Here is a 56,284-nt window from a genome sequence, read left to right as displayed (position 1 = left end):
AGGTCGGTGGATGGCGTCCAGCTCCAGTTGCCGTCGCCGTCCACCACGGCGTCACCGATTTTGTCGGTGCCGTTGTAAATCGTCACCGTATCGCCCGGATTACCGGTACCGCTCAGCGTCGGCGTGGTATCACGGGTGGTTTCCCCCGGGTTCAGCGACGTGGGTGCTGAGCCATCCGGGTTTACGGTGATGGCTGGCGTGTCCGGTGTAGCCGGTGCGACGGTATCAATCACCAGCTCGAACGGATCCGAAATCGAGGTATTCCCGGCGGCATCTGTGGCATGGATCGTCAGCGAATGCGGGCCGTCGGTGAGCGGCGTGGTAGGGGTAAAGCTCCAGCCGCCGCTGCCGTCGAGCGTTGCGGTACCGAGCAGCGTGGTGCCGTCATACACGGTGATGACCGTGCCATCCGGGGCGCTCCCCTGAAGTAACGGCTGGGTGTCATCCGTGGTATCGCCGCTGCTGAGCGGGCCTTTAACGTCTCCGGCGTCGTCGGTGACGGTTGCCAGCGTCGCGACCGGCGGTGGGGTGGTATCAACGGTAAAGGTAAATCCACCGGATACCGGGCTGGTGTTACCGGCGACGTCGGTGGCGATCGCGGTCAGGGTATGCGTGCCGTCGCCAACCGGCGTGGTGGGCGTAAAGGTCCACGCGCCGCTGCTACCGACCACCGCGGTGCCAATATCGACGCCATCCAGACGGATGGTGATCGTTGAGCCGGGTTCACCGGTACCGTTGAGCGTCGGCGTTGCGTCATTGGTGGTGTCGTTGGCACCCACCGGGCCGGTGCCTCCAGGGACATTATCGACAAGCTGGGTGATGGCGGGCGCATCAGGCGCCGTTCCGTCAATAGTAATGGTCCAGGCGTTTGAAACGTTACCGTTGCTTGATGTCGCCGTCAGTACATGGGCACCTTCGGCCAGCGGGGTGGATGGCGTAAAGGTCCACTGGCCAGATGATGGAACAACGACCGTGCCGAGGACGTCGCCGCCGCTATGGATGGTGATGGTCGAGCCTGGCTCCGCCGTGCCGTTCAAGGTAGGGGTGCGGTCATTGGTGATCCCATTCTGGCTGATGGGGCCTGTGACGCCGGGTTGATCATCCACCACAGAGAGGATATCGGGTGTTGTGTCCGGTGCGGTGAGGGACGCCGCCGGACTCTGGTTGCCCGCCGCGTCAGTGGCTACCACCGAAAGCTGCTCGCCGTTTGTTTGTGCAGGCGAAAGGGTCGCAACAAAGTTACCGTTGCCGTCAGTGGTGGCGCGGCCAATCACGTCGCCGTTGCTGTTGGTGATGACGATTTTGCTGCCTGGCTCGGCGGTGCCGGTAACCTGGGTTCCCACCGGGTTAATGGCAATAACGGGCAGCGCCGGTGGCGTGGTATCGACGGTAAAGTTTACTGGCTGCGATTCTGCGCTCTGGTTGCCCGCCGCATCGGTTTGTTTAATGGTGATCGAGTGCGGGCCTTCCGCGAGTGGGTTGTCTGGCCTGAGACTCCAGGTGCCGTTTGGCAGCACGGTGGTTTGCCCAATCAGCACACCATTGTCATAGACCTGGATTGTGCCGCCAGGCTCTCCCCGTCCCGCCAGCAGTGGTTCAGAGGAGTCGGTGAACTGGCCTGCGGTAATTGCGCCTTTAATGGCCCCGGTCTCATCGCTCAGTACAATCGCCGTGGGCGTTGCCGGAGGGGTGAGATCCACGGTGAGGGTGAATACCGGAGAGGCGGGTCCGGTGTTGCCAGCGGCATCGGTTGCCCGAACGGTGAACTGGTGGGTGCTTTCACCCAGATTGACCGATGGCGTGAAGGTCCACGTGCCGTTGCTGCCGGTGACCGCCGTGCCAATAGCGACAGAGCCGTCATAGATGGTTACGGTGGAGCCTGGTTCGGCGGTGCCCGAGAGTTGAGGACGCGGATCGTTAGTGCTGCCTCCGCTGCTTACCGTTCCTTTGCCGGGATCAATATCGTCCGTTGCGCTGCTAATGGTGGGCGCGCCGGGCGCAACCGTATCGACAACAAAACTGACGGCAGCGGATGCCGGGCTGGTATTGCCTGCCGCATCGGTCGCGGTTGTGGTAATGGTGTGGCTGCCGTTGGCGAGATCGGTGGTGGGGGTAAAGCTCCAGCTACCTTTAGCATCCACCGTGGTGGTGCCAATCTGCTTGCCGTTATCGTAGAGAGTGATGGTGCTGCCTGGCTCGCCGATACCGCTGAAGGTCGGGCGGGCATCATCGGTGCGCTGGCCGTTTTCCAGCGGTCCCGCTTTGTCGCCGGCATCGTCATTTACCAGCAGGATGTCCGGGGCATCCGGCGCGGTGGTGTCCGGGGCGGTTATGGTCGTGCCCGGGCTGGTATTCCCGGAGGAATCCGTCGCGGTGGCGGTAATTTGTTCGCCGTTAGTCAGCGGCGTCCCCAGGTCGATGGTGAATTTACCGTCGCTGCCGGTTTTACCGGTGCCGATGACGTTGCCGTCGGCGTCTTTCAGCGTGATGGTACTGCCCGGTTCGGCGGTACCGGAGACGGTTTTACCATCCGGCGAGAACTGCAGGCCGGACGGCGCATTCGGCGGAGTGGTATCCGGATCGGAAGGGTTTGTCGGCGTGCCGGGGTTGCTGCCGTTGTCATCATCGTCATCCCCACCGCCGCCACCGCCGGTGCTTGCCGCCGCCGCGATGCCACCCGCAGCGACAATGCCACCCAGTACCCAGGGCCAGATGGCCGCGCCGCCTGCATCACTTCCGGATGCGGCAAGCAGGACGTCAGTGGAGGCAATAGATTCATAGGTGGCCGCCCCGGCGGGGTCCTGAATCCACCACAGCGCCCCCTCACTGTCCTGCAGTACCAGCTGGCTCGCCCCTTGCGCATCGGTGACGAAGAAATTTTTAACGGTAATCACCTCGCCGGAGTGTAGCGTGATCACCAGATCGTTACCGTTGCGGGCGAAGTCAGCGACATTGGCTCGCTCTACCTTAAGCTCAACGATAGAGGAATGGCTCAGCGTAACCTGAGTGCCTTCCGTGGTGGTTTCCACACCCGTAAGTTTCGATATAACAGAGATTTGGCTCATTTAGTGAGTACTCCAGCAGAGTTATCGTTAACGGCGAGCAAGATGAGCCATCTCTGTTAAGGGTAAAGCGCGCCCCCGGCGGAGTAACTGTTATTTAAAACAGCGCTCACCGTATTTATTTTCAGCGCGAACGATGCCCGCCAGAATGCAGAGTGGCAACATCAGAGCGAATCTATTTATTTGAGAAAAACTATCAACAATGTGATTTTGTCTTTTATATAACCTTGTATTTAATAGAGGAATTAATCCGGGACGGTATGAAAATGATATAGTCAGAAAAGTCTGGATATGCAAATTAAGCTTTAGTAAACATGGCGCAAGGATGTGAAGAGGGCATTGCTTTATAGATTTTGTTTATAATTTAAAATTTGTAAACCATTGATTGTGTGCGATTAGTTCATTTTTGATGAGTCGGTTTTTTATGCGTTTTCGCCGCGGGAAAATAATTGGTAGGTGATAACTTTAATCGTATTCTGGCATTGATTGTTTATGGTTGCTTAATTGCGGTTTAAGATAGGGTAATGTTTTTGATGTAAGATATATTATATTTATTCGCATTTTAAAAATATTCTTTTACAGGGTTAAATTTTCTGCTAGCAGGCGATATTTAATAGAATAGTGAAGGGTAAAATACGCCTGACTTTATTTGAAGCAATAAAAAAGGCCGCGCAGGCGGCCTTTTTATCTGTGTGACGGTTACTCAGTGACTTTCTTTTCCAGCTCGCTGGCACCTTCTTTGGTTTTGTTCCAGCCTTTCTCAGCACCCTCTTTGGTGGCGTCCCAACCCTTCTCGGTGCCTTCTTTGGTTTTGTGCCAGACTTTCTGTGAGTCTTCGCTGACCTTGCTGCCAAAGCTTTCGCTTTTACCTTCTGCAGCATGTTTCTGTTTCAGCTTCAGCTCTTCACCTTTGTTCTGCTCTTCGTGCAGTTTTTGCTTCGCTTCGTTGGCGTTAGCGTTCGCCGCGGCGACGGTATCATCAGTTGCATGTGTGGTTGCAGCAAATACTGGAGAAGCCAGCAGAATGGCAGACAATGCGATAATTGTTTTTTTCATAATATCCTCATTTACGTTATCGGTTATGAGCGTGATTCAGCATGTCACAGACAAAGCGAAGCGGCTTTAGGAAAAAACTGTAAAAGGGTGGAGGCCATGACGGCGCTATTTCATGCGAAAGGCTAACCGAACGTGAGATATCCAATCTCAGCCAGTGCTGCCAGCGTCAGTAGAATAAAAAAAACTATGGTGAAGGGTCTGTACATCGCTCTCTCCTTGTTTGCGCAAATATCATCCGTGTTTTCCTGGTATGCTCCCGCCCGATGTTATTAGGGGCGACGTTATTATCTACAGGGCAGCGAAAATAATCATGGATGCCGCTCACAAGTTGTGAGACGGCATTTTATTAGTCACCGTGATTAAATATTTTCCAGGTCGATACCGCGCGTGTTGGGACCAAAAATACCAATGGTGAGCATAACAATCAGCATACTGATCACAATAAAGGCAATTACCGCCGTTGAGCCGCTATATTGCAGTATCAGACCGATAATTATACTGCTGAAGACGGTGGATAAACGGCTAAAGGAGTAACAAAAGCCGACCGCTCGCGCCCGGATACGGGTGGGGAAAATCTCTGACTGATAGGAGTGGTAGCTGTAAGTCAGCCAGGCATTGGACCAGGTAATAAAAAAGCCGCAGGCAATGAGCAGCAGTGGGTTGCTCTGAAACGCAAACAGCGAACCAAAGATGACCGTGGTCAGACAGGACAACACGATTTGCCATTTATTTTCCATTCGATCGGCATAGCGGCTGCAGATAAGCGCGCCGAGAGGATAGGCCAGCGTGATGAAAAAGGCGTATAACAAACTGTGCGTGACGGATGTCCCGCTGCCGGACAGCAGGGCGGGCAGCCAGTTTCCGAAGCCAAAAAAGCCAATCGCCTGAAAGATATTCATCACCACCAGCATCGCAACCCGACCACGGTAGCGCGGAGACCAGATATCTTTAAACCTGCCCTTGAGTGAACCCTGTTCGTTGTGCTGCCCGGCGCGGAGAGGGAAATCCGCCTGTTCGCCGCTGCCGCAGCGCTTCTCCATCTCCTGCATGACGGTTCTCACCTCGAGAAAGCGCTTTTGCTGCAGCAGCCAGCGCGGAGATTCCGGCAGCCCCTTGCGTACCAGCCAGATAATGATGGACGCCAGCGCGCCAGCGATCACCACGAACCGCCATCCGCTCAGGCCAAACCACATCTGCGGCACCAGCCACCATGACATCAGCGCGACGGCAGGAACCGAGAGAAACTGAATGAAAAAGGCGAAAGCAAAGGCGCGGGTGCGAAGGTGAGCAGGTACCCACTCTGTCAGATAGGTATCAATGGTGACCAGTTCAACGCCGAGGCCGATGCCTACCATAAAACGAAAAAAGATCACCCATTCTGCCTGATGCTGAAACGCCATGACGAGGGAGAACAGCCCGTACCAGAGCAGGGCATACATAAAGGTCGCGCGTCGGCCAATGCGATCAGCATAGGGGCTGAGCAGGCTGGCACCGATAAAAAGCCCCAGAAAGGTTGCGGACGCAAACGCGGCCTGGTCGGCCATACCGAACACGCCCTGCTGGCCGGTGTGGAAGATGCCATCAGCAATGAGACCGGCGCTGATGTAGCCTGTCTGAAACAGATCATAAAGCTCAAAAAAACCGCCAAGGGACAGCAAGGCGATGAATCGCCAAAGTCCGGCGGAAGCCGGTAAGGCATCGATCCTTGCCGCAAGATCGTCCTCGCGGATGGGGTTTTGTGCCCCCCACTGTGTTCCTGAAACTATGCATTCACTCACGGTTAACCCTCTCGTAACATTCACCCTGAGTCGTTATGCTAGAGGGAAATCAGCGGATTTAAATTTTTAATTCGTATTCAGAAGCAATAAATAAAGCATAAAAAACCAGATATTTTTCTTTTAGTGCGTGGATATTCACCCTCTGAGTTAACCCATTTTTTGAAGAAAATATATTCTTGTTACGCGGTGAAAAATAGCCACACGGCGCTGCGGAGTTATTATCGAGCCGGGGCAGAACGACAATGCTGGAAAATTTTCACTTGACGATAGCAAGGACTTTTGCCACTAATTATCGGGTGATGTTTGCTGACCTGGTGCAGATTGTAGAATGGAAAAAATCGAGAATTTAATTCCGATGGTGGTTTTCGCGCGTGTCGTCGAAACCCTGAGCTTCACCGAGGCCGCACTCTCTTTGGGAATGTCGAAGTCATCAGTTAGCCGGGATATTTCAACGCTGGAAAAACGTATTGGTGCAATGCTGCTTAAGCGCACCACCCGGAAAATAGAGATTACGGAGCTGGGGCTGAGCTACTATCAGCACTGCTTCAAAATATTGAATGAACTGCGCGCCGCAGAACGCTTTATACGGGATTATTATGAGGAACCAGCGGGGACAATAAAAATACTTGCCCCGGTGACGTTCGGAAAAGAGTATGTTGTGCCAGCATTAAATGCGTACTTAGAACGAAATATTATGGCCAACGCCGATCTCGATTTATCGGATAAAGCGGTGGATATCAAAGAGAGCCAGTACGATCTCTCGATCATTGTGGCGCAGGATACGCCAACCCATGAGCACACCAAATTTTTATGCTCCATCCAGTGGGGGCTTTATGCCACCCCTGACTGTATCGCCCGGATGCGTCCTGTCCTGACGCCGGGCGATCTCCCGGCCCACAACTACATTCTGTTTCGCGGTGTGGCGCGTACGGTTTCGCTGCCGTTCAGAAAAGAGAAACAGAAGGTCAATATCGACGTTCATAGCCGCTTCAGAAGCAACAACAGCGTGGCGCTGATCAGCATGGCGCTTTCCGGCCTCGGCATTGCTTACTTGCCCAATTACATTGCGCGAGAAAGTCTCGCCACCGGGAAACTGGTCCGGCTTTTACCCGGCTGGCAGATGGATGAATATAAAGTGTGGCTACTGTCCAAAAATAAAAACACGATGACCTCAGGCATTAAACGCTTTAGCGACGAACTTCAGCAGCTGATCGCCGGGGCCGAGGTCAAAGCAGGCTACTGATATCCAGCTCGCCATGACGCAGGATCGAGACTTTGTCATCCAGCAAAGAGATATGCGTGGTGGCGGTACGGCTGGGGTTTTTGCAGTTGGACGGGACAACCAGATCGACACAGTCTCCCATGTCTTCCCGGGCGAGCGTAAAACTGACAAGATCGCCCTCATCCTGCGGATACCCTGCCGGGATCACCACCAGCGGCCTGCCTAAGCGGCTGATGATGGTTCGCATCTGACTGTTTTTCACGCAGACGACCGGGAGTATATCGCCTGCGCCGGGAAGAAAATCGGCGCGCTGTTTCTTTCGCAGGCTGATTTTAAGGGTGCCGGGCCAGCAGGCCCGGCTGAGCATTTCAATTTTGCTTCTTTGCCACGGGCTGACATCCACCCATTCCCATATGTCCGCCAGTTCGCAGAAGCAAAACGTCATCTCTCTGGTACAGGGCGATCTTTTTAACAGCGTCAGTTTTTCCACGGCATCCGGGCTGTAAGGATCGGCTGCCAGGGCAAAGTGGGTATCGGTAGGGATCAGGATGATCCCGCTATTACGCAATACGGTAATGGCCTTGTCTATAAATGACATGATTATCGATATCCCTGTGACGCGGTTAAACCCAAAAATTAATAGTAATCGCCGTGGCGATAGTCCCAGGTATTAAACTGGGCGGACATGAAATTAATAATTTTATTCACGTCGAGACCTTTGCGAATTAATACCGGGCAAGGGGTCACTTTTCTGGCACTACCCTGTTCAGGGACCAGTTTCCCTTCGCTGTCCACCATGGACACCATCACGCCTTGTTCATAGCGACTCTCCTGGGTTTCATCAGGCTGAATAGACTTAACGTACTCGTTGGCACAAATAATTAAGTCTGCACGCGATTCGATGCGTTCCCCAATGAATTCCACCATGCCGCGGTTGCCTTTTCCTGACGGATTCGCCGAGCTGGCAAAAGAGAATTTCTGATGATTTTCCCACAGCTCTTTAGCAATCATTTCGCCGGGTTTGCCAAATTTAATCACGAAGCAGCTGGTTTTTCTGCCGTCCATCATCAGCTCTTTGAGGCCGTTATCGGGTAATCTGGCGATGGCATCTTCTCGCCACGGTAAAATACAGCCCAGTAATACGTCTGCATCCCAGTGGGCCTGATAAAATGCCTCGATTTCCGGGTTCATCTCCGCCAGCGATTTCAGCTGTTCCATACTGCCGCACAATACCACGCCGGGTTTATTACGGTTTCGCTGTTTGGCTTCGAATTTTCTCTCCAGCCCCTCTTTATCTGAGGTCATAATGATATAACCCACTTTCGTAGGGCAAACAATCATTCCGCCTTCAGCCGATAATACGTTAATCGCTTCCGGCTGAACCTGACCATTCCACGCGACTTTCTTATTCATCATTCAATTCTCCCTGCACCGCACTGGTGTCATAAATTTAGGGAAAGGATGTCGTGTAATAAGAGGCTTCGCAATCAGCAGAGAAATTTTCACCGCATTGTTTCAGTGTTGGAACAATATCGCGTTATTCCTGGGCAATATGCCGGGTTGGTTAATTCTGTTACCGGTTTTGCTTTCAATCGGTTACCAATAGAACAACCCACCGGTAAATACCGATTTTTAAACAGAGGTTAACGCTATGAAAGTATCTATTGCAGGTTTAAGTGACTACGCTTTTCTCTCCAAAGCGAACGAATATCATAATTTTGGGGGGAATGGCGATAATGTCTCGCCCGCCTTGTCCTGGGAAAATGTCCCGCAGGGAACCAAAAGTTTTGCCGTAACCGCGTACGATCCTGATGCGCCAACGGGCAGCGGTTTCTGGCACTGGGTGGCGTATAACATTCCTGCCAGCCTGACCGGGCTTGCGGCAGACGCGGGAAACCCGGCGAACACACCCGACATCAAACACGCTAGCTCCGATTTTGGCGCGCCTGGCTACGGCGGTTGCTGCCCGCCAGAGGGGGATATTCCGCACCGCTATATCTTCACCCTGCACGCCCTGAGCTGCGATGACCTGGGCGTAACGCCGGATCTGCCAAACGCGGTGATACGTTTCCTCATCAACATGCATACCCTTGAGAAAGCCAGCGTCGTCACGCTGTATAAGCGTTAATGAGGCGTGTGTGATTAACCGAATCAGAGCGGTTTTCGCCCGGTATAGCCTGCTCAAATGGGGCGTGGCGGGTGGCGTGCTGGTGGCCATTGTTCTGCTGTTTTTTGCGGGAATGGGGGTCTCCAGCAAGGAGGCCTTTATCAATGGCCGAATATCCACGGTGCTCTCCCCGCTGCCGGGACAGCTGGTGCTGGCGAAGAACATCGCGCCGGGACAGGCGGTCCGGGCCCGGCAATCGCTGGGAAATGTGGTCACCACGCAGGCGAACGACCAGATCCCCGGCCTGGTGGCCCAGCGCAGCGCGCTGGAGATCCAGCTTGCTGAACTCGACAAGCAAATTTCGGGGATCGATCAACGACTGCAGGTTTATCAGCAGCAGCGGCAGCAGTACCTCGCCGAGAGCAGGATGCAGCAGCAGTTAGGTGAGAAACAATCGGCTGCCACGTTTGTACAACTGAAGGAGGAGCTGAGCGCAATTACGGCGCAAACTGCCTTCTCCCGACAGCAGCTTCAGCGCTATGAAAATCTCTACCAGCAGCGTTTCATCAGCCGCATGGAGTATGAAGAGCGTAAGAACAACACGCGGGTGTTGCAGGCCAGCCAGGAGGCGAAAGCAGCCGAGCTGCGTCAGCGTTTACTGGACGTGAATGCCGCTAAATCCGGCCTTCAGCTGACAGGGCCAAGAACGCTGGATGCGCCACAGCAGAATCAGCGCGATATGTCGCTCACAATCGAGAATATGCAGCAGGAGAAGCTACAGCTGATTGCTCGCAAGCAGGCGACGACGCAAAGCATTCAGGAAGTCGCTGCGCTCCTTCACTCCCGTCAGCAGGCGGCGCTCAACAGCAGCACGGACGGCGTGATCTGGGACGTGACGGAGGAGAGTGGTGCGAGCGTTCAGAACGGCACCCCGATTGTGCGCATTCTGGATTGCCGCACTCGCTGGGTTGAGGCGTTTTTTGATGAGGCTGACGCCGGCAGTCTGCGCCCGGGGATGGCGGTAACGGTGCGTCTGACCACCGCATCCGCCACGCGCTGGAAAGGAACGATAAGAACCCTCCGCGCAGGGAGTGGACGCGTGGCGGTAGGGGAGAGGGACGTACAGCCCCCGCCTGAAATCGCGCGCCGGCAGTTGCCCGTAAAAGTGTTGACTGCACATATCGATATCGACTGGAAAGACGTGCCGGATCCCGCCAGTTTCTGTCTCGCGGGCCGTAGCGTAACCGTCAACATTTAAACAGGAAAAGAGATGCAGCATATACACAATACGGTCGCCGCCCTGAAGCGCGGCGAGGTGGTTCTGGTCCCCACGGACACGAATTACGCCCTGGCGGCAGACCCGTGGAATATTGACGCCTGCCAGAAAATTTACGATCTCAAAAAACGCGAACGACAGAAACCGCTGACGCTTTTCGTCGCGGAACCGGCGCAGGCATGGGATTACATCGCCGTCGATAAGGTCCAGCACCGCGCTGCGCTCGACAAACTGATTGGTGCCATGCCCGGCGCGCTGAATGTGGTGGTTCCGGCATCGGACAATGTGCCGCAGAACCCCTATCTGAAGCCGGACTCCATCTCTCTGGTGTGCAATCATCAGAGCGTGTTGCGAGAGGTGATTGCGCTGTTTGGCCGCCCGCTGGGAATGAGTTCTGCCAATCTTTCCGGCGTGGAGTCTGACTGCCTGATCGACATTGATGCCGCCCGCCAGACGTTTGGCGACCGTGTGGGCTATATTCTGCCCGCAGTCCAGCGTCCGGTGACAACGGTCTCCAGCACCATCGTCTCGTTACTGGAGAAGGAGATTAAAATCCTTCGTGCGGGAGATATGGATATTATGGCGATGCTGGCGTCATGACGACGCGCCGGTTACATCCCGGGTCTGGCAACCATGGCCTGTTCCTGGCCTACCGTATTATTTCCCGTTGCTATTTCCATCTTCCCGTCTTGTTGCTCCATTTCTGGACAATAGACATGGGGATGTACCGGATTATTTTCCTGCTGGCGCTGTATGGATTGACCAGCACCTTCAGCAGCGGCATACCCGGCTGGCTGCTGCGCTTTTTGTCACCCAGACAGACGGTGATTGCAGGCGAACTGATGAAGGCGCTGGGAATGGCGCTGATGCTCTGGAGCACCCGGCAAAGTGAGGTCAGCCTCCCTCTGCTGGTGGTGTCGCAGCTGCTTGGCGGCGCGGGATTTACCATTGCGCTGACCACGGATGCGGCCCTGCTGCGCCAGCTCACCGCAGGCGATCAGCACCGGTTTATGCAGATCCAGACCACGTCGCAAAGCGGGATGTTTATTGCCACCCTGATCGCCGGATCGCTGGGGAGTATTCTGTTTGACTACAACCCCCAGTGGCCGTTTATCGCCGCCATTGTGGTGAGCGTTATCTCCTCCGGATGCGTGGCGTTGATTCGCGTGCAGGAGGCAGAGCCCGAACCTGCCCGGCCTGTTGAGCGGGTCTCTTTTTCGCCCAGAGGGGACCAGCTCTTCTGGATGCTGTTCTATTCCATTTCACGCGCTTTTACGCTGGCGCCGTTCATCGGTTTTATCCCGTTCTACTTTATTATGGTGAATGTCGACCCGCTGCTTTTCGGTGCCGTGCTGAGCTGCTTTACGCTCTCGTCCTGGGGAGCGATCAAAATAGCCGGGCCGTTTATCGCACGGTTTGGGGTAACGGCGTTACTGGCGACGACAAGCCTTTTTATGACGGCGGCGCTGGGGCTTTTTGCCAGCAATGAATGGCTTGCAGCGAGAGGCATGGACTATTTTGTCTCCGGGCTGCTGGCGCTGGTGCTGCTGGGGTTTGGCTCCGGGACGATCCGGCCCGTCACGCTTGCTAACCTCGATCTCTCTGCCAATACCCCGGATGAACGTATGCGCGTGTTCGGGCGCATGGAGCGTGATTTCGGGCTGGCCAATGCTTTTTTACTGGCCGTTGGGGCGTGGCTGCTGGTGAGCCGGGACTTTTCCACGCTGATGCTGATCTTCTGCCTGATCTATATTCTGGTGGTATGCATATCTGCACTGCTTTACTTAAAGAATTTGCGCAGCGGGGAGCACAGTTCCACCTGAGGAACAATTCATACGCAAAATGAAACTAATCTGACGAATAACGGATTCCCGTTGAAAGCCCCTCCTCTGTACGGTGTAATTTCCCCATCAGATAAAGAGGAGAGAAAAATGAATATTCACGAAACTGATGATTATGCGTCGGTAAATATAAAGCCGGGGATGACGTTAACCGAAAAAATAATCGCCAGAGCCAGCAAGAGATCGCATGTTTCACCGGGGGAAGTGCTTTTCGTGAATGTTGATGTATTAATGTCCCACGATCCCTGCACGCCTGGCGTCGCCAGCGTATTTAAAAAAGAATTTGGTGAAGAGGCAAAAGTCTGGAACCCGGATCGCTTTATTATGATCCCTGACCACTTTGTTTATTCCGCCGACCCGCAGGCGAATCAAAATATTCGGGTAATGCGGGAATTCGCAAAAGCGCAAAATATTACCCATTTTTATGATGTGGGCACCCCGGACTATAAAGGCGTGTGTCATATTGGCCTGGCGGAAGGGGGACACACCCGGCCGGGAGAGGTGTTGTTAGGGACCGATTCTCACACTGTGACCGCCGGGGCCTTTGGCACCTTCGCCATTGGCGTGGGGATCACCGACGGGGCGTATGCCCTGGGTACGGGGGAGATCCCGTTGATGGTTCCCGCCACCATAAAAGTGAATTACTACGGTAAAAAAGCGAAAAGCGTTCAGGCGAAAGATTTAATTCTGGTGTTAATGAAAGAGCTGGGTGTGGAAGGGGCGACCTATAATGCCATTGAATTTACCGGCAACGTCATCGATGAATTATCGGTCGAAGAGCGAATGACGATGTGCAATATGGTTGTGGAGTGCGGGGCTAAAAACGGCATTATGGTGCCAAACCAGGCCACGCTGGATTACCTGGCGACCAGAACCACCGTCCCGTATTCCGTGGTGACGCCTGATGAAAATGCGCATTACGTCCGCACGATTGATATTGACGTCTCAGCATTAACCAGCGTGATTGCGCGGCCACACTCCCCGGATAATGTGGTGGCAGTGGCACAGCTGGAAAATATTGCCATTTCGCAAGCCTATATTGGCTCCTGCACGGGCGGTAAAACGGATGATTTTATCGCTGCTGCGGAAATACTGTGGCAGCGCAAGGTGGCCATCCCAACCTACGCCGTTCCCGCGACCAAAGAGGTTTTTCATAATCTGATCACCACCCAGGTGAAGGGCCGATCCGTGTATGAAATCCTGACCCGGGCTGGCGTTAAATTATCTTCTGAACCCGGCTGCGCGGCTTGCTGTGGCGGGCCAGCGGACACCTTTGGGAGAGTCAGGGATCCGATAAGCGTGATCTCCACCACCAACCGTAATTTTGTGGGGCGGATGGGAAATAAAGGCGCGATGATTTATCTGGCCTCACCTTATGCAGTGGCTGCTGCGGCAGTGACCGGTTTTATTACTAATCCAGAACGGTACTTAACTAATGACTATTAATAACGTAATGCGCGGTACAGTTTATGTGTTAGGCGACAATATCGATACCGACCAGATATTAACGGCTGAATATTTGAAAATTAACCCGGCGTCTGCCGAGGGGCGTGAAGAGCTGGCAACGCTCGCCATGTGCGGACTGCCGGAAGGGGCGCTGCCGTTTATCAATCCGCAGACGCAGCGAGCAGGGTATGACTTTATTGTGGCCGGGAAAAATTTCGGCTGTGGCTCATCGCGCGAGCATGCGGTGGTGGCTCTGGGGGCATCCGGCGTGAAGGCCGTCGTCGCCCAGTCGTTCGCCCGCATATTTTTCCGCAACTGTGTATCCACGGGGCAAATCATGCCCGTCACGCTGAATGAAGGCTGTGATATCCGTGCACTGAAAACGGGGGATACCATTGAAATCGATTTAGACGCTCATCAGATTGGTACTGCTGATGGGACTCTGAAAACCGCTCCGGTAGGGGAACTTGCGAACATTGTCGCCGCCGGTGGCTTGTTCGCTTACGCAAGGCAAACAGGAAAGATTTAATCCAATACAACCATAAGACTCAAAACAAGACGCCTTACTTTCTCAGGGTGCAGCGTCTGTTTTGAGCGTACATAAGGCAATCAAACTATGATCACCCAGCTAGAGTTTAACGATCTTCAAAAAGATGAGCTATCAAAACTTATCAGCCGTGTCACCATCAGCCCGTATACAGACTACAAACTCTTCAAGCAGTCCATCACCGAACTCATTGAAAATGGTCTGGTGCCCACTTTTTTTGTTCAGGCCTGCGAGCGCGTCAGGCAAGAGCGCAAGGATCAAGGCATTAACGCGCATTTATTAAAAAACGTACCACTCGACACCATCATTCCAGAATTTGATCAGTCCAATCCCGTTAACGATAAGTACGCCAAAAAGCTCACCTTTGTAGGAGAGGCGCTGCTGGAGCTGTTCGCTCAGCTCACCGACTCCCCGTTACTGGCCTACCGTACGCGCAACAACGGTGATTTTTTCCATGATGTTTATGCCGACAAAAAATACAGCAACACTCAAACGCAAAAAACGGACGGCGAACTTTATTACCACAACGATCGCACCGCTCACCCGGTACGCGCTGATTTTCTCAGCTTATTAGGCATGCGTTGCAGCGAAGAAAACCTGATTTTTACCGGCTACCTGGACGGTAAAGCGATTCTGGATAATTTAAAGGCTGAATCCCAGGAGTGGTTACGAAAGCCACTTTTTATTACCCCTTTTGATGAATACTCTCGCGACTCGAACGCCAGCCAGATTGATTCTGAACTGCATCCGATCCTGGAGAATATTCATACTTTCCGTTACTACGACACACGCACAACGTATTCTCCGGATGCGCCAGCAGAGGCGATCAAAGCATTAATTGACCTTAAGGTGGCCATCACCAAAGCGGCAAAAGGCCGCGTTGCTATTAACAAAGGCGACCTGTTCTCCTTCGCCAATCAGGACTCTTTACACAACCGGGAAATCATCCAGGTGAGAGATCCATACTCAGCGGAAAAACGCTGGCTGCTGAAAACCTACAGCTTCCGTAATCCCGAGGTGATGAATATGTATCACAACTACTTCGATGCCGATCTGCCGGGGTTTGTGGTCGCCGAGTAAGAGTGACCTTGCTGGTATAAAAAAGCCCGCATACCTGAGGTGTGCGGGTTTTTTGTTTGTGCGAGAAGACCTGTGCTAGTAACGTTCTTTGGTCATCATCTCGCTTTATAACTTATGACAAGCCGTTATCAAGCTCAGCGGATAGCCTGTTAAGTTCCTTGCTGATGTGTTTGCGCCGTTGTTTTAACAGTACCCGGGCCGGAATGATGCGTTCGATAATTGTCGGCTTTCTGTTCAAATACGCTGTCACAAGCCGTTTGATGTCTTCTTCTGACCAACCGTCCATCACCGGCGTTGGGTTGTAAAGCAGGTTAGCCTGTAGAGCAGGGGCGACTTCCTCATCCACAATTCTGAAGATCTCTTCCCGGTTTAATCCGGATTTTTTCAGCACCTCTGCCATCCATTGATAGTCATACTCCTGGAGTTCGCGCCCGGTAAAAAGTTCTGATAAGGCGTGCCAGACGGGGACGCGGGCGATCAGCTGGGTTTCAGTCAAATGCATTTTAATTTCTCCCTTGCGGTGAAACATACACGGTTCCGAACAGGAGGTCTGTTCCAATCGACGCAAGAATTCCGCCCACTAATGCCGCAACACCAATACAAACGGGTGCAGTTGCTGCGCACACACCCGTGGCTACCACTGCTTGCACAAACTCAGCAGACATTTTCAGAATATCGCGCAAATACTGCTGTCTGACACGCGAGTCCTGTATACAATGTGCTGCAAAATTTGACGCCTTTCCTTGCAGCGAAGCAAGAGCAGTAGAAAAGGCTCTCTGATCATTCTGCATTGCTCCAGCAACGGCGGGGTATGTGAATCCTATTCAGCACCTCATCATGACGAACAACGCGGTAGAGATAATATCTCTGGCTAATTTTCTCCTTATATAAACACTATACAATTTTTTGAATGCAACATTCATTAGTCATCCCTGTAATTACAGAAATGTTTTTATGCTTTTTATATTGAACGCATGAAAATAGTTTTAATGTAACGCCTCATCGTATTTGATGACAGGGCCGACATAGGCTATTAAAGGTGAAAAAATTAGCCCATAAACTTTATAAAATGGGAAAACCTATAATACCGATGAACAAGAGTTTGCTCGCCAGGCAGAAAGGAGAGTTAATCTTCGTTGCGTAAAAATTTCACCGCCTTCCATGAAACAGACAGCGGGGCCATTCCCAGTATAAAAAGAGATAAAACGATAATTGTTGCGAAATAAACCCAACCATTATCATAATCATTAGTGATAGTGGCATAGGTAGCAAAAAACAGTAAACCAATGACAATGATCCAGGACGTGTAGAAGCGTCGTTTTAGCTCAACTAAAAGTGAATGCAGAGTCCGATCTTTACGTTTCGGATCTTCAAGTACGGCACGCAAAGCTGTAATGTTTTTATCAGTAAACCCGTATGAACGAAGTTTCGCTTCCTGTTGCGCATCTATCACCCATCACTCCTGAACGTTGAATGCTCCTGCTTAAATTATATAAAACAATAACAGTTATGGCTGAGCAAAAACAGATTCAACACTCGCTGAAGTGATGAATCACGATATCGTGCCTGCAGACAGACAAAGCTCACTGCGTGCCCGGCAGTCAGAACATAACTATGCCCTTCATATCTAAGAGATTGCTTTATGGCTAAGCGAGTAAACTCCTCAGGGACAAGACTGTTCCTGCAAAAAATATCTGGCCCTTATATAAAGAGCTCGATATTCTGTAATGCTTTGTCTTTTTTGTGAACAGGAAAAAGTATGCTAAGTACATTACCCGATTTACACAGAAGTTTTGCAGAGCAACTCAAGCTTAAAATTCAGGCTGATTCGCGAATTCACTCTCTTCTCGCTGGCGGCTCGCTTATTCATGGCGGGTTCGATATTTACTCCGATCTCGATTTTGTCGTTGTGGTAGACCCTCTCTGCTATGACGAGATCATGGCGCAGCGTATTGAGTTCGCCGGAACACTGGGGCATCTGCTGCATGCCTTCACCGGCGAACATGTCGGAGAGCCTCGTCTGCTTATATGCCTGTATGGTCCTGAACTCCTCCATGTCGATCTGAAATTTGTCACACTGGACATGCTCACTCAACGCGTTGAGGAGCCTGCAGTGTTATTTACCCGCGATCACCTGGCTCTGGAACAACAACTGGCAAAATATAGTGCTCAATGGCCTGACATGACGCCAGAGTGGTTTGAGTCCCGAGCATGGATCTGGCTTCATTATGCGGCGGTGAAACTGGGAAGGGGCGAACTCTTTGAAGCGATTGGCATGCTGTCATTCTTTCGCGAGCAAGTGCTGGGACCTATGCTGTGCCGTCGGGCAAATCTACCGCAACGTGGGGTTCGCCGCATTGAATTCCATGGCCTTGATCCTGATGGCCTGCTTGCATCCACGCTGGCAACGCACGATCGTGACTCCGTCAGCATTGCCATCAGAAAGGCTATTGACGCTTATATCACTCTGCGGGCTGATGCGCTGCCGAAAAATATCGCAGACGATGCGGCACGATGGGCGGTTCTTGCCATGCTGAAAGCCTGAACCCGACCTTGAAAGGTTTCGGTCTGGTTCACCCCGGGTTCAGACGACGTTTGCTAAAAAAATGGTCGTCTGAATTTCGGTTGTGACGTTCTTGCTGACTGCTTAGATTCATTTTCAATCTATCGAGAGGATATGGATATGAACTTTGCAGAACTCCACAACCAGTATGAGCCACTTCTTATCGCTAATGTCTGGGATGCCGCCAGTGCTGTAGCAGCGCAAGAAGCAGGTTATCAGGCATTGGGAACGTCCAGCGCAGCAATCGCGTCCACACTGGGATATGAAGACGGGCAGGGAATGCCATTTGATGCGTTATTTTATATGGTCACCCGTATCCAGGCTGTCAGCAAGCTGCCATTGAGCGTTGACATGGAAGCAGGGTATGGTGATTCAGCCGAAGAGATAACAGCCAATCTCAGGCGCCTTGCTCAGACAGGTGTCGCAGGCGTTAACCTTGAAGACAGCAGAGTCATAAACGGGGTGCGTCAGCTTGACGATGCCCCTGATTTTACCTGTACCCTAAGAACAGTATGCGATGCGCTAAGAAGCGAAAATCATAGCCTGTTTCTGAACATCCGGACTGACACTTACCTGCTCGGGCATGTAGATGCGTTGCAGGAGACGCTATTACGGGGTCAAAGTTATAAAGCTGCAGGTGCTGACGGCCTTTTTGTTCCCTGTCTGACGTCAGAGAAAGACATCAGCCTCATTGCAGAGGCAACGGCTTTGCCTCTTAATGTCATGTGTATGCCCGACCTTCCGTCGTTTGACAGGCTGAAGCTGGCCGGAGTAAGCCGCATTTCCATGGGCAATTTTGTGCATTCAGCCATGCAGTCAACGCTGACTGATGTCATGCATGCGATCCGTTCTCGTCAGACGTTTGAAGGACTTTTTGGTGATGAAAATAACCGATAAGAATTTATGTGATATCTGGTATCAGGCATTACTTGAACGTGCTTCAGAATATACTGGCGTGTTTTTTGTCGGCGTTAAAACCACTGGCGTGTTCTGCATTTCGGTATGTCGGGCGCGAAAGCCCAAACGTGAAAATGTCGAATTTTATAAAGATGCCAAATCTGCCCTTGCAGCCGGCTTTCGGCCCTGTAAGGTCTGCAGACCCGCTGAGAATGCGCACAGCGCGCCATTATTTGTTGAACAGGCGCTTGCGCTTGTCAGGCGCGATATTAAATCCCGTGTTGCAGACGCGGAGCTTCGCCAGCATGGAATCAGTCCGGAGCGGGTAAGGCGCTGGTTTCTGCAACATCACGGCATCACTTTTCAGGCTTTCCAGCGAATGCAGCGGGTGAACGTTGCCATGCAGGAGCTCAAAAGCGGACGAACGGCGATTGACGTTGCGCTGGACAACGGCTATGAATCCCTGAGCGGGTTTGGTTATACCTACAAGCGACTGACTGGTGCAGCACCGACTCAGGCAACTCAGGTGATTGTCATTCACCGTTTTACCACGACGCTTGGGCCGATGTTTGTCTGTGCGACAGAGCGGGGAGTTTGTCTACTGGAGTTTACCGATCGCCGGATGTTAGAAACAGAATTTCGCGATATTCAGCATTTATTTAACGCCAGAATCGTCACCGGAGAAAACAGCCACACCCGGCAGACAGTAAAAGAGGTCAGCGAGTATTTTGCCGGAACGCGCCGACAGTTTGATCTCTCTGTAGATGCCCCGGGGAGTGATTTTCAACAATCCGTCTGGCGCGAGCTGCGGGCAGTTCCCTATGGACAGACCTCACACTATCAGGCCATCTCACTACGGATGAATAAGCCAAATGCTGTGCGCGCTGTCGCTGCTGCTAATGGTGCAAACCGAATTGCGATTGTGATCCCTTGCCACAGGATAATTGGTAAAGATGGAGCAATGACGGGTTATGGAGGGGGAATTTCACGCAAAGAATGGCTCATTGAGCATGAGAGGAATAACAGTTAATGGCGTGATGCTCACTTGTAGCCGGAAAATTTTACGGGCTCTGCGGGATAAATTACAAGCTCAGAAAAGCCTGCAGGGCTTTAAGGACTTCATCAGTCGACTCTGGTGATCGGAAATGGGTTGAAGTCTTTGTAATTGATGGGGGAGATGCTTGATTTTGTTTGAGATTTTTTCTTTTTTTCGAAGGGAAGGGAAGGCGCAAAGAGCGCGGAGATTGTCTGGAGTCACCGATATCCGTCAATGCAAATGAACCAAGGTCAGAACCCGATTTCCCAGAAAAGTATACCAGCCGTTAAAGCGAAACCCCGCCTCATATTCATGATTAAGCGTAAGTGTCAGGCTAAAAGTAAACTGCTGCAAGTGGGGATCAATCTCGCGCAATTCAATACTGTGAAAGTCCAGATGCTGTTGAAGATCACGTGGGAAAGCCTTATAGGCACTCTCTTTAGCAGAAAAAAGCAATGGCAGGACGTGGTCCGAAAGCAAATCGCGGGAGTTGGCCAATGTGTCAATTTCCCTGGCAGAGGCTATGCGCTGGCTTATCGTATCGAGAGCTATTTTCGGTGAGAGCGATTCAATATCTATTCCGACCCGGCCATGGTGCATTTTGATAACGGCGGCAGAAGCAAAATCGCGATCGTGAGAAATTGCCCCACAAAAGGAAGAAGGCCATGAGGGTGCGCGATCATCTGCCATCAGCGGCGCACATAGCGAGGAATCGAAATGTTGTAGTAACTTTTGAGCGCCAATCCGTCCAGCAAGATATTCAGCCCGGCGTTGATCTGATGCGTTCACCAACCGGCGCGGGAGCGGTATATCATAAACTCGGAAAGCATCCTCCAGCACACCATCCAGGGAGAAACGCAATACGGTGAAATGGATGTAATCGGGTAAGACTTTCATTAGTCGTTGTGTTTGATACCAGCAAATTTTCATGGTTATCCTTAGGTTTTCGCATCAAACAGCGACGGAATGGTAAACCATAGAAGCAGCGAAACTCGCCATCGCCAGCGACAGACCGCGATAAAAAAACATTGGCCATAATCGTGATTGCAGCTTGCCTTGCCTGGCTATCCCCTTCCCACAGGCAACCCATATAAAAGAAAGAGGCAATAGCGCGACAAAAACACTCAGCATGGCGGCAGTGAAAGACTGAAGCTCTCTGAAAGCAATTGAAGGAATTATATATGTCGCAAATACGAATGATTTAGGGTTAAACAAAGTGGTAATAAATATGGTTTTCATTCCAATTTTTGTCGGTCGAGACTGTAATGAAAACCCCCAGACTTTAACAGCCAGCCAGGCGACATAGAATGCTGATAATAATTTAATAATACCGAGTAAAAACGTGCCATGTTGAGCTAAGACACTCACAATAACTCCCCAAAAGGTGATTGCACAAAAGTATCCCCCCCATACGGCAATAATCATTTTTATACTTGGCCTGATACCACTGGCGTACCCTGAGAAAAGGAGAAGAGTATTGGTTGGGCCAGGCATTACAAGCAACAACATGCCAGAACCCATAATTTTAATGCAGTCATTCAGTAACATTTCAACCTCTGATACATTAACAAATGAGAAAAATCAGACTGATAGCCCGCGTTTGAATTCATGTGTCACTTTTGAAGATATTTTCTTCCTAAAATGTTAATATGCTACAAATTTTATCCTGACAGTGAAGATTAAAAGATGAGTAATGCACAACAGAGCGATCGCTTAAAAAGAACGTACACCAACATTGGTAATAACGTAAAAAAGTTACGAATAGCTCGAAATCTTTCACTTAATGAACTGGCAAAACTTTCCGGCGTCTCCAAAGCTACGCTGTCCACGCTCGAATCGGGCGGTTCTAATCCTCGCGTTGATACACTGGATTCCATCGCCAGCGCACTAAGACTTACGTTAGGCGATTTGCTCGGTAATAATAATGAACGCTATCCCTATATCGAAAAAAATTCTGACTACAAAGGTGATTATTCCCAGGTAATGAAGTTCCGCATCGGCCAGGGTAATATCACAGAAATATGGCATTTACAAATGAAACCAGGTGTGGTAATAAACAGTCCGGCTCATGTTTCAGGGACGCATGAACATATCATCGTTCACCTTGGCACATTACTTCTGAAAATATCTGACAGTGAAAGTATTATTCTTCAACCTGGAGATTTTTATGCCTTCTCAGGTGATGTTAAACATGCCTATATTTGTGCAGATGATGCGGTAAGTGCGACGGTTATAATGTCTTACAGTACACAAGGTTAATTCAGCAGGTTTGCGGCATTACTGTGTTACCCCTCACCTGCCCGCGCTATTTATATATTAAAGACCTTGTTGTTCCGTATAAAATCCATTGTTAGTTCACTAATCTCACGAGCTTGTGTATCTGAAATAAAATGCCCCCCTGAGATCCCCTCCAGCCTGAATGGCTGGAGGGTACATTCTTGCCATCGTTCCGGGGGAAAAAGAAATAAGGGGTCCTCTTTTCCGTAAAATGCTAATACTGGAATATCGTCAAGCGCAGCGCTATCTTCTTCACTTATAGAATTAGCAACCTGCAAATCAGCAGATAGCACCTGCAAAAATTGCTTCAGCAAAACGGGTTCTTTCTGCAGCCAGTCAGGTAATTGCCTGAAATGATTCGCAAAATTAAGTAATGAATGTTTTGCAATTTCACTGGATTCAGTTAAATCAAAAAACTGACGGCAATGGATTGGTTCATTACCAATCACCACGAGCATACTTTTTTGTCGAGCATCATTGAAACGGTATTTTTTTGCCATTACATATGCGACATAGGCGCCGAGACTATGCCCCATAAAAATTATCGGACAATGGCGTGGCAATTGTGGAAAAAAATCCATAATCACCTTATTGATATCTGTTAGTAACGCTTCCTGACGGCGGCGTCCGCGGCCAGGCATTTCAAACTTACTCACATTGAAGTTTGAAAAGTGCTTTTCCAATACATCAAGAGCGGCAGCGTTCCCTCCGGCATGATGAAACATAGCAATATGTGGCTGCTCATTCATAACGCTTCCCTTCAGCAATACGCCCCAACAGGGCTGCACATATAATGATCCCGCCCCCTATTGCTTGCAGCACACCAAGGGTTTCGCCCATAATGGTGATGGCAAACATAGCTGCAAAGGCCGGTTCGAGAGACAAGATCAACCCGACGCGCGTCGGACTGGTTATTTTAGCGGCATATAATTGCATCAGGAATGCAAATGCCGTTGCCAGCAGACTCAGAAAGAGAATCAAGCCCCATGTCGAAATAGATATTTCAGGTATATATTGCAACGCAGTGGGTTCGGTCAGCACAATAGTAACCAAGCCGAGGGCCGCGACAACCAGTAATTCAATCAATGTGATATTGATTAGCGAGTAATCCTTACCAGCAGTCTGCCGACCAAACATAAATATCTGAAAACCGCGAATCAATGCAGCCGATAAGATAAGAATATCGCCTTGATTGAACTCAATATTTCCATTGGCCGTAAAGCTCAACATGCCGCCACCTGCAAGGGACATAAAACAGGTGAAATAAATGAATTTGCTTTGTTTTCTCTTGCCGATAAAACGTTCAAAAAAGGGAACTAATACCACCGATAATGCAATCAAGAAACCTGCATTTGCAGCTGAGGTGTGTTTAACACCAAACGTTTCGAATGTTAGGATCGCATAAAGAAGCACACCAAATACGATCCCATTAATCACTTCACCACGAGTGAAGCTGTTTAATCTGACACGAGTGCCAACAAACATGAAGGGAACAGCCAGTGCGAATCTCAGCATTAAAAACAGGGGAACAGTGACTCCTGCCTGGATAATAAGCTGCATCAAGGAATAACTTGCCCCCCATGAGAGGGCAACGGTCAATAATCCCAGATCAATTATCCAAAGTCGGCTGCGTGGAGCCAGAATAGAATAATTAGACATGACATTCCTTTAGCGGGACATGCCCGGCATCATAGCTGATCCGTAGAGTGCCCTTTTTAAACTTTATCGCCTTAATGTTAAATGAGCTAATTTTTGCCAAATCATCAGTGTGTGTCCCGGCACAAGGCATAGCCTCTGATTGGTTAATCTGGCATAGCCGGGTGGTGCCCTCGAACCAACTGCGGATTTCCGCTCCCTTCTGCAGACGCTGGCAAATAATTCGTTCAATTTCAGCCGCCTCCAGGCGATCAGCTGGAATAGCTGAAGCATCAATGGCGCTAAATTCCACACGCGACTCACCGGGGAAATGATGCCCCCGGACAGCCATCCACCCGAACTGGCGCATTTCCCAGTTCAGTAAATGCCCGGCAGTATGCAGTGCTGCATGGTAAGCGCGGGCATCTGCTGATACAACTGATGATACTTTTGTTTCAACCGGCGGCGAAAAAGGAGACTGCGGATAAAGAACCACTAATCCTGATTCCTGTTTTTTTACCACCACCGGTATGTCATTTACCCACCCGAGATCTGCAGGTTGCCCGCCTCCCTGCGGATGAAAAATATTATCCTGCAGGGCAATCCATTGCCCTCCTTCATCAGCACCGGTAGCAATGACATCGCTTAATATATTAAAGCGATAAGTATCCTCCAGATAACACTGATTTTGTTGCATAGCGATAATCCTTATTTTATATGGAAAGGGGAGTAAATGGATTTCCGAGCAAATTATGGGTTGCTATACGATTATTAGTATTACGACTTTGGCCAGCAACAATCACGCAGCCAAATTTATCCAATGGGATATTGCCACCATACTCATGCACATGATCGGTATTGGGATAAATATCAACAAAGCTGGGGGCGTAGCGGGTAGCAAAGCCCATGCGATATATCTTATCAGATATATTAGGATAGGAAGCATGCATTAACGTTGACCAAAAGATGACACATTGACCGGCTTTCATCTCCAACGGGACGGCCTGTTTTTCATCCGGATGCCAGTCAGGATCTATTTGCAGGTCGCGGTAATCATATCCAAAGAATCCACGACTCTTACCCTCCTTTTCAATGTTATTAATAATGTCGCTTTGATATTGCATTGATTTATTTTCATCATAATTCATTTTATGATGGGTGCCTGGCATAATTTCCAGACAACCATTCTCAATGGTTGAATCAGTAAAGGCTGTCCAGACCGTTAAAGTCCCTTTTCCAAACTGATCTTCAGTTTCTCCAGGCCAAAGAATTTGCGGTTTTCCACTGGCGTTAGCAAATGTATCAGCCTGATGCCAGTCAGTACCTTCATCACCGGGGTATTTAGGAAAGAACTCCGTACGCCAGCATAAAACATCATCGCCAAGGATATCAGATACCGGTGCCACAATTTTGGGATTAGTGACATGTTGGCTAAGTTTATTGATATCAAGATGGCGATCGTAATTCGATATATTCGTTGCCGCACCGTACGAGTCTGAAGGGTAAGCAGCATTCGAACGATCTGGTAATTGCCGACGAACGGTACTCCAAATTTCCGCCATTTCTTCCGGAGAATAAATGGTAATTGGGCCGATATAACCATTTTTATGGAAGTTGGCAAGTTCTTCTTCAGACAAATGAATATTATTTGACATGGTAATCTCCAGTGAATGATTGGTCTTATTTAATACTGTAAAATGTTTCGCTAAGCGTGCTGTTATATAGACGTTCCATAGATAGCGTTAGATTGAATTCATTTCGTACTCGTTCATTCAGTGCAATGGCAATCATTGAATGCCCACCAATATCAAGGAAGTTATCTTCCGCGCTGACTGATTTTTCTAAAACATCTTGCAGCCAAACTATATACTGTTGTAATGCAAGTACTTTTACCTGTTCTTTATTGACATCATCTAAATCAACTGCGTTCATAATTTACTCCACAGAAAGTTTCAGGTGTTGTTTATCGATTTTTCCATTAATGGTTTTTGGTATAGCATCAAAACCACGATAGCGAATAGGGCGCATATAAAATGGCAATAACTCCTTTGCCAATTTATGTAACTGTTCAATAACATCTGCTTTATTGTCATTTGATGCAAAACAACAAACCAGATGATGACCAAGTGTTTCTGAATGAGACGTTATGACGGAAATGTCGATAATAGATTCAAGCCTTGCAAGCACAGATTCAATCTCGCCAATTTCGATTCGATAACCATTTATTTTTACCTGTTGATCGCAACGCCCCATATAAACCAACTTCCCTGCGGAATTATATTGAACAAGATCTCCTGTGCAATAATACCGCTTGGTAATATTGTTTTTTTCAGCCAAAATAAATTTACCATTGGTCTCATTATTCTGGTTCAGATAACCCGGCGTGACTTGCGAACCACAGAGAAGCAATTCGCCATAGCCTGAACGCAGATCACTTTCATCAAGGGGCCGAATGATGTAATCGAATCCAGGCAATAATTCACCTATTATAGACTCTGTGTGCTCCAGATCATCATTACTGATAATATGCCAACTTGAATGAACAGTCGTTTCGGTAATGCCGTACATATTAACCAGTAAAGGAGACATCAGCCCAAAATGCTGCTGCCATTGTTTGAGCATCTGAAAATTCAGCCTTTCGCCACCAAAAATAATAAACCGTAAAGCCAATGATCCCTTCGGGAATTGACAGAGCCAAGAGGCATTAACGGAAAAAGCACCAGGAGTTTGATTAAGTAAAGTAATTTTTTGATCGTGAACGAGTTGTGCAAGTTTACTAGGGGTTAAACGTGTTTCATTATCTGGAATAACAAGCTTCCCACCATAAGCTAAAACTGACCACATTTCCCATACTGAAAAATCAAAAGCATAGGAATGAAAAAGCACAGTGGAATCATCTTCGTTAAACTTAAACACAGGTTCCGTTGCACGAAAGAGAGCACGCAAATTAGCATGAGTGATCGGAACACCTTTTGGGTTACCTGTCGTGCCCGAAGTATAAATAATATATGCCAATCCTTCCGGAACGGCCATATTCAGTAATGAATCCGCCATAACAGAGACAGACAACATCTGGTATATGCTTTTTGCCTGAAAGCCGGCAAAGTTTGAATGACCGCTCTCATTGATAATCATGCGAGGCTGAGAATCATTCAATATCAGAATATTACGCGCTACTGGCGCATTACGGTCTATTGGTACATAAGCAGCACCAATGAACTGAATCGCCAGAATAGAGGCGATTAACTCAGCACCTGGTGGCAGCTCTATTGCAACCTTGTCACCTGCGTGAACACCTTCATCCTTCAGTGTCTGAATAATCCTGAGCATCCAGTCTCTGAGCTTGCCATAGCTGATCTCATGATCGAGATCTTTAACCGCAACCCTTTGTGGGAATTTCCAGGATACTGCCCAAAAAAGCTCAATCTGAGTTAGCGCATCATGTGCCTGTGAATCAATGGTTCTCATACAATACCCTCCTGTTCGGAATAAAAGTACATTAAGCTAAAGAAGTGAACAAATGTTTTTTTATTGTTAATTTTAATTTTTTAGATAACTCATTGTAAAATATGAATAAATAAATATTAATCCTGTAGCCGTCTCGCGATTATGCAAAGATGGTGTTCGTTTTAATTTCTTGCCTCACGCGATTGAACCATTGTTCGCTCGCTTGTAGGTACCTGCATATGAATCATGGCTAAACAAACGTCATGGCGAGATTAAGGCGGGTGGGTGTACTTTGTTCGAGAGGAAAAGGGCTGGTACTAACGAGCCCAGACATGATCTTAATAGTTGAAGACGGTGTGATTGCTGGATGAATTGGTTGAGTTTGTTGGGAATTTTAATTTTTTAGCGTTCTGGCAACGCGGTGCAAAACAAGATACAGAATGCTCAAGATCCATACAGATATCATGACCATACACGCAACAAAAAAAATCCTGCAACTCGTTAAAGTTGCAGGATTTTTTAAAGTTCATGATACATCATGAATGAATGTTTGGTGGAGCTGGCGGGAGTTGAACCCGCGTCCGAAATTTCTACATCCTCGGTACTACATGCTTAGTTTGTCTTTACATTCGCACGCCAGCTGCGGACAGACACGCCACTAACGAACTAGCCTGATTAGTTTTAACGCTTCAACCCCAGGCAGGGCTTCCACGCGATCTCTTTTGGGTTTGACCTCTCTTTGATCCCCGTCTTAAGAGCGGAAGCTAGGGAGAGAGGGCTCAGAGCAGGTTATTAAGCTGCTAAAGCGTAGTTTTCGTCGTTTGCGACTATTTTTTTGCGGCTTTTAACGAGGCAAACCGCCCCTCGGCATGCACCTTGGGTTTCGCAAATCCCGTCGAATCCAGAATCAGCCCCAATAGTGTTGAACTCAGTATACCAGATTTCACTTCCTGGATACCAGCCCGGAACGCTAACTTATTGAATAGTACAATAAGTGTGCAGAATCAACGTCCTGCGTTTTTCATAATGCGCGCTTTGTCGAGCTGCCATTCGCGCTCTTTCAGGTCAGTACGTTTGTCGTGCTGTTTTTTACCTTTGGCAACGCCAACTTTTACTTTGCACCAGGCGTTTTTCCAGTACAGCGACAGCGCGACCACGGTAAAGCCCTCTCGGTTAATGCGCCCGTAGAGGGATTCCAGTTCACGCTTGTTCAGCAGCAGCTTACGGGTACGCGTTGGGTCACACACGTAGTGCGAAGAGGCGACGGTCAGCGGCGTAAAGTTGGCACCGAACAGGAAGGCTTCGCCATCTTTCAGGATGACGTAGCTATCGCCGATGTTGGCTTTCCCGGCGCGCAGCGATTTTACTTCCCAGCCCTGCAGGGCAAGGCCAGCTTCAAATTCTTCTTCAATGAAATACTCATGGCGAGCACGCTTGTTGAGCGCAATGGTCGCCGAGCCTGGTTTATGTGCTTTTTTCTTCGTCATAAGTGTCGTAAAGCCGTCGGTAATCTGATTTCAAAAAGTCACCTCATTGCGTCCTGTGAGGTCTAACGCGCTATCTTAGCACGAGATGAGGCTTAGCGTTTTTTTAACAGGTGATAAATGTTATTATTTGTCCGTTGTGTGACCATGGGAAATGCTATGCCTCAGATTAGCCGTACTGCGCTTGTACCTTACAGCGCGGAACAAATGTATCAGTTAGTGAACGATGTTCAGTCTTATCCAGAATTTATCCCTGGGTGTACCGGGAGCCGCGTTCTGGAGTCTGGCCCGACGCAGATGACGGCGGCGGTGGATGTCTCCAAAGCGGGGATCAGCAAGACGTTCACCACCCGCAATACGCTGACGAACAATCAGAGTATTTTGATGCATCTGGTGGATGGTCCATTCAAGACCCTGATGGGAGGCTGGAAGTTTACGCCGCTGAGCGCTGATGCCTGCCGCATCGAGTTCCATCTGGACTTTGAGTTTACCAATAAGCTGATTGAGCTGGCGTTTGGCCGCATCTTCAAAGAGCTGGCGTCCAATATGGTTCAGGCGTTCACGACCCGCGCCAAAGAGGTCTACAGTGTCGCATAAGATAGCTGTGGAAGTGGTCTACGCGTTGCCGGAGAAGCAGTATCTGCAGCGCGTGACGCTGGAAGAGGGTGCAACCGTTGAGGCGGCTATCCGAGCTTCTGGCATTCTGGAGCTTCGTCGCGATATCGATCTGGCAAAAAATAAAGTCGGCATTTACAGCCGCCCGGTGAAACTAGGTGATGTGCTGAAAGAGGGCGACCGGGTGGAGATTTATCGCCCGCTGATTGCCGACCCGAAAGAGCTGCGTCGCCAGCGTGCGGAGAAATCTGGTAAGTAGTGCTTTTCTCCCCCAGTGGCGCTGCGCTTACCGGGGCTACGATCCAGTGCGAAATGTCGATACAAAAAAGGTGCTCATTGAGCACCTTTTTGCATTTCTGACGCCGGATTATTTGGTCAGGGCAGGCTTGTTGTCGATGTTGGTCAACACACCAGCGCTGCTGAAGGTCAGCGTCAGGGTCTGCTGGGTCACATCTTCGTGGCCTGGCTGCTGACGGAATACATAGAACCAGGTGTTGGTGCCGAACGGATCGGACATCATCGGGGTTCCCAGTGCATAAGCGACCTGCTGTTGTGTCATCCCTACACGGATTTTAGACACATCGTTAGGGGTAAGGTAGTTCCCCTGGTTGATGTCAGGACGGTAAACCACTTTCTCCAGAGTGGAACAGCCTGCGGTCAACATCAGAAGAACCGCAGCGGCAGCGGTCAGCGTTTTACAGCGCATAGTGATTTGATTCCTTTTCGGGCCCGAGCAGTACGCGGCTCATATGTAATATGCCGATGATAATAGACCTTGCCCCACTTTGAAACCGGTCTGGCGGCGTTTTTGTTGTTCTGTATGACCCTAAGATCCCGAAAAAGTTTATGCCGCCAGCAGTTCTTTCGCATTCGCGAGCGTATTGCGGGTGACTTCGCTGCCTCCCAGCAGACGAGCCAGCTCCTGCAGGCGCGAGCGTTTATCCAGCGGTTTCATGTGCGTTTCGGTCATTTCACCGTCCGTTTCTTTGCTGACGATAAAGTGATGATGACCACAGCCTGCCACCTGCGGCAGGTGGGTGACGCACATTACTTGGGTCGATTCACCGAGCTGGCGCAGCAGTTTACCCACTACCGCCGCCGTCGGGCCGCTGATCCCCACATCCACTTCATCGAAAATCAGGGCCGGGGTTTCCATTTTACGGGCGGTGATAACCTGGATCGCCAGAGCAATACGGGAGAGCTCACCGCCAGATGCCACTTTGGAAATAGGCTGTAACGGCTGGCCTGGGTTGGTGGTGACACGGAATTCGATGCGATCCGCGCCTTCCGCCGTCAGGGAGATCTCTTCGAAGCGGACATCAATCGTGAATATGCCGTGTGGCATCGCCAGCGTATGCATGCTGTCGGTGATGTGCTGGCTGAGTTCCTGAGCATAATGCTGACGAACATCATGCAGCTGTTTCGCCGTGGTCAGCGCCTGCTGATGGTGCTGGTTTACCGCCAGAGTCAGCGTTTCCAGTGAATCAGCCTGATCGTCAAGTTGCTGCTGTTCATCAAGGAGAGACTGATAGAACGCAGGCAACTCTTCCGGCGTGACGTGGTGCTTGCGCGCCAAAGAAATCTGACGGGAAATGCGCTGTTCCAGCTCAAACAGGCGATTGGGATCGAGATCCAGACGTTCACAGTAGTGGCGCAGTTCATCACCGGCTTCAGAGATTTGAATCGCCGCCTCTTCCAGCATATCCAGCACGCCGGACAGTTTGCTGTCCATGCCCGCCAGCTCGGTAACAAGCTGACGCACGTTATACAGCTGGCTTTGCAGATTAACGTCTTCGCCATCTGCCAGTAAGGTGAGGGCGTTCTGGCTGGTAGAGAGCAGATGGCCACTGTTGGCCAGACGCTTGTACTCTTCGTCAATGAGTTCGAACTCACCCGCCTGCGGGTTAAACTCGTTCAGCTCTTTGAGCTGATACTCCAGCAGCTCGGCGCGTGCGGCACGCTCCTGGCTTTGCTGCTGATGCTGAGCCAGCTCGCGGCAGCTCTGGTGCCACTGGCGATAGTGTTCTGCCATCAACTGAGTAAGTGCATACTCACCTGCATAGCCATCGAGTAGCGATTTTTGCTGCTCCGGCTTAACCAGCTGCTGATGCGCGTGCTGACCATGTATCTGAATAAGCAACTGACCCAGCTCGCGAAGTTGAGAAAGCGGTACCGCCGTGCCGTTGATAAAACCACGTGACCGACCGTCGCTGCTGATAACGCGGCGAAGTAAACACTCACGTCCATCTTCAAGCTGGTTTTCTTCGAGCCAGCGCAGGGCTGCAGGGGTGTCTTTCAGGGAAAAGCGAGCACAGAGGTCAGCACGGTTGGCGCCCATGCGCACCATGTCACCCTCAGCACGCCCGCCAAGGCACAAGCCGAGGGCATCAATGGCAATGGATTTACCCGCACCGGTTTCCCCGGTGATCGCCGTCATGCCGCTGTGGAAATCGATCTCAAGCTCACGAACAATGGCAAAGTTGCTGATGGTCAGTTGTGCCAGCATAATTGTTTTCCTGTATGAAAAACCATGACTGTGTTTTCATACAGTATAAACTGGTTTTTTATACAGTAAAGTACTGGATGCAAAATCAGAACAATTTTTTTGACCAGCCAAGCTTCGAGCTTAATGTATTGAAATAGCTGTAATCTTTCGGGTGAATAAGGTTCAGGTGATAATCACATCGCCGAATTAGCACATCTTCACCTTCCTGAATAGGCAGCGCGATCTGGCTGTCGCAGCTGATCTCCAGGTCATTACGGCGGTGCGAGAAACGCAGGCGGATGGTGCTGCTGCCGTTAATCACCAGCGGGCGGGCAGAAAGGGTGTGCGGGAACATCGGCACCAGCGTTATGGCATCCAGCGAAGGCGTCAGGATTGGTCCTCCCGCAGAAAGCGAATAGGCGGTCGAGCCCGTCGGCGTGGAGATAATCAGCCCGTCAGAGCGCTGGGAGAACGCGAAGATTTCATCGATATACACTTCGAACTCAATCATATGCGCCACTTTGCCGGGGTGAAGTACCACCTCGTTAATGGCGGTACTGATGCGTTTCTGGCAGTCCTGCTGACACACCTGCGCTTCCAGTAAAAAACGTTTTTCGCTGATGTAATGTCCTTCCAGCACATCGGCCAGCTGCTGCTGCGCGTTGTCCGGGTCGAGGTCGGTCAGAAAACCGAGATTGCCACGGTTAATGCCGATGACTTTTATGTCGTAGCGCGCCAGCGTGCGAGCCGCGCCGAGCATGTTGCCGTCGCCGCCGACCACCACGGCAAGATCCGCCTGCTGTCCAATCTCTGCCAGCGTGCCGGTTTTGACGCTCTTTAGCTGCAGCTCCTGAGCGATCTGCTGCTCAACCATCACTTCATAGCCTTTGCTACACAGCCAGCGATACAACATTTCATGTGTCGTCAATGCCGTAGGGTGACGCGGGTGCCCGACGATCCCAATACACCTGAAATGATTATTCATTTTCTGGAGGTCCTTGTGCCTGATGAATGATGACAATCTCTCTTGTTCCCTTGAATCCAGGAAACTGATCCCCATAATAAGCGAAGTTAGCGAGATGAATGCAGAAAAACGCGGAGAAATTCATGAGTAGTAAAGAACAGAAAACGCCTGAGGGGCAAGCCCCTGAAGAAATTATCACGGAACAGCACGATGAAGTTGAGGCTGTAGAGCCAGACGCATCTGCTGAGCAGGTGGACCCGCGCGATGAAAAAATTGCGAATCTGGAAGCCCAACTGGTAGAAGCACAGAATCGCGAACGCGACAGTGTTCTGCGCATCAAGGCGGAAATGGAAAACCTGCGTCGTCGTACCGAACAGGACGTTGAAAAGGCGCATAAGTTTGCGCTGGAGAAATTCGTCAACGAACTGCTGCCGGTAATCGACAGCCTCGATCGCGCGCTGGAAGTGGCTGATAAAGCGAATCCGGACAACGCGGCAATGATCGAAGGTATCGAACTGACGCTGAAATCCATGCTGGACGTGGTGCGTAAGTTTGGTGTGGAAGTGATTGCCGATACCGACGTCCCGCTGGATCCTAACGTGCACCAGGCAATTGCGATGGTGGAATCAGAAGACGTTGAAGCCGGTAAAGTGCTGGGCGTGATGCAGAAAGGGTATACCCTAAACGGCCGTACCATCCGTGCTGCGATGGTAACCGTGGCGAAAGCGAAAGCGTAATTTGCCGCCCCGTAGTGCCGGGCGGCGGCTTCGCCTTGCCCGGCCTACAACTTTATTCCGCGATACTTTCGCGCAGTGGTTTAACAGGCAGGACCTTCACCTGCTTAATCATATTGTCCTGCACGTCCAGGATATCAATATCATACTGTTCAATGCGCACCCGCGTGCCCGCCGCCGGGATCTCTTCCAGTGCTTCCAGAATCATCCCATTCATGGTGCGAGCCTCATCTTCCGGCAGATGCCAGTTAAAGGCTTTATTGAGTTCGCGGATGTTCGCGCTGCCGTCAATCAGAACCGAACCGTCGTTTTGCGGCGTGACCTCTTCCGCAAGAGAAGGGGACATGGAGGTGGTAAAATCTCCGACAATCTCTTCCAGAATATCTTCGACCGTCACCAGCCCCTGAATATCGCCATACTCATCGACCACCAGGCCGACTTTCTTCTTGTTACGCTGGAATTTCACCAGCTGCGTGCTGAGCGGCGTTCCTTCCGGCACGTAGTAAATCTCGTCGGCGGCGCGCAGCATCACCTCTTTAGTGAACTCTTTTTTCTCGGTCATCAGGCGATAGGCTTCCCGCACGCGCAGCATACTGATGGCGTCGTCCAGGGAGTCGCGATACAGCACAATGCGTCCGTGCGGGGAGTGGGTCAGCTGGCGGACGATGGCCTTCCAGTCGTCGTTAATATCAATCCCGACGATTTCGTTACGCGGCACCATAATGTCGTTAACGCTGACCTTTTCCAGATCCAGCACCGACAGGAGCATGTCCTGATTGCGGCGTGAAATCTGCGAGCGGGATTCGTTCACGATGGTGCGCAGCTCGTCTTTGCTGAGTGCGCTGCTGATGGCGACGTCGGCTTTGATACCGACCATGCGCATCAGGATACGGGTGACCATATTCAACAGCCAGACCAGCGGCATCATCAGGATTAGCAGCGGTGCCAGCAGGAAGCTGCTCGGGTAAGCCACTTTTTCCGGGTAAAGCGCAGCGATGGTTTTGGGCAGCACTTCCGCAAACACCAGCACCACAAACGTCAGTACGCCGGTAGCAATCGCGACCCCGGCGTTGCCGTACAGGCGCATCCCGACAATGGTGCCCAGCGCAGAGGCGAGGATATTGACGAGGTTGTTACCGATAAGCACCAGGCTTATCAGGCGATCCGGTTTACGGAGCAGCTTTTCAACACGACGTGCGGCACGGTTACCCTGTTTAGCACGATGACGTAACCGGTAGCGGTTTAAGGTCATCATGCCGGTTTCCGAGCCAGAGAAATAGGCGGAGATGACCACCATGACGATCAGCGTAACGATCAGCGTGGTGGTAGAGATGTGTTCCAGGGGGAACTCCTTTGTTACTTAGCCAGCAAATTGCTGTATGAAGCGACTTCCGAAATAGGCAAGGGTGAGAATGCCCGCACCCGCGACATTGAACCAGACCACGCGACGACCGCGCCAGCCCTCATGATAATGGCCCCATAACAGCACAATATAGACAAACCACGCGATGATGGAGAGCACCGCTTTGTCGATATTCTCCACGCTGAACAGGTTTTTCATATAAAACAGGCCAGTGCAGAGCGTTAAGGTCAATAATACTACGCCGACCTGGGTGATGTGGAACATCTTACGCTCAATGACCATCAGCGGCGGCATCTCATGGTTAAACGCCAGCTTTTTGTTTTTCAACTGGTAGTCAATCCAGGCGAGTTGCATGGCATAGAGCGCGGCAATGATCAGCGTTGCGTAAGAGAACAGCGACAGGCCGATGTGCACCAGCATGCCCGGCGTGGCTTCCAGATGCGTAATGAACTCATTGGGCATAAAGGTGGCTAAGGCCAGATTGATCAGCGCGAAGGCATAAACAATGGGCAGCAACAGCCAGCCGCGATTCTTAGAGGCGACAATTGTCATCACCGTACAGATCATCAGGCTAACCAGCGAACCGACGTTCAGCACGCTCAGGTTTTGCACACTGCCGTCACCGGGAATGATGCGCGATTCCAGCGCAAAAGCGTGACTAATCAGTGCGATCACCGCCGACAGAATAGCCATGCGCCGCCAGCCGCTGTTTTTTTGCAGCAGTCCGGGAATGATCAGCGCAAGGCTGACAGAGTAGGCAACAAGGGCGATCAGTGCGAAAACAGGCATATAGGCATCGACAGTTGTCTTAATAAGAAAGAGAAGCAGTATAACGTTACGTGACGCCTGCTCCAACCGTTGCATAACAACAAAGGCGCCTTCATGTTATACTCCGGCAAAATTCTGTGTATGTGTCGCTCTTGGCGGCCCAACGTTTCTACTCAGGCGAGAGACAATGTTTGATAATTTAACCGATCGTTTGTCGCGCACGCTGCGCAACATCAGCGGCCGCGGACGCCTTACCGAAGACAACATCAAGGAAACGCTGCGCGAAGTGCGCATGGCGCTGCTGGAAGCAGACGTCGCGTTGCCGGTTGTTCGTGATTTTATCAACCGCGTTAAAGAGAAGGCGGTTGGTCATGAAGTTAACAAGAGCCTGACGCCGGGTCAGGAGTTCGTCAAAATCGTTCGTAACGAACTGGTTTCGGCGATGGGCGAAGAGAACCAGGTCCTGAACCTGGCGGCTCAGCCTCCGGCCGTCGTGTTGATGGCGGGTCTGCAGGGTGCGGGTAAAACCACCAGCGTCGGTAAGCTGGGTAAATTCCTGCGCGAGAAGCACAAGAAAAAGGTGCTGGTGGTTTCTGCGGACGTTTATCGCCCGGCGGCGATCAAACAGCTGGAGACCCTGGCGCAGCAGGTTGGGGTCGATTTCTTCCCGTCTGACGTGGCCCAGAAGCCAGTCGACATCGTGAACGCGGCGCTGAAAGAGGCGAAGCTGAAATTCTACGACGTGCTGCTGGTGGATACCGCCGGTCGTCTGCACGTTGACGAAGCGATGATGGACGAAATCAAACAGGTGCATGCCTCTATCAACCCGGTAGAGACCCTGTTTGTGGTTGACGCCATGACCGGTCAGGATGCGGCAAACACCGCGAAAGCGTTCAACGAAGCGCTGCCGTTAACCGGCGTGGTGCTGACCAAAGTGGACGGTGACGCCCGCGGCGGTGCGGCGCTTTCTATTCGTCATATCACCGGTAAGCCGATCAAATTCCTCGGTGTGGGCGAAAAAACCGAAGCGCTGGAGCCGTTCCACCCGGACCGTATTGCATCCCGTATCCTCGGCATGGGCGACGTGCTGTCGCTGATTGAAGATATCGAGAGCAAAGTTGACCGTGCGCAGGCCGAGAAGCTGGCCAGCAAGCTGAAAAAAGGCGACGGTTTCGATCTGACCGACTTCCTTGAGCAGCTGCGTCAGATGAAAAACATGGGCGGCATGGCAAGCCTGATGGGCAAACTGCCGGGCATGGGCCAGATCCCAGACAACGTAAAAGCGCAGATGGATGACAAGGTGCTGGTGCGTATGGAGGCGATCATCAACTCAATGACCCTCAAAGAGCGTGCTAACCCGGATATCATCAAAGGTTCCCGTAAGCGCCGTATCGCAGCCGGTTGCGGCATGCAGGTGCAGGACGTTAACCGCCTTCTGAAACAGTTCGACGACATGCAGCGCATGATGAAGAAAATGAAGAAAGGCGGCATGGCGAAAATGATGCGTGGCATGAAAGGCATGATGCCACCCGGTTTTCCTGGGCGATAATCGCTTTTGAGATTGCTTTTTGCCCGAAAATGAGTAAAATTTTCGGGCTTTTAATATGACACCCGGGCTCCGTTCCTCGATGGGGCCCGGTTGTTTTATTCACACAAGAGGATGTTATGGTAACTATTCGTTTAGCACGTCACGGCGCTAAAAAGCGTCCGTTCTACCAGGTTGTTGTGACTGACAGCCGTAATGCACGCAACGGTCGCTTCATCGAGCGCGTTGGTTTCTTCAACCCACTGGCCGCTGGCGCAGAAGAAGAAACTCGTCTGGATCTGGATCGTATCGCTCACTGGGTTGGCCAGGGCGCGACAGTTTCCGATCGCGTTGCTACGCTGATCAAAGCAGCAAACAAAGCAGCTTAATCTGTCACGGTGGTCATGATGAGCAATAAAGCACCTGTTGAACCGATTGTATTGGGCAAAATGGGTTCTTGCTACGGTATCCGTGGTTGGCTCAGAGTGTTTTCCTCCACTGAAGACGCTGATAGCATTTTTAATTACCAGCCCTGGTTTATCCAGAAAGGCGGTAAGTGGGAAGAGGTCGAGCTGGAAAGCTGGCGTCACCACAATCAGGACATCATCATCAAGCTGAAAGGCGTTGACGATCGTGATGCCGCGAATGCACTGACTAATTGTGAAATTGTCGTGGATTCGTCGCAGTTGCCGGAGCTCGAAGAAGGCGATTATTACTGGAAAGACCTTATGGGTTGCCAGGTAGTCACTACTGAAGGCTACAGCCTGGGGAAAGTCATCGACATGATGGAAACCGGGTCCAATGACGTTCTCGTCATTAAGGCAAACCTGAAAGATGCATTTGGCATCAAGGAGCGGTTGGTTCCGTTCCTCGATGGACAGGTTATCAAGAAAGTCGATCTCGCTACTCAAACGATTGAAGTAGATTGGGATCCTGGTTTTTAAATTCTCCGGATAAACGGTAAAAGACGGCGCTATGTGGATTGGCATAATTAGCCTGTTTCCTGAAATGTTCCGCGCGATTACCGATTACGGGGTAACTGGCCGGGCAGTAAAGAATGGCCTGCTGAGCATCCAGAGCTGGAGTCCTCGTGACTTCACGCATGACCGGCACCGTACCGTGGACGATCGTCCTTACGGCGGCGGACCGGGGATGTTAATGATGGTGCAACCCTTACGGGACGCCATTCACACAGCAAAAGCCGCGGCAGGTGAAGGCGCAAAGGTGATTTATCTGTCACCTCAGGGACGCAAGCTTGATCAAGCGGGCGTCAGCGAACTGGCGACGAATCAAAAACTGATTCTGGTCTGTGGTCGCTACGAAGGGATAGATGAGCGCGTAATTCAAACCGAGATTGACGAAGAATGGTCTATCGGCGATTACGTTCTCAGCGGTGGTGAGTTACCCGCAATGACGCTGATTGACTCCGTCGCCCGGTTCATTCCGGGAGTACTGGGCCATGAAGCTTCGGCAACGGAAGATTCCTTTGCCGATGGGTTGCTGGACTGTCCACACTATACCCGTCCTGAAGTGTTAGAAGGGATGGAAGTCCCGGCAGTGTTACTGTCAGGAAACCATGCTGAGATACGTCGCTGGCGTTTGAAGCAGTCGCTGGGCCGAACCTGGCTTAGAAGACCTGAACTTCTGGAAAACCTGGCTCTGACTGAAGAGCAAGCAAAGTTGCTGGCCGAGTTCAAAACTGAACACGCGCAACAGCAGCATGAACATGATGGGAATGCGTAATACGCTCCCGAATATCAGTTTACCCAGGATAAGAGATTAAATTATGAGCAACATTATTAAGCAACTTGAACAAGAGCAGATGAAGCAGGACGTACCTTCCTTCCGTCCAGGTGACACCGTGGAAGTGAAAGTATGGGTTGTTGAAGGTTCCAAAAAACGTCTGCAGGCATTCGAGGGCGTGGTTATCGCTATTCGTAACCGCGGTCTGCACTCTGCATTCACTGTTCGTAAAATTTCCAACGGCGAAGGCGTTGAGCGTGTCTTCCAGACTCACTCTCCGGTAGTTGACAGCATTGCTGTTAAACGTCGTGGTGCTGTACGTAAAGCTAAACTGTACTACCTGCGTGAGCGTACTGGTAAGTCTGCTCGTATTAAAGAGCGTCTGAACTAAGATTCGCTTAAGCGACATCCTGTTAGAAAGGGCTGGCCGAAAGGCTGGCCCTTTTTTTATCCCATCGCATCTCTCGTGTTAACTCTTTCGTCATAAATCATTTACAATGCTGGCCTCTTCCGTGGAGGGTAAGTGATTAACGTACTGCATCAGCATAACTGGAAACGCGCAGCGGCATTGACCGCGCTGTTTGCGATCCTGCTGATCGTGATCGCACCGCTGATCTCCGTCTCGCTGCAAAAAGATCTCATGAGTGCCATGCCGGGGATGCACCATGACATGAGCATGATGTCGATGGATGAGCACCACGGCGATAAGCAGCACAGCATGCCAGTTGACCATGCGGAAGCCTGTGGCTACTGCGTGCTATTAGCCCACGTGCCGGGCATGATACTTGCGCTGATTGTGCTGCTCAGCATCGTGCTGCAAAGGCTGCGTGTCAGGACGCCGCGTCAGGCGGTCAGCCACTGGCACTTTTTCCCCTGGCTTTATCCAGATACCCGCGCGCCGCCGCGGCAGTCTGCTTTTTCCCTTTAAAAAATATCGATAACTTTTTGCCTTAAAAAGGAAAAGTATGACTACCTGCACTCCGCGCGCGGCATGGGGAAACCTGCTGCGTCGACTCCATTTCTATGTCGGGCTGTTTGTCGGCCCGTTTATCTTCTTCGCCGCGCTGACCGGTACGCTGTACGTGGCGACACCGCAGCTGGAAAATATTCTGTACCGGCACGCGCTCCATACGGATTCCGTGGGGGAACTCCAACCGCTGGCGGAACAGATCGCCGTGGCGGAAAAAAACATCGGCACCGATCTGCGTTTACATGCCGTTCGTCCTGGCCTGGCTGCGGGTGAAACCACCCGGGTGATGTTTGCCGACCCGTCGCTTGGCCCATCGGAGACCCGCGCTATTTTTATCGATCCCGTTACTCTTGCGGTGCGTGGCGATATGACCGTGTATGGCACCAGCGGGATTTTACCGCTACGCCAGACTATTGATTATCTGCATACGTCCCTGATGCTGGGTAACGTTGGTCGGCTCTACAGCGAGCTGGCCGCCTCGTGGATGTGGGTCGCCGCGCTGGGCGGGATTGCGCTGTGGTTTTATACCCGGCCAAAACGTCGGCTCAACAATCGTTTTCAGAACCGGCGTCGCCTGCATGTCACGCTGGGCTGGGTGCTGCTGGGGGGAATGTTGCTGTTTTCTGCGACCGGCCTGACGTGGTCCCAATGGGCGGGCGGCAACGTGGATAAACTGCGCGCGCAGATGAACTGGCTCACGCCGCAGGTGAACACCACGCTTTCGGGTGCGCCCGTCACGATGGATGAGCACGCTGAACACCATGGGCATCATGCTGGCATGATGATGCCCGACATGACGATGGATCTGACCCAGTTCGATGGCGTATTGCACGCTGCCCGCCAGGCCGGGATTGATGCGAATAAACTCGAAATCCGCCCGGCGAAAAGCGCTGACCAGGCGTGGACCGTGACGGAAATTGACCGCCGCTGGCCGACCCAGGTGGATGCCGTTGCGGTGGATCCAAATTCTATGCAAATTCTGGACAGAACCCGCTTTGAGGATTTCCCGTTAATGGCAAAGCTGACCCGCTGGGGTGTGGATTTCCATATGGGGATCTTATTCGGGCTGGTTAACCAGTTACTGCTCGTCGCATTTGGCCTGGCGCTGTGTTTGCTGATTGTCTGGGGGTATCGGATGTGGTGGATGCGTCGTCCGGCGCAATCGACGGCGGATCCGCTTCAGACGCTTTGTCAGTGCTGGCTGGCGCTCCCGGGATGGGGAAAAGCCGTCACGGTGGTGGTCAGCGTATTGCTGGGGCTGGCATTGCCGGTGATGGGCGTGAGCCTGGCGCTGTTTATGCTGATTGACTGGCTACGCTGGCGAGCGGCAACTGGCGTGTCGCTCGCACAATCATCCGTTAAATAAGGCTATGGCGTGCTGATGACCACCGCGACCCGACGGTTTTCAGCACGCCCTTGCGCCGTACTGTTGCTGGAAACCGGATATTTTTTACCTAATCCCTGCGTGGTGAGGTTGCTGCGCGGGATATTGGCGCCTTTGGCCCAGACGTCAGCCACTGCATTGGCACGTTTTAACGACAGCGCTTCGTTGTAGCTCTCTTCTCCGTAATTATCGGTGTGGCCATCCATACGCGCGTGTTTCAGGCCGGTAGCCGCCAGGCGAGAGGCCATGGAGCGGATCTGCGCTTCACTTTCCGGGCGCAGTCTGGCGTCATTTTTATCAAACAGGATCGTATCTGACAGGCCCAAAGACCAGTCGCCATTCAGTTCGTTAAAACCGTATGACTTCATCGCCGCAATTTGCTCAGGGGTGAATTTACCTTCAGGCGGTGACTGACAACCCGCCAGTACCATTGAAGCGAGAAATAACGGCGCGAAGTATCGCTTTAACATATCGTATCCTTTCTAAGTTATTGCTTTTGTACGCTGGTTTTTATCCTGGTACATGTTGCGGTCGGCTTGCTCCAGTAATGCTTCCACAGAGGCACTTTCCCACGCCAGAGCAAAGCCAATGCTAAGTGACATCGTTGCTGTCTGCCCGTTATGCAGATCGAACGGGCGCATAAACTGCTGCGACAGCGCAGCACAAATCTGTTGAACCTCTGCGGCAGACTGTACGCCGTACAGCACCATCGCAAACTCGTCACCGCCAAGGCGGTATGACTGATGACGTTTATCGCCAAACTCAACCATCCGGCGCGCGACTTCAATCAGGACGCAATCGCCCGCAGCATGTCCCCAGGTATCGTTAATAAACTTGAAATTATCACCGTCGAGGAAGAGCAGGGCAGTGTTGGTTTTTGCGGAGGCGTCGTGCATTAATGCCGCGATGCTGCTACGAAACGCCGCCCGATTGGCGAGGCCGGTGAGAGGATCGTGCATGGCGGTACGCAGTAGCTGAGCGTTTTTCGCCTGCAGCTTAAGCTGCCACTCTTCCATTTCATCCAGCAGACTGTTGAAATCTTCGCCAAACTGGTGGAATTCTTCGATGCGACCATCCTTCACCCGCCGGGAAAAGTTGCGGTTGGTGCGTACGTCATGCACGACATCGGTGATGTTTTGCAGCGCCGTGACCATGCCATGATGCAGAGATTGTGTAATCGTAAGCGCGACGGCGGTGGCAAAAAGAATACAGCCGGTAAGAACGGCAAACGACAACCAGATGAAATGGCTGATGAGATTATCGCGTGCGGTCAGGCGAATTTCGCCGATCGCATTACCGTTATGCATGATCGGCTGTGCGACCGGGTCGGGGAACAGCCAGCGGCTAACCAATGCACCCAGCGTGTCGTTATTCTCTTCCGGGTTCCAGGACCAGTAAGCAAACCGCTTTTTATGCGCGTTAAGAACCTCAGCCACGGCAAACTGGCCCTGTTTACCCAGGGTGGCGAGCGTTTCGTTAGCCGCCAGCGCATCATTAAAGACCAGTGAGGCTTCAAGGCTGTGGCTCATTGTTGCGCCGGTTAATTCGAGATTTTTTTGGGCGTATTGCTTTAATGTCACCACGGAAGCAAAACAGAGCAGGAGCCAAATTAACGTCATGGTGATGATGACGCTTATCATGCTGATTCGTCTCAACGTGCTTTTAAACGTTGGACGTGGCGTTGAAGTGATTTCTTTATCCATGCTGCTTATTCCGTGCCAGCATTAATACATCCGGATTGACGCGTACGCCACTGCGCGTCAATGCATCCAGATTAACGGAAAATCTGACCTGGTTATGATCGATTATCAGGCAGAATGCACTGCCAATAACACATTCCGGATTCTGCTCTGAGATTAATAGCAATGCTCTGCCCTGATATTGACTTATTAATTCAAGTTGTTTTGCAGGCGATTCAGCCCCGAAATAAATAGCATCACACGTCGCGGACAGGGCTTCCTGATCGTTACGTACAATGACGGGAGTATAAGGTAACTCGCTTTGCCCTTCTTCGCTGCTCAGTGCTTGCGTGTAGTGAGACGAGGCATAAACGCAGAGTTTAGGTTGCCCGGAAAGTGACGGCCATCGGGTATAGCTCACAATACCCGATACAATCGAACGTACCGATTTATCGGTTTCTGTGAACGTGGCTGCCGGTGCTGGGCCCACCATAAAGAACAGCATTAGCACCAGAGTGAGTCGGAACAAAGAGATCAAGAATGAATTTCTCACCAGAATCCGCCATACCGCTCTGGAAATAGATGTCCTTACGAGTTGTCGGCAGAATACCATTGTTTATCAAAGCCGTCATTATGTCAGAAATGTACTGAGTACGACCTAAGCTAAATCCTACAGTTGTATATATTCCGGCGTATAAAAAACGGCTTAATTAAGTCTGCTGGAACGCATACTTTCATCCATTCCTTGTTGCCATGATTCATGCAGTTTTGCTGCGTTTTCAACAGTATCACAACTGGCCGGGAAAGATTTACCTGCTATTCCCCAGGCGTGAATAAAACCTTCCTCACACACTTTTTTCTGTCCGTCGGCGTAGCCACGAAGATATTCACTACGATCAACCTGCGGGTCGTTAAAACTATCGGCCAGCGTCTGATTATCTTTAACCGGCAGACCATTCATGGCGTCTTCTTTACCCGCATCAAACCAGCTGGGACTAGTCCAGTCGGGCTGGAAGGTATAAGGGTTGATCTCACAGCCCGATAAAAACAGCGACAACAGCATCAGAGCGATTGAACGCATAGCCATTCTCCTTTTTTCTTCAGCATAGCCTGGCAAAAGAAAGTGGGGGTGTAATTTTATGTTTACGATTTTGACGGCTGATTTTTGCAGTAAAATGGCTTTTGTAAAGTAAAGTGTACGTATTTTGGATTGAAATCTTTACTTGTTGTGGTATCGTTGTTTCACCTCTTCGAGGAAAACACCTATCGCAAACGAGCTTTACAGGATCGCCATCATGCAAAAAGACGCGCTGAACAACGTACATATCACTGACGAACAGGTTTTGATTACACCGGATCAACTGAAAGCGGAGTTCCCGCTGAGCGTCGCGCAGGAGGCTCAAATTGAGCACTCGCGCCAGACCATTTCTGACATTATCGCTGGCCGCGATCCGCGTCTGCTGGTGGTATGTGGTCCTTGTTCCATTCACGATCCTGAAACCGCCATTGAGTACGCTCGTCGATTTAAAGCATTAGCGGAGGAGGTCAGCGATAGCCTCTACCTGGTGATGCGCGTCTATTTTGAGAAGCCACGTACCACCGTTGGCTGGAAAGGGTTGATTAACGATCCGCACATGGATGGCTCGTTTGATGTGGAAGCCGGTCTGAAGATTGCGCGTCGCCTGCTGGTTGAGCTGGTCAGCATGGGGCTGCCACTGGCAACCGAAGCGCTGGATCCGAACAGCCCGCAGTACCTGGGCGATCTGTTTAGCTGGTCTGCGATTGGTGCGCGTACTACGGAATCACAAACCCACCGTGAAATGGCGTCTGGTCTGTCGATGCCGGTTGGTTTTAAAAACGGGACCGACGGTAGCCTTGCCACGGCGATCAACGCCATGCGCGCCGCGGCCATGCCGCATCGCTTTGTAGGTATTAACCAGGCGGGCCAGGTTTGTCTCCTGCAGACGCAGGGTAATCCGGACGGTCATGTGATCCTGCGTGGCGGTAAAGCGCCAAACTACAGCCCGGCAGATGTGGCACAGTGTGAAAAAGAGATGGAGCAGGCGGGACTGCGCCCGGCACTGATGGTAGATTGCAGTCATGGTAATTCGAACAAAGATTACCGTCGTCAGCCTGCGGTGGCGGAATCGGTGGTCGCACAAATCAAAGACGGCAACCGTTCTATTATCGGTCTGATGATTGAGAGCAATATTCATGAAGGCAATCAATCATCTGAACAACCGCGCAGCGCAATGAAGTACGGTGTGTCCGTGACGGATGCCTGCATCAGCTGGGAAACCACCGATGCGCTGCTGCGTGAGATCCACAAAGATATAAACGGCCAGCTGGCGACGCGTCTGGCTTAAGAGGTTAGGTATGGTTGCTGAATTGACCGCATTACGCGATCAAATTGATGAAGTGGATAAGGCGCTGCTGGATCTGTTAGCGCGCCGTATGGCGCTGGTTGCCGAGGTGGGTGAGGTCAAAAGCAAATATGGCCTGCCGATTTACGTTCCGGAGCGCGAGGCCTCCATGCTGGCTTCCCGTCGTAAAGAGGCCCAGGCGCTGGGCGTCTCGCCGGATTTGATTGAAGATGTTTTGCGTCGTGTGATGCGGGAGTCCTACTCCAGCGAAAACGATAAAGGCTTCAAAACCCTTTGCCCGTCCCTGCGCCCGGTCGTTATTGTGGGCGGGGCGGGTCAGATGGGGCGGCTGTTTGAAAAAATGCTGACCCTGTCTGGCTATCAGGTGCGTATCCTGGAAAAAGAGGACTGGGCAAAAGCACCGGAGCTGATGAAAGATGCCGGAATGGTCATCGTCAGCGTGCCGATTCACGTGACGGAGCAGATCATTGCGAAGCTTCCTCCGCTACCTGCAGATTGCATCCTGGTGGATTTAGCGTCCGTGAAAAATGGTCCGCTGCAGGCTATGCTGGCCGCGCACACGGGGCCGGTCCTGGGGCTGCATCCTATGTTTGGCCCGGACAGTGGCAGCCTGGCGAAACAGGTGGTGGTTTACTGCGATGGTCGTCAGCCGGAAGCCTACCAGTGGTTCCTGGAACAGATTCAGGTTTGGGGCGCGCGGCTGCACCGCATTAGCGCGGTTGAACACGATCAGAACATGGCGTTCATCCAGGCGCTGCGCCACTTTGCGACCTTTGCCTATGGGCTGCATCTGGCGGAAGAGAATGTGCAGCTTGAGCAGTTATTGGCACTCTCTTCGCCTATCTATCGTCTGGAGCTGGCGATGGTGGGGCGTCTGTTTGCTCAGGATCCCCAGCTTTACGCCGACATTATTATGTCGTCTGAGAACAACCTGGCACTGATTAAGCGTTACTACCAGCGTTTTGGCGAAGCCATTACGCTGCTGGAGCACGGCGACAAGCAGGCGTTTATCGACAGCTTCCGTAAGGTCGAACACTGGTTTGGCGATTACGCGCAACGTTTCCAGAGCGAGAGCCGCACGCTGTTGCGTCAGGCAAATGACAGTCGCCAGTAATGCGATGATGTATATACTGAAAGCCAGCATTGCTGGCTTTTTTCATTTTGGGGAACTGTCATGGCCGAACCGCAGCTGCTGTTGAACTACACCGGGCATCTGCCCGAATGCCCGACGTGGAGTGCAGAGGAAAATGCGCTTTACTGGGCGGATATTCTTGAAGGTGAGATCCACCGTTATCATTTATCCACGGCGGAACATACCGTGCTCTCTTTCCACGAAGAGGTGGGGTGTTTCGCCCTGCGCGAACGCGGCGGCTTTATCGTCGCGATGCGAAGCGGCATCTGGCTTTCCGATAAACACGGTCTGCTGCAGCGCAAAGTCTGTGATAATCCGTCGAATCCGCAGCTTGCGCGTTTCAATGATGGGGGAACCGATCACCGGGGCCAGTTCTACGCCGGGACCTTCTGGGCACCGGGTGATTACAACGGGGCGCTGCTGATGCGCATTGATAACAATCTGACGCCAAAAGTTATCCAGTGCGACATTCATGGCCACAATGGTCTGGCATTCAGCCCCGACCAGCGGTGGATGTTTACTTCTGATACGCCAAACGGCGTTATCTACCGTACCCCACTGGATGAGCAGGGGGAACCCGGTAAAAGGGAGGTATTCCGCCGGTTCAACGACGGCGAAGGGATACCTGACGGTGCCGCGATGGACGTGGAAGGCTGTTACTGGAGTGCGCTGTTTGATGGCTGGCGCATCGCGCGCTTTTCACCTCAGGGAGAGCAACTGGAAGAGTACCGAATGCCGGTCCGTTGCCCTACGATGGTCTGCTTTGGCGGTGACGATATGAAAACGCTGTTTATCACGACCACCCGGGAAAATATGGATGCGCAGGAGGTGGCGCAATATCCCCTTTCCGGCGCTATCTTCACCCTGCCGGTCAGTGTGGCAGGGATGAAGAAAAGCCGGTTTATCGAACGTTAGCTTGGGTCAACCGGTACCACGTTTTCGCTCGGATAACAGCCCAGCACCTTCATTGAACGGGTGATTTCGCTCAGTTCACGCAGGGCTTTCTGCATGGACGGTGATTCCAGGTTGGCCTGAATGTCGAGATAGAACATCTCTTCCCACGGATTGCCGTGAATCGGGCGCGATTCGAGTCGGGTCATGATCAGATTGTGGTTACGCAGTACCAGCAGCGCTTCAACCAGTGCGCCTGCCTGCTGCCCGGTTGCCATCAACAGGGTGGTTTTAGCGGGCACCTGATCAGAGACATTAATGGCTTTGCGTGCCAGCACGATGAAACGGGTAATGTTTTGCGTCTGGTTTGCCAGGTTACGTTCCAGAACCTGGAGACCATACAGCGCACCGCCCGCCTCGCTGCCCAGCGCCGCGACGGTGGGGGAGTTTGCCTGGGCGACTTTTTCCATCGCTGCGGAGGTGCTTTCGGTGTACTCAATTTTCCAGTTCGGATAACGGTTGAGGAACTGACTGCACTGCTGGAACGGCTGCGGATGGCTGTAGACCGTCTCGATGGTGCTCAAATCGGTTGAGCCAGAGACCAGCACGCAGTGATCGATAGGGATTGTCAGCTCCCCAACCAGCGACAGGCTGGTGTGTTGCAGCAGATCGTACACGTCGTTGATGGCACCGGAACTGGTGTTCTCAATCGGCACGACGGCGTAATCCGCCTGGCCGGTTTCCACCTGATTGAAAATATCGGCGAACTTTGCGCAGCCGCTCTCAATGAACTCTTCAAAATGACGTGCAGCGTACTGGCGGGCAGCCAGATGGGAGTAGGAGCCCTTAGGACCAAGAAACGCAATGCGGGCAGAGTGCGGGTTGGTTTTATTCAGATGCTGCTGCAACAGCGCTTGCTGGGTCAGAACAGAGTCTTCGATGATGAGCTGGAACAAACGGGTGATGTAATGTGCGTTAAGGTGATGGGCTTTGCCGAGTTGAATCAGACGTTCCAGCAGGTCGCGTTCGCGGTCGATATCACGTACCGGACGGTGGGAGTCCAGTTTGGCTTTACCCACTTCGATGGCGAGCGCGCGGCGTTCAGCCAGAAGTGCCAGTAATTTTTCATCCAGCGCGCTGATTTTTACTCGCAGATCCAGTAACGGGTTTTCCGGTGTCATAGTGTTGTCTGTCTCGTTTTATCGTTATCAATAAAAAAGGCCTCCCGGTGTGGGAGGCCTTGTTGTTCGTCTTCGCATTCTTTATCACACGACGAAACGCCTCCCGTTCAGGGGAAGGTAAAAAAGAATGCGAAGAAAAACGGCGTCAATTTCATGAAATCATCCTGTGGTTGATAACGTTAAAGTACCCGTACTGTTTTCACCCTGTCAATAAAAAACGCGCCCGAAGGCGCGTTGGCGGTAAACTCAATTTAAAGGATTACTCTTCTTCAACTTCTTCCGCGAAGCTGGCGTCTTTCACCGAGGTCGTGGCGCGACGGGCTTCACCTTTGTGCTGCACTTTATTGAGCTGCCGTTCCAGCTTGTTGATCAAATCGTTAATAGCGGTGTACATATCCTCGTGTTTTGCGCTGGCGACCAGATGGCCGTTTGGAGTATTGATAGTTGCGTCAGCGATGAAACCCTGCGGCTCCTTAGACAGGATGATATGTGGATTAATCAAGTGTGTTTGCCATTTATCCAGTTTGGCGAGACGGTCTGCGACGTGCTGGCGAATTGCCGGGGTAATTTCCATTTGTTTGCTGGTAATGTTCATTGTCATAAATTTTACCTCTTGTCTTTCCGTCTTGGTGATTCCAGCATACCTGTCCTAATGTCAAAATGTGTGATTTATATCACGTTATTTTGTCGGTTTTTGTCAGGGAATCTTTTTTGTGAGGCAGGGCAGGAAGAGGTGAGATTTACCTTGTCGAAGGCAAAAATTGCGGTCATAGTTGATAGGATGTGTTGAAGCTAAACCGCTTCAGCTTTGTCTGAATTGAATAAAAAAACGGCAGCCCGCGGGCTGCCGTTTTGCTTTGATGTCACTATCAGGTGTTGCTGCTGTTCGCGGCGATGATTTTTGCTACCTTGTCTGCCTGTGCGGTCATCTGCATCTGGCGGTAAGCATTCTCCATCAGCTTCAGGCCGTCGCGGGTCGCCTGCGTATCCGGATAATCACGCAGCATTCCTTCTACACGGTTAACCACGGCAACCCATGCGCCACGGCGGGTGTAGTATTCAGCAACCGAGTATTCGTATTTCGCCAGACGGTCTTTCAGGAACACCAGACGTTTGGTGGCGTCGGTCACGTACTGACTGTTCGGATAGCCGCGCACCAGTTTGGAAAAGTCGTTGAACGCATCACGCGCATGCTGCGGGTCACGGTCGGAGCGATCCACACCGAAGAAGCCCTGCAGGGCACTGTCATCCAGCGCCATGTTGGTCAGACCGCGCATGTACATTACATAGTCGATGTTAGGATGAGTCGGGTTCAGACGCATGAAACGATCGATGGTTGCCTGAGCCAGCGGCAGATCGGCATTTTTATAGTATGCGTAGATGAGATCTAACTGTACCTGCTGCGAATACGGACCAAATGGATAGCGATTATCCAACGCTTCCAGTTGCGTTATCGCCTGTTTCCAGTTACCGTCCTGCAACTTTTGTTGTGCAGTCGCATAGATTTCATTCGGCGGATTGTCAGGGACCTGTTCATTTGAACCGGAGCAGCCCACCAAAGCCAGGCTCAACGTGGCCGCTGCCACCAGATATTTCATGCGCGTCATGACGTTTTGACTTTCCTCAAATGTTTGTCCGGGAGAAACTCTGTTCCTGCTCCCGATTAAGACCAGCTACAATAGCACACTATATTAAACGGCAAAGCCGTAAAACCCAACGTTAAACGAAGAAGCAGTTTATGGCACAACGAGTAGAACTCACCGCAACAGTCTCCGAAAATCAGCTCGGTCAACGCTTAGATCAAGCTTTGGCCGAATTGTTCCCTGATTATTCGCGTTCACGCATAAAAGAATGGATTCTTGACCAGCGCGTGCTGGTAAACGGTAAAGTCTGGGACAAACCGAAAGAGAAAGTGTTAGGTGGGGAAGCTGTCGCCATCAATGCTGAAATCGAAGAGGAAATCCGCTTCGAGCCACAGGATATCCCACTGGATATCGTCTATGAAGATGATGACATTCTGGTGATTAACAAGCCGCGCGACCTGGTTGTTCATCCGGGAGCGGGGAATCCTGACGGTACGGTACTTAACGCACTTCTCCATTATTATCCGCCGATTGCTGATGTGCCGCGTGCCGGTATCGTGCATCGTCTGGATAAAGACACCACCGGTCTGATGGTGGTGGCAAAGACCGTACCTGCCCAGACTCGCCTGGTGGAATCACTGCAGCTGCGTGAGATCACCCGCGAATATGAAGCCGTGGCTATTGGCCATATGACCGCTGGCGGTACGGTTGATGAGCCGATCAGCCGTCACCCTACCAAACGTACTCATATGTCGGTGCATCCGATGGGTAAACCGGCGGTGACGCACTATCGCATTATGGAACATTTCCGCATTCATACGCGTCTGCGTCTGCGTCTGGAGACCGGTCGTACCCACCAGATCCGCGTGCATATGGCGCACATAACCCATCCGCTGGTGGGGGATCAGGTTTACGGTGGTCGTCCGCGTCCGCCAAAAGGGGCATCGGACGAGTTCATTAGCGTACTGCGCAAGTTTGATCGTCAGGCGCTGCACGCCACCATGCTGCGCCTTTATCACCCTATTTCAGGGATTCAAATGGAATGGCATGCGCCGATCCCGCAGGATATGGTGGAGCTTATTGACGCCATGCGCGCGGATTTTGAAGAACACAAAGATCAAGTGGACTGGTTATGACCAAACTGATTGTTCCGGAGTGGCCACTGCCTGAAGGTGTGGCTGCCTGCAGTTCAACCCGCGTTGGCGGGGTAAGTCAGGGGGCGTGGGCGTCTTTGAACCTTGGCGCACACTGCGGCGACAACCTGGAACACGTTGAAGAAAACCGCTCGCGGCTGTTTGCTGCGGGCAACTTACCGTCTAAACCGGTGTGGCTTGAGCAGGTTCACGGTAAAGCCGTGCTGAAGTTGACGGGAGAACCCTACGCGTCTAAACGTGCCGATGCCTCCTACAGCGATACGCCGGGAACAGTATGCGCGGTGATGACAGCCGATTGCCTGCCGGTGCTGTTTTGTAACCGTGCGGGTACCGAGGTTGCGGCTGCTCATGCGGGCTGGCGTGGTCTGTGTGAAGGCGTGCTGGAAGAGACCGTCGCCTGCTTCAAAGACGATCCTGCAAATATCATTGCCTGGCTTGGCCCGGCAATTGGTCCTCAGGCATTCGAGGTGGGCCCAGAGGTTCGTGAAGCGTTTATGGCAAAAGATCCGCAAGCCGTTAACGCTTTCGAACCCGTGGGGGAAAAATATCTGGCCGATATTTATCAGCTTGCACGTCAGCGTCTGAATAATGTCAAGGTGACGCAGATCTTCGGCGGTGACCGCTGTACGTTCACCGAAAAGGGTGATTTCTTCTCTTATCGCCGCGACAAGACGACGGGGCGTATGGCAAGTTTTATTTGGCTGATATAACCTAAAGAATCAAGACGATCCGGCACGTGCCGTTTTCTTTTCACATAATTCAGGTCATTAACCTTGAATAATTGAGGGATGACCTCATTTAATCTCCAGTAGCAAATTTGACCTGTTATGGGAGGAGTTATGCGTCTGGATCGTCTTACTAATAAATTCCAGCTTGCTCTCGCCGATGCCCAGTCCCTTGCACTGGGGCACGACAACCAATTCATCGAACCTCTTCATTTAATGAGCGCCTTGCTAAATCAGGAAGGGGGATCGGTACGTCCATTATTAACGTCTGCTGGCATTAATGCTGGCCAGTTACGCACTGCCATCGATCAGGCGCTGAGCCGTTTACCGCAGGTAGAAGGTACCGGCGGTGACGTTCAGCCGTCCCAGGATCTGGTGCGGGTGCTGAACCTTTGCGACAAGCTGGCGCAAAAACGTGGGGACAACTTTATTTCGTCGGAACTGTTTGTTCTGGCGGCGCTTGAATCACGCGGTACCTTGACCGACCTGCTGAAAACTGCCGGCGCAACCACGGCCAATGTGACTCAGGCGATTGAGAAAATGCGTGGGGGTGAAAGCGTGAACGATCAGGGAGCCGAAGACCAACGTCAGGTTTTGAAAAAATTTACGGTCGATCTGACCGAGCGTGCTGAGCAGGGTAAACTTGACCCGGTGATCGGCCGTGATGAAGAAATTCGCCGTACTATTCAGGTTCTGCAGCGCCGTACCAAAAACAACCCGGTGCTGATTGGTGAACCGGGTGTTGGTAAAACCGCCATCGTTGAAGGACTGGCGCAGCGTATTGTAAACGGTGAAGTACCGGAAGGGCTGAAAGGCCGCCGTGTACTGGCGCTGGATATGGGGGCGCTGGTGGCCGGGGCGAAGTATCGCGGTGAATTCGAAGAGCGCCTGAAAGGGGTGCTTAACGATCTGGCAAAACAAGAAGGCAATGTCATTCTGTTTATCGATGAGTTGCACACCATGGTCGGTGCCGGTAAAGCAGACGGCGCGATGGATGCCGGGAACATGCTGAAACCTGCACTGGCACGCGGTGAACTTCACTGTGTGGGTGCCACGACGCTGGACGAGTACCGTCAGTACATCGAAAAAGATGCTGCACTTGAACGTCGTTTCCAGAAGGTGTTTGTCGCGGAACCAAGCGTGGAAGATACCATCGCGATCCTGCGTGGTCTGAAAGAACGTTATGAGCTGCACCACCATGTGCAGATCACTGACCCGGCGATTGTTGCGGCAGCGACGCTTTCGCATCGTTATATCGCCGACCGTCAGTTACCGGATAAAGCGATCGACCTTATCGATGAGGCCGCATCCAGCATTCGTATGCAGATAGACTCGAAACCGGAAGAGTTGGACAGACTCGACCGTCGTATTATTCAGCTCAAACTGGAACAGCAGGCACTCAAGAAAGAGTCTGATGAAGCCAGTAAAAAACGCCTCGATATGCTCAATGAGGAACTGGACGATAAAGAGCGCCAGTATTCTGAGTTAGAAGAAGAGTGGAAGGCAGAGAAAGCGTCACTCTCTGGCACTCAGACCATTAAGGCTGAACTTGAACAGGCAAAAATTGCCATTGAGCAGGCGCGTCGAGTGGGTGACCTGGCGCGAATGTCTGAGCTGCAGTACGGCAAAATCCCTGAGCTGGAGAAACAGCTTGAGATTGCGACGCAGTCTGAAGGCAAAACGATGCGTCTGTTACGTAACAAAGTAACGGATGCGGAAATTGCAGAGGTGCTGGCGCGCTGGACCGGTATTCCGGTAGCACGCATGATGGAAAGCGAACGCGATAAACTGCTGCGCATGGAGCAGGATCTGCATCAGCGCGTGATTGGCCAGGACGAGGCGGTTGAAGCGGTTTCCAACGCCATCCGTCGTAGCCGCGCCGGATTGTCTGATCCTAATCGTCCGATTGGTTCGTTCCTGTTCCTGGGCCCTACCGGGGTGGGTAAAACCGAGCTGTGTAAGGCGCTGGCTAACTTTATGTTCGACAGCGACGATGCGATGGTGCGTATCGACATGTCCGAGTTTATGGAGAAACACTCCGTTTCACGTCTGGTGGGTGCGCCTCCGGGATATGTCGGTTATGAAGAGGGAGGTTACCTGACAGAAGCGGTACGCCGTCGCCCTTATTCCGTCATCCTGCTGGACGAAGTGGAAAAAGCGCACCCGGATGTGTTCAATATTCTTCTTCAGGTCCTGGATGATGGTCGTCTGACCGACGGGCAGGGGAGAACGGTGGATTTCCGTAATACGGTCGTGATCATGACATCGAACCTGGGTTCCGATTTGATTCAGGAACGTTTCGGTGAACTGGATTACAGCCATATGAAGGATCTGGTTCTGGGTGTGGTTAGCCATAACTTCCGTCCGGAGTTCATCAACCGTATCGATGAAGTGGTGGTATTCCATCCTCTGGGTGAGAAACACATTGCTTCGATTGCACAGATCCAGCTGCAGCGTCTGTACAAACGTCTGGAAGAGCGTGGATATGAAATTCACATCTCTGACGATGCGCTGAAACTGCTGAGCGAAAATGGTTACGATCCGGTTTACGGGGCGCGTCCGTTGAAACGTGCTATCCAGCAGCAGATCGAAAACCCGCTGGCGCAGCAGATACTGTCAGGCGAACTGGTTCCGGGCAAAGTTATCCGTCTGGAAGCCAACGACGACCGAATTGTGGCAGTGCAGTAAGTCACAAAACGCAAAAACGAGCCGCTTGCGGCTCGTTTTTGTTTAAAAACCAGTCCAGAATTGAGGTCTGGGATGTAATTTGCCTGGAAAGTGAGCAGTCAGTAAATAATTTTCACTTTATCCTTGCAGCTTCAGAATTACTCCCTATAATGCGCCTCCACTGACACGGAATAACGGCACACACGCCGCCGGGTCAGCAGAGAAAAGCAAATTAAACGCTTGACTCTGAAGCGGGAAAGCGTAATATGCACACCCCGCGCCGCAGCGAAAACGAAGCGGCACTGCTCTTTAACAATTTATCAGACAATCTGTGTGGGCACTCAAAGTGACATGGATTCTTAACGTCCTCGGACGATAAATGAATACCAAGTCTCAACGAGTGAACACGTAATTCATTACGAAGTTTAATTCATTGAGCATCAAACTTTTAAATTGAAGAGTTTGATCATGGCTCAGATTGAACGCTGGCGGCAGGCCTAACACATGCAAGTCGAACGGTAGCACAGAGAGCTTGCTCTCGGGTGACGAGTGGCGGACGGGTGAGTAATGTCTGGGAAACTGCCTGATGGAGGGGGATAACTACTGGAAACGGTAGCTAATACCGCATAACGTCGCAAGACCAAAGAGGGGGACCTTCGGGCCTCTTGCCATCAGATGTGCCCAGATGGGATTAGCTAGTAGGTGGGGTAACGGCTCACCTAGGCGACGATCCCTAGCTGGTCTGAGAGGATGACCAGCCACACTGGAACTGAGACACGGTCCAGACTCCTACGGGAGGCAGCAGTGGGGAATATTGCACAATGGGCGCAAGCCTGATGCAGCCATGCCGCGTGTATGAAGAAGGCCTTCGGGTTGTAAAGTACTTTCAGCGGGGAGGAAGGTGTTGTGGTTAATAACCGCAGCAATTGACGTTACCCGCAGAAGAAGCACCGGCTAACTCCGTGCCAGCAGCCGCGGTAATACGGAGGGTGCAAGCGTTAATCGGAATTACTGGGCGTAAAGCGCACGCAGGCGGTCTGTCAAGTCGGATGTGAAATCCCCGGGCTCAACCTGGGAACTGCATTCGAAACTGGCAGGCTGGAGTCTTGTAGAGGGGGGTAGAATTCCAGGTGTAGCGGTGAAATGCGTAGAGATCTGGAGGAATACCGGTGGCGAAGGCGGCCCCCTGGACAAAGACTGACGCTCAGGTGCGAAAGCGTGGGGAGCAAACAGGATTAGATACCCTGGTAGTCCACGCCGTAAACGATGTCGATTTGGAGGTTGTGCCCTTGAGGCGTGGCTTCCGGAGCTAACGCGTTAAATCGACCGCCTGGGGAGTACGGCCGCAAGGTTAAAACTCAAATGAATTGACGGGGGCCCGCACAAGCGGTGGAGCATGTGGTTTAATTCGATGCAACGCGAAGAACCTTACCTGGTCTTGACATCCACAGAACTTTCCAGAGATGGATTGGTGCCTTCGGGAACTGTGAGACAGGTGCTGCATGGCTGTCGTCAGCTCGTGTTGTGAAATGTTGGGTTAAGTCCCGCAACGAGCGCAACCCTTATCCTTTGTTGCCAGCGGT

The 56,284-nt window shown here is 51.5% G+C and carries 57 protein-coding genes, 1 rRNA gene, 1 other RNA gene and 1 other annotated feature (1 of these 60 cut by a window edge); of the genes, 29 read left to right on the top strand and 30 right to left on the bottom strand.

Features of this window, described 5'->3' with window-relative positions; translation table 11 throughout:
• The 3 genes from ACMWKA_RS18365 to ACMWKA_RS18355 all read right to left on the bottom strand — a co-directional run.
• A protein-coding gene (locus ACMWKA_RS18365; protein WP_414760484.1) for a BapA/Bap/LapF family large adhesin crosses the window boundary here: on the bottom strand, positions 1-3,065 show its start. Its footprint begins 7,576 nt before the window's first position; the window shows 3,065 of its 10,641 coding nt (coding positions 1-3,065); it begins with the start codon at positions 3,063-3,065; its stop codon lies beyond the left edge, outside the window.
• 696 nt (positions 3,066-3,761) lie between these two features.
• On the bottom strand, positions 3,762-4,118 hold the full coding sequence (locus ACMWKA_RS18360; protein WP_013098385.1) for a hypothetical protein: 357 nt from the start codon (positions 4,116-4,118) through the stop codon (positions 3,762-3,764).
• A 359-nt stretch (positions 4,119-4,477) separates the two neighbouring features.
• Positions 4,478-5,884 (bottom strand): MFS transporter, encoded by a 1,407-nt coding sequence (locus ACMWKA_RS18355; protein ID WP_262789289.1) that lies wholly within the window; start codon positions 5,882-5,884, stop codon positions 4,478-4,480.
• A gap of 340 nt (positions 5,885-6,224) precedes the next feature.
• On the opposite strand from ACMWKA_RS18355, the gene ACMWKA_RS18350 reads away from it, so the two are divergent.
• Positions 6,225-7,139, top strand: coding sequence for a LysR family transcriptional regulator (locus tag ACMWKA_RS18350; RefSeq protein ID WP_414760483.1), 915 nt, complete (start codon positions 6,225-6,227; stop codon positions 7,137-7,139).
• Here ACMWKA_RS18350 and ACMWKA_RS18345 read toward each other — a convergent pair.
• Both ACMWKA_RS18345 and ACMWKA_RS18340 read right to left on the bottom strand, forming a co-directional pair.
• Positions 7,123-7,716 (bottom strand): L-threonylcarbamoyladenylate synthase, encoded by a 594-nt coding sequence (locus ACMWKA_RS18345; protein WP_013098382.1) that lies wholly within the window; start codon positions 7,714-7,716, stop codon positions 7,123-7,125. The genes ACMWKA_RS18350 and ACMWKA_RS18345 overlap by 17 nt on opposite strands.
• A 38-nt stretch (positions 7,717-7,754) precedes the next feature.
• The gene (locus ACMWKA_RS18340; protein WP_023620864.1) at positions 7,755-8,534 is read right to left on the bottom strand and encodes an L-threonylcarbamoyladenylate synthase; all 780 of its coding nucleotides are present in this window, start codon (positions 8,532-8,534) and stop codon (positions 7,755-7,757) included.
• A 235-nt stretch (positions 8,535-8,769) separates the two neighbouring features.
• On the opposite strand from ACMWKA_RS18340, the gene ACMWKA_RS18335 reads away from it, so the two are divergent.
• The 7 genes from ACMWKA_RS18335 to ACMWKA_RS18305 all read left to right on the top strand — a co-directional run bounded on the left by ACMWKA_RS18335 (position 8,770) and on the right by ACMWKA_RS18305 (position 15,415).
• Positions 8,770-9,246, top strand: coding sequence for a YbhB/YbcL family Raf kinase inhibitor-like protein (locus ACMWKA_RS18335; protein ID WP_062729677.1), 477 nt, complete (start codon positions 8,770-8,772; stop codon positions 9,244-9,246).
• Positions 9,247-9,256: 10 nt separating this feature from the next.
• Positions 9,257-10,483 carry an HlyD family secretion protein gene (locus tag ACMWKA_RS18330; protein WP_045901484.1) on the top strand — a complete coding sequence of 409 codons (1,227 nt, stop codon included), beginning with the start codon at positions 9,257-9,259 and terminating at the stop codon, positions 10,481-10,483.
• A gap of 12 nt (positions 10,484-10,495) precedes the next feature.
• Positions 10,496-11,101 (top strand): L-threonylcarbamoyladenylate synthase, encoded by a 606-nt coding sequence (locus ACMWKA_RS18325; protein ID WP_023620866.1) that lies wholly within the window; start codon positions 10,496-10,498, stop codon positions 11,099-11,101.
• Positions 11,098-12,324, top strand: a complete 1,227-nt coding sequence (locus ACMWKA_RS18320) for an MFS transporter (protein ID WP_414760482.1) — start codon at positions 11,098-11,100, stop codon at positions 12,322-12,324. Before ACMWKA_RS18325 ends, ACMWKA_RS18320 begins: the two co-directional genes overlap by 4 nt.
• 108 nt (positions 12,325-12,432) lie before the next feature.
• Positions 12,433-13,788 carry a 3-isopropylmalate dehydratase large subunit gene (locus ACMWKA_RS18315; RefSeq protein WP_029882099.1) on the top strand — a complete coding sequence of 452 codons (1,356 nt, stop codon included), beginning with the start codon at positions 12,433-12,435 and terminating at the stop codon, positions 13,786-13,788.
• Positions 13,778-14,317 carry a 3-isopropylmalate dehydratase gene (locus tag ACMWKA_RS18310; protein ID WP_194500350.1) on the top strand — a complete coding sequence of 180 codons (540 nt, stop codon included), beginning with the start codon at positions 13,778-13,780 and terminating at the stop codon, positions 14,315-14,317. Before ACMWKA_RS18315 ends, ACMWKA_RS18310 begins: the two co-directional genes overlap by 11 nt.
• Positions 14,318-14,404: 87 nt before the next feature.
• Positions 14,405-15,415, top strand: a complete 1,011-nt coding sequence (locus ACMWKA_RS18305; RefSeq protein WP_013098374.1) for a TauD/TfdA family dioxygenase — start codon at positions 14,405-14,407, stop codon at positions 15,413-15,415.
• A 112-nt stretch (positions 15,416-15,527) separates the two neighbouring features.
• On the opposite strand, the gene ACMWKA_RS18300 is transcribed toward ACMWKA_RS18305, so the two are convergent.
• Both ACMWKA_RS18300 and ACMWKA_RS18295 read right to left on the bottom strand, forming a co-directional pair.
• A complete protein-coding gene (locus ACMWKA_RS18300; RefSeq protein ID WP_045294727.1) occupies positions 15,528-15,917 on the bottom strand; it encodes a hypothetical protein in 390 nt (129 codons plus the stop codon).
• A gap of 624 nt (positions 15,918-16,541) precedes the next feature.
• The gene (locus tag ACMWKA_RS18295; protein WP_045294725.1) at positions 16,542-16,868 is read right to left on the bottom strand and encodes a hypothetical protein; all 327 of its coding nucleotides are present in this window, start codon (positions 16,866-16,868) and stop codon (positions 16,542-16,544) included.
• Positions 16,869-17,174: 306 nt separating this feature from the next.
• Between ACMWKA_RS18295 and ACMWKA_RS18290 the strand changes: the two genes are divergently transcribed.
• The 3 genes from ACMWKA_RS18290 (at position 17,175) to ACMWKA_RS18280 (ending at position 19,905) form a co-directional block, all read left to right on the top strand.
• Positions 17,175-17,960 (top strand): hypothetical protein, encoded by a 786-nt coding sequence (locus ACMWKA_RS18290; protein WP_013098371.1) that lies wholly within the window; start codon positions 17,175-17,177, stop codon positions 17,958-17,960.
• Between the two features lie 138 nt (positions 17,961-18,098).
• Positions 18,099-18,875, top strand: coding sequence for an isocitrate lyase/PEP mutase family protein (locus ACMWKA_RS18285; protein WP_414760481.1), 777 nt, complete (start codon positions 18,099-18,101; stop codon positions 18,873-18,875).
• Positions 18,859-19,905, top strand: a complete 1,047-nt coding sequence (locus ACMWKA_RS18280) for a bifunctional transcriptional activator/DNA repair enzyme AdaA (RefSeq protein ID WP_045294723.1) — start codon at positions 18,859-18,861, stop codon at positions 19,903-19,905. The genes ACMWKA_RS18285 and ACMWKA_RS18280 overlap by 17 nt, the downstream gene beginning before the upstream one ends.
• Before the next feature lie 237 nt (positions 19,906-20,142).
• Here ACMWKA_RS18280 and ACMWKA_RS18275 read toward each other — a convergent pair whose 3' ends face one another.
• Positions 20,143-20,841 (bottom strand): 4'-phosphopantetheinyl transferase family protein, encoded by a 699-nt coding sequence (locus ACMWKA_RS18275; protein ID WP_072049940.1) that lies wholly within the window; start codon positions 20,839-20,841, stop codon positions 20,143-20,145.
• 21 nt (positions 20,842-20,862) lie between these two features.
• Positions 20,863-21,459, bottom strand: a complete 597-nt coding sequence (locus ACMWKA_RS18270; RefSeq protein WP_414760480.1) for a LysE family translocator — start codon at positions 21,457-21,459, stop codon at positions 20,863-20,865.
• 138 nt (positions 21,460-21,597) lie between these two features.
• On the opposite strand from ACMWKA_RS18270, the gene ACMWKA_RS18265 reads away from it, so the two are divergent.
• On the top strand, positions 21,598-22,170 hold the full coding sequence (locus tag ACMWKA_RS18265; RefSeq protein ID WP_013098365.1) for a helix-turn-helix domain-containing protein: 573 nt from the start codon (positions 21,598-21,600) through the stop codon (positions 22,168-22,170).
• Between the two features lie 50 nt (positions 22,171-22,220).
• Here the strand turns inward: ACMWKA_RS18265 and ACMWKA_RS18260 are convergent, their stop codons facing one another.
• The 8 genes from ACMWKA_RS18260 to smpB all read right to left on the bottom strand — a co-directional run bounded on the left by ACMWKA_RS18260 (position 22,221) and on the right by smpB (position 28,757).
• Positions 22,221-22,937: a thioesterase II family protein gene (locus ACMWKA_RS18260; RefSeq protein ID WP_045294719.1), complete on the bottom strand. Its 717-nt coding sequence runs from the start codon at positions 22,935-22,937 to the stop codon at positions 22,221-22,223.
• Positions 22,930-23,847: a DMT family transporter gene (locus tag ACMWKA_RS18255; RefSeq protein ID WP_013098364.1), complete on the bottom strand. Its 918-nt coding sequence runs from the start codon at positions 23,845-23,847 to the stop codon at positions 22,930-22,932. Before ACMWKA_RS18255 ends, ACMWKA_RS18260 begins: the two co-directional genes overlap by 8 nt.
• Positions 23,840-24,520 (bottom strand): alanyl-tRNA synthetase, encoded by a 681-nt coding sequence (locus ACMWKA_RS18250; RefSeq protein WP_013098363.1) that lies wholly within the window; start codon positions 24,518-24,520, stop codon positions 23,840-23,842. Before ACMWKA_RS18250 ends, ACMWKA_RS18255 begins: the two co-directional genes overlap by 8 nt.
• A 16-nt stretch (positions 24,521-24,536) precedes the next feature.
• Positions 24,537-25,478, bottom strand: coding sequence for a chlorinating enzyme (locus ACMWKA_RS18245; RefSeq protein WP_047351915.1), 942 nt, complete (start codon positions 25,476-25,478; stop codon positions 24,537-24,539).
• 25 nt (positions 25,479-25,503) lie between these two features.
• Entirely contained in the window at positions 25,504-25,755 is a 252-nt protein-coding gene (locus tag ACMWKA_RS18240) for a phosphopantetheine-binding protein (RefSeq protein WP_052123646.1), read from the bottom strand.
• Positions 25,756-25,758: 3 nt separating this feature from the next.
• Entirely contained in the window at positions 25,759-27,291 is a 1,533-nt protein-coding gene (locus tag ACMWKA_RS18235; protein ID WP_414760479.1) for an amino acid adenylation domain-containing protein, read from the bottom strand.
• A 530-nt stretch (positions 27,292-27,821) separates the two neighbouring features.
• Positions 27,822-28,185: a transfer-messenger RNA gene (gene ssrA, locus ACMWKA_RS18230) on the bottom strand.
• An 89-nt stretch (positions 28,186-28,274) separates the two neighbouring features.
• Positions 28,275-28,757, bottom strand: a complete 483-nt coding sequence (smpB, locus tag ACMWKA_RS18225) for an SsrA-binding protein SmpB (protein WP_008502505.1) — start codon at positions 28,755-28,757, stop codon at positions 28,275-28,277.
• A gap of 156 nt (positions 28,758-28,913) precedes the next feature.
• On the opposite strand from smpB, the gene ACMWKA_RS18220 reads away from it, so the two are divergent.
• Together ACMWKA_RS18220 and ACMWKA_RS18215 are read left to right on the top strand one after the other, a co-directional pair.
• The gene (locus ACMWKA_RS18220; RefSeq protein WP_008502504.1) at positions 28,914-29,351 is read left to right on the top strand and encodes a type II toxin-antitoxin system RatA family toxin; all 438 of its coding nucleotides are present in this window, start codon (positions 28,914-28,916) and stop codon (positions 29,349-29,351) included.
• Positions 29,341-29,628 (top strand): RnfH family protein, encoded by a 288-nt coding sequence (locus ACMWKA_RS18215; protein WP_003863119.1) that lies wholly within the window; start codon positions 29,341-29,343, stop codon positions 29,626-29,628. The genes ACMWKA_RS18220 and ACMWKA_RS18215 overlap by 11 nt, the downstream gene beginning before the upstream one ends.
• 108 nt (positions 29,629-29,736) lie before the next feature.
• Here the strand turns inward: ACMWKA_RS18215 and bamE are convergent, their stop codons facing one another.
• The 3 genes from bamE to nadK form a co-directional block, all read right to left on the bottom strand.
• A complete protein-coding gene (bamE, locus tag ACMWKA_RS18210) occupies positions 29,737-30,075 on the bottom strand; it encodes an outer membrane protein assembly factor BamE (RefSeq protein ID WP_003863121.1) in 339 nt (112 codons plus the stop codon).
• A gap of 138 nt (positions 30,076-30,213) precedes the next feature.
• On the bottom strand, positions 30,214-31,875 hold the full coding sequence (gene recN, locus ACMWKA_RS18205; protein WP_414760478.1) for a DNA repair protein RecN: 1,662 nt from the start codon (positions 31,873-31,875) through the stop codon (positions 30,214-30,216).
• Between the two features lie 85 nt (positions 31,876-31,960).
• On the bottom strand, positions 31,961-32,839 hold the full coding sequence (nadK, locus tag ACMWKA_RS18200) for an NAD(+) kinase (RefSeq protein ID WP_013098356.1): 879 nt from the start codon (positions 32,837-32,839) through the stop codon (positions 31,961-31,963).
• 122 nt (positions 32,840-32,961) lie between these two features.
• Here nadK and grpE point away from each other — a divergent pair, with 122 nt between their 5' ends.
• Positions 32,962-33,555: a nucleotide exchange factor GrpE gene (grpE, locus tag ACMWKA_RS18195; RefSeq protein WP_013098354.1), complete on the top strand. Its 594-nt coding sequence runs from the start codon at positions 32,962-32,964 to the stop codon at positions 33,553-33,555.
• 52 nt (positions 33,556-33,607) lie between these two features.
• Here the strand turns inward: grpE and ACMWKA_RS18190 are convergent, their stop codons facing one another.
• On the bottom strand, positions 33,608-34,894 hold the full coding sequence (locus ACMWKA_RS18190; RefSeq protein WP_028028086.1) for an HlyC/CorC family transporter: 1,287 nt from the start codon (positions 34,892-34,894) through the stop codon (positions 33,608-33,610).
• A gap of 18 nt (positions 34,895-34,912) precedes the next feature.
• On the bottom strand, positions 34,913-35,704 hold the full coding sequence (locus tag ACMWKA_RS18185; protein WP_014832951.1) for an inner membrane protein YpjD: 792 nt from the start codon (positions 35,702-35,704) through the stop codon (positions 34,913-34,915).
• A gap of 166 nt (positions 35,705-35,870) precedes the next feature.
• Here ACMWKA_RS18185 and ffh point away from each other — a divergent pair, with 166 nt between their 5' ends.
• From ffh to ACMWKA_RS18150, 7 genes are all read left to right on the top strand, one after another.
• The gene (gene ffh, locus ACMWKA_RS18180) at positions 35,871-37,232 is read left to right on the top strand and encodes a signal recognition particle protein (protein WP_013098351.1); all 1,362 of its coding nucleotides are present in this window, start codon (positions 35,871-35,873) and stop codon (positions 37,230-37,232) included.
• Between the two features lie 116 nt (positions 37,233-37,348).
• A complete protein-coding gene (rpsP, locus tag ACMWKA_RS18175) occupies positions 37,349-37,597 on the top strand; it encodes a 30S ribosomal protein S16 (RefSeq protein WP_003863133.1) in 249 nt (82 codons plus the stop codon).
• 15 nt (positions 37,598-37,612) lie between these two features.
• The gene (gene rimM / locus ACMWKA_RS18170; RefSeq protein WP_013098350.1) at positions 37,613-38,152 is read left to right on the top strand and encodes a ribosome maturation factor RimM; all 540 of its coding nucleotides are present in this window, start codon (positions 37,613-37,615) and stop codon (positions 38,150-38,152) included.
• Positions 38,153-38,183: 31 nt separating this feature from the next.
• A complete protein-coding gene (gene trmD, locus ACMWKA_RS18165) occupies positions 38,184-38,951 on the top strand; it encodes a tRNA (guanosine(37)-N1)-methyltransferase TrmD (RefSeq protein WP_008502493.1) in 768 nt (255 codons plus the stop codon).
• 43 nt (positions 38,952-38,994) lie between these two features.
• The gene (gene rplS, locus ACMWKA_RS18160; protein ID WP_002914145.1) at positions 38,995-39,342 is read left to right on the top strand and encodes a 50S ribosomal protein L19; all 348 of its coding nucleotides are present in this window, start codon (positions 38,995-38,997) and stop codon (positions 39,340-39,342) included.
• A 132-nt stretch (positions 39,343-39,474) separates the two neighbouring features.
• Positions 39,475-39,879 (top strand): DUF2946 domain-containing protein, encoded by a 405-nt coding sequence (locus ACMWKA_RS18155; protein ID WP_414760477.1) that lies wholly within the window; start codon positions 39,475-39,477, stop codon positions 39,877-39,879.
• Between the two features lie 37 nt (positions 39,880-39,916).
• Positions 39,917-41,287 carry a PepSY-associated TM helix domain-containing protein gene (locus ACMWKA_RS18150; RefSeq protein WP_414760476.1) on the top strand — a complete coding sequence of 457 codons (1,371 nt, stop codon included), beginning with the start codon at positions 39,917-39,919 and terminating at the stop codon, positions 41,285-41,287.
• 2 nt (positions 41,288-41,289) lie between these two features.
• Here ACMWKA_RS18150 and ACMWKA_RS18145 read toward each other — a convergent pair whose 3' ends face one another.
• From ACMWKA_RS18145 to ACMWKA_RS18130, 4 genes are all read right to left on the bottom strand, one after another.
• Positions 41,290-41,775 (bottom strand): OmpA family protein, encoded by a 486-nt coding sequence (locus ACMWKA_RS18145; protein ID WP_045901429.1) that lies wholly within the window; start codon positions 41,773-41,775, stop codon positions 41,290-41,292.
• A gap of 12 nt (positions 41,776-41,787) precedes the next feature.
• Positions 41,788-43,008, bottom strand: a complete 1,221-nt coding sequence (dgcN, locus tag ACMWKA_RS18140; protein ID WP_023621746.1) for a diguanylate cyclase DgcN — start codon at positions 43,006-43,008, stop codon at positions 41,788-41,790.
• Positions 43,001-43,537: a YfiR family protein gene (locus ACMWKA_RS18135; RefSeq protein ID WP_028028085.1), complete on the bottom strand. Its 537-nt coding sequence runs from the start codon at positions 43,535-43,537 to the stop codon at positions 43,001-43,003. The genes dgcN and ACMWKA_RS18135 overlap by 8 nt, the downstream gene beginning before the upstream one ends.
• 153 nt (positions 43,538-43,690) lie before the next feature.
• Entirely contained in the window at positions 43,691-44,065 is a 375-nt protein-coding gene (locus ACMWKA_RS18130; RefSeq protein ID WP_045294704.1) for a DUF2799 domain-containing protein, read from the bottom strand.
• 214 nt (positions 44,066-44,279) lie between these two features.
• Here ACMWKA_RS18130 and aroF point away from each other — a divergent pair, with 214 nt between their 5' ends.
• Genes aroF through ACMWKA_RS18115 form a run of 3 tightly spaced genes read left to right on the top strand, consistent with a single transcriptional unit; the run spans position 44,280 to position 47,415 of the window.
• Positions 44,280-45,350: a 3-deoxy-7-phosphoheptulonate synthase AroF gene (aroF, locus tag ACMWKA_RS18125; protein ID WP_020690781.1), complete on the top strand. Its 1,071-nt coding sequence runs from the start codon at positions 44,280-44,282 to the stop codon at positions 45,348-45,350.
• Between the two features lie 10 nt (positions 45,351-45,360).
• Positions 45,361-46,482 carry a bifunctional chorismate mutase/prephenate dehydrogenase gene (tyrA, locus tag ACMWKA_RS18120; RefSeq protein ID WP_013098342.1) on the top strand — a complete coding sequence of 374 codons (1,122 nt, stop codon included), beginning with the start codon at positions 45,361-45,363 and terminating at the stop codon, positions 46,480-46,482.
• A gap of 60 nt (positions 46,483-46,542) precedes the next feature.
• A complete protein-coding gene (locus ACMWKA_RS18115) occupies positions 46,543-47,415 on the top strand; it encodes an SMP-30/gluconolactonase/LRE family protein (RefSeq protein ID WP_038420417.1) in 873 nt (290 codons plus the stop codon).
• Here the strand turns inward: ACMWKA_RS18115 and pheA are convergent.
• From pheA to bamD, 4 genes are all read right to left on the bottom strand, one after another.
• Positions 47,412-48,572, bottom strand: a complete 1,161-nt coding sequence (pheA, locus tag ACMWKA_RS18110; protein ID WP_062729632.1) for a bifunctional chorismate mutase/prephenate dehydratase — start codon at positions 48,570-48,572, stop codon at positions 47,412-47,414. The two genes, ACMWKA_RS18115 and pheA, sit on opposite strands and share 4 nt — an antisense overlap.
• A gap of 30 nt (positions 48,573-48,602) precedes the next feature.
• Positions 48,603-48,728: a sequence feature (Phe leader region), on the bottom strand.
• Positions 48,680-48,727, bottom strand: a complete 48-nt coding sequence (gene pheL / locus ACMWKA_RS18105) for a pheA operon leader peptide PheL (protein ID WP_100249759.1) — start codon at positions 48,725-48,727, stop codon at positions 48,680-48,682. Its footprint overlaps the feature before it by 48 nt.
• Positions 48,729-48,831: 103 nt before the next feature.
• The gene (raiA, locus tag ACMWKA_RS18100) at positions 48,832-49,173 is read right to left on the bottom strand and encodes a ribosome-associated translation inhibitor RaiA (RefSeq protein ID WP_008502470.1); all 342 of its coding nucleotides are present in this window, start codon (positions 49,171-49,173) and stop codon (positions 48,832-48,834) included.
• A 268-nt stretch (positions 49,174-49,441) separates the two neighbouring features.
• Entirely contained in the window at positions 49,442-50,179 is a 738-nt protein-coding gene (gene bamD / locus ACMWKA_RS18095) for an outer membrane protein assembly factor BamD (protein ID WP_013098339.1), read from the bottom strand.
• Positions 50,180-50,310: 131 nt separating this feature from the next.
• Here bamD and rluD point away from each other — a divergent pair, with 131 nt between their 5' ends.
• From rluD to ACMWKA_RS18075, 4 genes are all read left to right on the top strand, one after another.
• Entirely contained in the window at positions 50,311-51,291 is a 981-nt protein-coding gene (rluD, locus tag ACMWKA_RS18090; RefSeq protein WP_029882082.1) for a 23S rRNA pseudouridine(1911/1915/1917) synthase RluD, read from the top strand.
• Complete coding sequence (gene yfiH / locus ACMWKA_RS18085) at positions 51,288-52,019, top strand: purine nucleoside phosphorylase YfiH (RefSeq protein ID WP_023621743.1); 732 nt, start codon at positions 51,288-51,290, stop codon at positions 52,017-52,019. The genes rluD and yfiH overlap by 4 nt, the downstream gene beginning before the upstream one ends.
• A gap of 129 nt (positions 52,020-52,148) precedes the next feature.
• Positions 52,149-54,722 (top strand): ATP-dependent chaperone ClpB, encoded by a 2,574-nt coding sequence (gene clpB / locus ACMWKA_RS18080; RefSeq protein ID WP_414760475.1) that lies wholly within the window; start codon positions 52,149-52,151, stop codon positions 54,720-54,722.
• 429 nt (positions 54,723-55,151) lie between these two features.
• A 16S ribosomal RNA gene (locus ACMWKA_RS18075) occupies positions 55,152-56,284 on the top strand; the annotation flags it as partial.

Origin of the sequence: Enterobacter sp. 03-F-07-AD-ECC (assembly GCF_047530935.1) — a bacterium.
Classification (GTDB): Bacteria; Pseudomonadota; Gammaproteobacteria; order Enterobacterales; family Enterobacteriaceae; genus Enterobacter; species Enterobacter cloacae.
Note: the sequence above shows the minus strand (reverse complement) of the source record. Positions and strands in the feature narration are given on the sequence as shown.

Bases quoted from the DNA above. Each gene is read 5' to 3' on its own strand.
- rplS (WP_002914145.1), top strand. From the start codon at position 38,995: ATGAGCAACATTATTAAGCAACTTGAACAAGAGCAGATGAAGCAGGAC.
- ACMWKA_RS18270 (WP_414760480.1), bottom strand. From the start codon at position 21,459: ATGTTACTGAATGACTGCATTAAAATTATGGGTTCTGGCATGTTGTTG.
- ACMWKA_RS18240 (WP_052123646.1), bottom strand. From the start codon at position 25,755: ATGAACGCAGTTGATTTAGATGATGTCAATAAAGAACAGGTAAAAGTA.
- bamD (WP_013098339.1), bottom strand. From the start codon at position 50,179: ATGACGCGCATGAAATATCTGGTGGCAGCGGCCACGTTGAGCCTGGCT.
- yfiH (WP_023621743.1), top strand. From the start codon at position 51,288: ATGACCAAACTGATTGTTCCGGAGTGGCCACTGCCTGAAGGTGTGGCT.
- ACMWKA_RS18360 (WP_013098385.1), bottom strand. From the start codon at position 4,118: ATGAAAAAAACAATTATCGCATTGTCTGCCATTCTGCTGGCTTCTCCA.
- ACMWKA_RS18350 (WP_414760483.1), top strand. From the start codon at position 6,225: ATGGAAAAAATCGAGAATTTAATTCCGATGGTGGTTTTCGCGCGTGTC.
- ACMWKA_RS18150 (WP_414760476.1), top strand. From the start codon at position 39,917: ATGACTACCTGCACTCCGCGCGCGGCATGGGGAAACCTGCTGCGTCGA.
- ACMWKA_RS18320 (WP_414760482.1), top strand. From the start codon at position 11,098: ATGACGACGCGCCGGTTACATCCCGGGTCTGGCAACCATGGCCTGTTC.
- rpsP (WP_003863133.1), top strand. From the start codon at position 37,349: ATGGTAACTATTCGTTTAGCACGTCACGGCGCTAAAAAGCGTCCGTTC.
- ACMWKA_RS18345 (WP_013098382.1), bottom strand. From the start codon at position 7,716: ATGTCATTTATAGACAAGGCCATTACCGTATTGCGTAATAGCGGGATC.
- ACMWKA_RS18235 (WP_414760479.1), bottom strand. From the start codon at position 27,291: ATGAGAACCATTGATTCACAGGCACATGATGCGCTAACTCAGATTGAG.
- ACMWKA_RS18280 (WP_045294723.1), top strand. From the start codon at position 18,859: ATGAAAATAACCGATAAGAATTTATGTGATATCTGGTATCAGGCATTA.
- nadK (WP_013098356.1), bottom strand. From the start codon at position 32,839: ATGAATAATCATTTCAGGTGTATTGGGATCGTCGGGCACCCGCGTCAC.
- ACMWKA_RS18340 (WP_023620864.1), bottom strand. From the start codon at position 8,534: ATGATGAATAAGAAAGTCGCGTGGAATGGTCAGGTTCAGCCGGAAGCG.
- rluD (WP_029882082.1), top strand. From the start codon at position 50,311: ATGGCACAACGAGTAGAACTCACCGCAACAGTCTCCGAAAATCAGCTC.
- ACMWKA_RS18260 (WP_045294719.1), bottom strand. From the start codon at position 22,937: ATGAATGAGCAGCCACATATTGCTATGTTTCATCATGCCGGAGGGAAC.
- dgcN (WP_023621746.1), bottom strand. From the start codon at position 43,008: ATGGATAAAGAAATCACTTCAACGCCACGTCCAACGTTTAAAAGCACG.
- smpB (WP_008502505.1), bottom strand. From the start codon at position 28,757: ATGACGAAGAAAAAAGCACATAAACCAGGCTCGGCGACCATTGCGCTC.
- ACMWKA_RS18145 (WP_045901429.1), bottom strand. From the start codon at position 41,775: ATGTTAAAGCGATACTTCGCGCCGTTATTTCTCGCTTCAATGGTACTG.
- bamE (WP_003863121.1), bottom strand. From the start codon at position 30,075: ATGCGCTGTAAAACGCTGACCGCTGCCGCTGCGGTTCTTCTGATGTTG.
- recN (WP_414760478.1), bottom strand. From the start codon at position 31,875: ATGCTGGCACAACTGACCATCAGCAACTTTGCCATTGTTCGTGAGCTT.
- ACMWKA_RS18335 (WP_062729677.1), top strand. From the start codon at position 8,770: ATGAAAGTATCTATTGCAGGTTTAAGTGACTACGCTTTTCTCTCCAAA.
- ffh (WP_013098351.1), top strand. From the start codon at position 35,871: ATGTTTGATAATTTAACCGATCGTTTGTCGCGCACGCTGCGCAACATC.
- ACMWKA_RS18275 (WP_072049940.1), bottom strand. From the start codon at position 20,841: ATGAAAATTTGCTGGTATCAAACACAACGACTAATGAAAGTCTTACCC.
- trmD (WP_008502493.1), top strand. From the start codon at position 38,184: ATGTGGATTGGCATAATTAGCCTGTTTCCTGAAATGTTCCGCGCGATT.
- ACMWKA_RS18310 (WP_194500350.1), top strand. From the start codon at position 13,778: ATGACTATTAATAACGTAATGCGCGGTACAGTTTATGTGTTAGGCGAC.
- ACMWKA_RS18305 (WP_013098374.1), top strand. From the start codon at position 14,405: ATGATCACCCAGCTAGAGTTTAACGATCTTCAAAAAGATGAGCTATCA.
- tyrA (WP_013098342.1), top strand. From the start codon at position 45,361: ATGGTTGCTGAATTGACCGCATTACGCGATCAAATTGATGAAGTGGAT.
- ACMWKA_RS18185 (WP_014832951.1), bottom strand. From the start codon at position 35,704: ATGCCTGTTTTCGCACTGATCGCCCTTGTTGCCTACTCTGTCAGCCTT.
- ACMWKA_RS18325 (WP_023620866.1), top strand. From the start codon at position 10,496: ATGCAGCATATACACAATACGGTCGCCGCCCTGAAGCGCGGCGAGGTG.
- ACMWKA_RS18290 (WP_013098371.1), top strand. From the start codon at position 17,175: ATGCTAAGTACATTACCCGATTTACACAGAAGTTTTGCAGAGCAACTC.
- ACMWKA_RS18300 (WP_045294727.1), bottom strand. From the start codon at position 15,917: ATGCATTTGACTGAAACCCAGCTGATCGCCCGCGTCCCCGTCTGGCAC.
- ACMWKA_RS18285 (WP_414760481.1), top strand. From the start codon at position 18,099: ATGAACTTTGCAGAACTCCACAACCAGTATGAGCCACTTCTTATCGCT.
- clpB (WP_414760475.1), top strand. From the start codon at position 52,149: ATGCGTCTGGATCGTCTTACTAATAAATTCCAGCTTGCTCTCGCCGAT.
- raiA (WP_008502470.1), bottom strand. From the start codon at position 49,173: ATGACAATGAACATTACCAGCAAACAAATGGAAATTACCCCGGCAATT.
- aroF (WP_020690781.1), top strand. From the start codon at position 44,280: ATGCAAAAAGACGCGCTGAACAACGTACATATCACTGACGAACAGGTT.
- ACMWKA_RS18250 (WP_013098363.1), bottom strand. From the start codon at position 24,520: ATGCAACAAAATCAGTGTTATCTGGAGGATACTTATCGCTTTAATATA.
- ACMWKA_RS18255 (WP_013098364.1), bottom strand. From the start codon at position 23,847: ATGTCTAATTATTCTATTCTGGCTCCACGCAGCCGACTTTGGATAATT.
- ACMWKA_RS18245 (WP_047351915.1), bottom strand. From the start codon at position 25,478: ATGTCAAATAATATTCATTTGTCTGAAGAAGAACTTGCCAACTTCCAT.
- ACMWKA_RS18315 (WP_029882099.1), top strand. From the start codon at position 12,433: ATGAATATTCACGAAACTGATGATTATGCGTCGGTAAATATAAAGCCG.
- ACMWKA_RS18265 (WP_013098365.1), top strand. From the start codon at position 21,598: ATGAGTAATGCACAACAGAGCGATCGCTTAAAAAGAACGTACACCAAC.
- pheA (WP_062729632.1), bottom strand. From the start codon at position 48,572: ATGACACCGGAAAACCCGTTACTGGATCTGCGAGTAAAAATCAGCGCG.
- grpE (WP_013098354.1), top strand. From the start codon at position 32,962: ATGAGTAGTAAAGAACAGAAAACGCCTGAGGGGCAAGCCCCTGAAGAA.
- ACMWKA_RS18220 (WP_008502504.1), top strand. From the start codon at position 28,914: ATGCCTCAGATTAGCCGTACTGCGCTTGTACCTTACAGCGCGGAACAA.
- ACMWKA_RS18115 (WP_038420417.1), top strand. From the start codon at position 46,543: ATGGCCGAACCGCAGCTGCTGTTGAACTACACCGGGCATCTGCCCGAA.
- rimM (WP_013098350.1), top strand. From the start codon at position 37,613: ATGATGAGCAATAAAGCACCTGTTGAACCGATTGTATTGGGCAAAATG.
- ACMWKA_RS18130 (WP_045294704.1), bottom strand. From the start codon at position 44,065: ATGCGTTCAATCGCTCTGATGCTGTTGTCGCTGTTTTTATCGGGCTGT.